We start from the raw sequence: 46222 nt of genomic DNA on the forward strand, positions 1-46222 counted from the left end.
ATCCTCACCGACGAACCTTGACAACCCACTCACCGGCCTAACTGAACGGCGTTGCGGCTAGTCGTCGGCCGGACGGTGGGAGCCGGCCGGGATCTCCTGGAGCAGCCAGGTGTTGCCGTCCGGGTCGCTGAACGCCGCGTAGAGGATCCCGCCGAGGTCGTCGACCCCGCCGACCTCGACCTCGCGGGCCAGCAGCACCTCCCGCGACTTGTGGATGTCGTCGACGACCAGGTGCAGGCCCCGCAGCGTGCCCGGCGCCAGGTCCAGCCCCGGCAGGTCCTTGTACAGCAGGATCGAGCACGCCGACCCCGGCGGGGTCAGCTGGGTCACCCGGGACCCGTTGCCCGGCTGCACGTCGTGGTCGACGACGAAGCCCAGCCTGCCCTCGTAGAACGCCAGGGCCGCGTCGACGTCGGCGACCGGCACCGGGACCAGCTCCAGCCGCATCGCCGGCACGGCCGGCGCGACCTCGATCGACGCTAAGTACGTGTCGAGGCCCGCGTAGCCGGCGTCCATGCCCTCCTTCATGCCGGAGGCGAGCGCCGCGTCCCGGGCCTCCTGCGACGGATACCGGACCGTGGTCGTGATCGTCGTGCGCCCGTCGTGCTCGGTGAACGTCACCGTGTTGCGGGTCTCCGGCCAGTCGCCGTCGCTCCAGCCCTCGGTGCTGACCAGCCGGTCGGGCCGGATGACCTGCTCGAAGGTCCCGGTGATGGTCAGCTCCTCGCCGGCCGCCGAGCGCCAGACATACCGGAACCGCCCGCCGGGCCGCAGGTCGATCTCGCAGACGGGCATGGTCCAGCCGGGCGGCCCGACCATCCATTTCGGCAGGTGCTCGGGGCGGGTGTGCACGTCGAACACCAGCCGGCGGGGCGCGGCGACCGTCCGGACGATCCGGATCTCCAGGTCGTTGGGCAGGTCGAACTCGGTGACGCCGAGCTCAGTGGTCATCGTGCGGCTCCTTCACATCGTCCTGCAGCAGCTGCAGGTAGGCGTCCAGCCGGGTGTAGCTCTCGTCCCAGAACCGCCGGTACTCCTCGGTGAACGCGGCCACCTCGCGCAGCGGCGCGGCCTCGAGGCGGCACGGCCGCCACTGTGCGTCACGGCCGCGCGAGATCAGCCCGGCCTGCTCCAGCACCCGCAGGTGCTTGGAGATCGCCGGACCGCTGATCGAGAACGGCTCGGCCAGCTCCTTCACCGTGGCCTCGCCCCGCGTGAGCCGGGCGAGGATCGCCCGCCGGGTGGGATCCGCGAGTGCGGCAAAGGTCGTGGAGAGTCGGTCCGTGACCATACGTTACCTCACCAGTCGGTTATCTAACCTCCTGGTTATCTAACGCCCCGGGGCCGCGGAAAGTCAAGCCGTCAGAGGATGACCGCCGACTCGCCCGGTACGGTGACCGAGTCGCCCTGCACCACGGCGGACGGGTCGGTCGTGAGCAGGAAGCACTCGGCCGACACGGGCAGCGTCCGCGGGTCGGGCGTCAGGTTCGCGATCACCGTGTGCGCCCCGCGCGAGATCAGCAGCACCCCGTCGTCGTGGACGACCCGGACCCGGTCGAGGCGCGGGTCCGACAGGTCCGCGACGTCCTTCCGCAGCCGGATCAGCGCGCGGTACAGCGCCAGCAGGTCCGCGTCCTGCGCCGCCCAGTCCAGCTTGGAGCGGTGGAACGTCGCCGGGTCCTGCGGGTCCGGCACGTCACCGGGCGGCCAGCCGTGCTCGGCGAACTCGCTGCGGCGGCCCGTGGCGACCGCCGCGGCCAGCTCGGGCTCCGGGTGGCTGGTGAAGAACTGCCAGGGGGTACGCGCGCCGAACTCCTCGCCCATGAACAGCATCGGCGTGAACGGGGAGGTCAGCAGCAGGGTCGCACCCACCCGCAGCAGGCCGGGGGAGAGCGACGCGGTGAGCCGGTCGCCGGTGGCGCGGTTGCCGATCTGGTCGTGGTTCTGCAGGCACACCACGAACCGGTGGCCGGGGATGCGGGCCCGGTCGACCGGCCGGCCGTGGACCCGGCGCCGGAACGACGACCAGGTCCCGGCGTGCCAGAACGCCGCCTGCCAGACCGTGGCGAAGCACGTGGGAGAGCCGAAGTCGCCGTAGTACCCCTGGCGCTCGCCGGTGAGCATGGCGTGCAGCGCGTGGTGGACGTCGTCGTCCCACTGGGCGTGCAGCCCGTAGCCGGCGCCCTCCCGGGCCGTGATCAGCCTGGCGTCGTTGAGGTCGGACTCGGCGATCAGCGACAGCGGCCGGCCGAGCGCCGTCGACAGCGCGTCGACCTCGACGGCGAGCTCCTCCAGCAGGTGGGTGGCGCCGCGGTCGACCAGCGCGTGGACGGCGTCGAGCCGCAGCCCGTCGGCGTGGTAGTCGCGCAGCCACTGCAGCGCGCTGTCGATGATGAACCGGCGGACCTCGCCCGAGTCGGCCTCGTCGAGGTTCAGCGACCGGCCCCACGTGTTCGCGCCGCCCGACAGGTAGGGGCCGAACCGCGGGGTGTACGCGCCGGACGGGCCGAAGTGGTTGTAGACCGCGTCGATGACCACGCCGAGGCCGGCCCGGTGCGCGGCGTCGACGAACCGCTTCAGCCCGTCGGGCCCGCCGTACGACTCCTGCACCGCGTGCCAGCCGACGCCGTCGTAGCCCCAGTTCCACTCGCCGTTGAAGGTGTTGACGGGCAGCAGCTCGACCAGGTCGACGCCGAGCTCCACCAGGTACGGCAGGCGCTCGACGGCGGCGTCGAACGTCCCGGCCGGGGTGAACGTGCCGACGTGCAGCTCGTAGACGACGCTGCCGGGCAGCTGCCGGCCGGTCCACGCCGCGTCGCCCCACGCGAACCGGGCATGGTCGTAGACCCGGCTCAGCCCGTGCACGCCGTCGGGCTGCCAGCGGGAGCGCGGATCGGGCAGCGGCGGCGCGCTACCTGGCGAGCCGGCGGAGTCAGGGGCGTCGAGCAGGAAGCCGTAGTCGCTGCCGTGCCCGGCCGCCTCGTCGGTCGCCGTGTGCCAGCCCCCGTCCGCGGCGGCCATCGGCACCGTCCGCCCGTCGACCCGCAGCGACACCCGCCGCGCCGACGGCGCCCACACCCGGAACTCCACGCTCAGCCCCTCACCAGCAGTGCCACCGGATACGTGTCGAGCAGCCCGCCCAGTTCGGGCATCGTGACGGGCCGGTCGGTCAGGACGTCGTGCCAGGCGCCGGGCGGCAGCTCCAGCGCCGTGTCGCCCCACCCGCCGGCGGCGGCGAGGGTCACCGGCAGCCGCGTCGCCACGGCCACCGCCCCGCCCCGGTCGAACGCGACGGCGTGCCCGGCCGCGGGTCCGGTCGCCGGCACCGGCGCGTACCCCAGGAACAGCTCCGGCCGGTCCCGCCGCAGCCGCAGCGCCCGGCTGACGACGAGCAGCTTCACCGCCCCGGACACGTCGACCGGCGGCAGCACCGGGCTGCTGTCGAGGGCCGTCAGCAGGTCGCGCCGCTCGGCGAAGTCGACCGGCCGCCGGTTGTCCGGGTCGACGAGCGAGTTCTCCCAGAGCTCGCTGCCCTGGTACACGTCGGGAATCCCGGGCATCGTGAGCTGGAGCAGCTTCTGGCCCAGCGCGTTGCTCCAGCCGAACGGGGTGATCGCGGCGGCGAACGCGGTGACGTCGTCGCGCAGCTCGCCGAAGACGCGGTCGAGCGCGGCCTCGACCGCCGCCTCGAACGGCGCCGACGGGTCGCTCCACGACGTCGAGCGGTTCGCCTCCCGCGCCGCCTTGACGAAGTAGGCGCTCAGCCGGTCCCGCTCGATCGGCCAGGCCCCGGCGACCGTCTGCCAGAACAGGTCCTCGAACGACGGGTCGGGCAGCGGCGCCACCGCCCGCCAGCGGGTGACCGCGGCCGCCCACTCGTCCGGCAGTTCGGTGAGCACGGCCAGGCGGGCCCGCACGTCCTCGCCGCGCTTGGTGTCGTGGGTCGACAGCGTGGTCATCGTCGCCGGCCACTGCGCCTGCCGGCGGGCCGCGGCCGTGTGGAACTCGGACGGCGGCACGCCGAACCGGGACGGGTCCCCGCCGACCTCGTTCAGGGCGATGCAGCGGTTCCAGCGGTACATCGCCGTGTCCTCGACGCCCTTGGCCATGACGGCGCCGGTGAGCTGCTGGAAGCGTGCGCACAGCTCGTCGGCCGGGTCGCTCAGGCGGGGCAGCAGCGGGTCGAAGTCGAGGTCGGGGCGCCGGCGGCGGACCTCGTCCAGCGCGGCGTCCAGGTGCTCCCGGCCGTACGGCAGGTACGTGCGATAGACGTCGAAGCACGCGGCGAGCTCGGCGAGGCGCTCCTCCCAGGCGGGGTCGCTGATCCGGCCGAGGCGGTGCAGCTCGGCCTGGAAGAGGCGCCGGGTCACGTCGAGCTTCTGCGCGTGCGCCTCCTGCGGCCAGTCGCCGGGGTCGGTCCGGGCCGCGACGAACAGGCCGCAGACCTCGGCGAGGGCGTCGTAGCCGGTGGTGCCGTCGACCGGCCACGACGGCAGCGGCTCGCCGTTCTCGAGGATCTTCTCGACGAGCAGCCACACGCCCGGGGCGGCGGCGCGGAGGCGGGCGAGATAGCCGCCGGGGTCGCGCAGGCCGTCCGGATGGTCGACCCGGATGCCGTCGACCAGCCCGTCGCGGACCCATCGCAGGATCTCGGCGTGCGTGGCGTCGAAGACCGCCGGGTCCTCCACCCGCACGCCGGCCAGCTCGGTCACGGCGAAGAAGCGCCGGTAGTTCAGCCGCTCGTTGGCCTCCCGCCAGTACACCAGCCGGTAATGCTGCCGCAGATGCACCTCCTGCGGCGTCCCGCCCGCCGTGCCCTCGGCGATCGGGAAGCGGTGCTCGAAGTAGCGCAGCTCGCCGTCCTCGACCCGCAGGTCGTCGAGCGACTCACCGCCGAGGACGGGCACCACGAGCGGGCCGGCGTCCCAGTCGATGTCGAACCAGGTGGCGTACTCCGAGCACCGCCCGCGCGCGAGAACGTCCCACCACATCGGGTTCGCCGCGGGCTGGAACAGCCCCACATGGTTCGGCACGATGTCGGCGACCAGGCCGAGCCCCTGCGCGCGCAGCGCCCCGGCGAGCCGGTCGAGGGCGGCCGCCCCGCCCAGCTCGGGGTTCACCAGCCGCGGGTCGACCACGTCGTAGCCGTGCGGCGAGCCGGGCGTCGCGGCCAGCAGCGGCGCCGAGTAGAGATGGCTCACGCCGAGGTCGCGCAGGTAGCCGGCGAGCCCGGCGGTGGCGTCGAGGCCGAAGTCCGGCCGGACCTGGACCCGGTACGTCGCGGACGGGACCATCAGACCGTCCGGTCCAGCACGACGAGCGAGCGGTCGGGGACCGTGAGCGTGCCGCCGGCGGTGTAGGAGACGCCGTCGCGGGCCGGCCCGGTCGCGGTCGCGATGACCAGCTCCCACTCCTTGCCGTACTCCTGGGTCGGGATCACGAAGTCGACCGGATCGGAGTGGGCGTTGAAGCACAGCAGGAACGAGTCGTCGATGTGCCGCTCGCCGTGGGAGCCCCGCTCGGTGATCGACTCGCCGTTGACGAACAGCATCAGCGCCCTGCCGAAGTGGTTGTCCCAGTCCTCCTCGGTCATCTGCCGCCCGTCGGTGGCGAACCAGGCCACGTCGGGGATGGCCGCCGAGTCGGCGCGGGCGACCGGCCGGCCGGTGAAGAACCGGCGGCGGCGGAACACCCGGTGCCGCTCGCGGAAGAGCGCCAGGCCGCGGGTGAACGCGAGCAGCTGCTCGTCGACCGTGTCCCAGTCGACCCAGCTGACCTCGTTGTCCTGGCAGTAGGCGTTGTTGTTGCCGTGCTGGGTGCGGCCCAGCTCGTCGCCGGCGCAGATCATCGGCACCCCCTGCGACAGCATCAGCGTGGTCAGGAAGTTGCGCCGCTGCTTCGCCCGCAGCGAGAGGACCTGCGGGTCGTCGGTCGGGCCCTCGACGCCGCAGTTCCACGACCGGTTGTGGCTCTCCCCGTCGCGGTTGTCCTCGGTGTTGGCCTCGTTGTGCTTCTCGTTGTAGGAGACCAGGTCGTTGAGCGTGAAGCCGTCGTGGCAGGTGACGAAGTTGATGCTGGCGAACGGGCGGCGGCCGTCGTCCTGGTACAGGTCGGCCGAGCCGCAGATCCGCGACGCGAACTCGCCGAGCGTGGCCGGCTCGCCGCGCCAGAAGTCGCGGACCGTGTCGCGGAACCGGCCGTTCCACTCCGTCCACAGCGGCGGGAAGTTGCCGACCTGGTAGCCGCCCGGCCCGACGTCCCACGGCTCGGCGATGAGCTTCACCTGATTGACCACCGGGTCCTGCTGGACGACCTCGAAGAACGTCGACAGGCGGTCGACCTCGTAGAACTCGCGGGCCAGGGTGGAGGCGAGGTCGAAGCGGAAGCCGTCGACGCGCATCTCCGTCACCCAGTACCGCAGCGAGTCCATGACCAGCTGCAGCGAGTGCGGGTTGCGCACGTTCAGGCTGTTCCCGGTGCCGGTGTAGTCGGTGTAGTACCGGTTGTCGTCGTCCTCGAGCTTGTAGTAGTGGCCGTTGTCCAGGCCGCGGAAGCTCAGCGTCGGGCCGAGGTGGTTGCCCTCGGCGGTGTGGTTGTAGACCACGTCGAGGATCACCTCGATGCCGGCCGCGTGCAGCGCCTTCACCATGCCGCGGAACTCCTGGACCTGCTGGCCGCGGTGCCGGCGGGCGTAGCCGTGGTACGGGGCGAAGAAGCCGATCGTGTTGTAGCCCCAGTAGTTCGACAGGCCGAGCTCGACGAGGCGCTGGTCGTGCACGAAGTGGTGCACCGGCAACAGCTCCAGGGCGGTGATACCGAGGCGTTTGAGGTGCTCGACGATGGCCGGGTGGCCGATGCCGGCGTACGTGCCGCGCAGCTCGTCGGGCACGTCGGGGTGGCGCATCGTCAGGCCTTTCACGTGCGCCTCGTAGACCACGGTGTGGTGGTAGGGCACGCGGGGCGCGGCGTCGTTGCCCCAGTCGAAGTACGGGTTGACCACGACCGCCTTCGGCATGAACGGCGCCGAGTCGGCCGTCGACATCTGCTCCGGGTCGTTGAAGTCGTACCCGTACACCGCCGGGTCCCAGTTGATGTCCCCGTCGATCGCCTTCGCGTACGGGTCCAGCAGCAGCTTGTGCGGGTTGCAGCGCAGCCCCCGGGCCGGGTCGTAGGGCCCGTCGACCCGGAACCCGTACCGCTGGCCGGGCTCGACCCCCGGCAGATAGGCGTGCCACACGAAGGCGTCGACCTCGACCAGCCGGATGCGCTCCTCGACGTCGTGGTCGTCGAAGAGGCACAGCTCGACGGACTTGGCGACCTCGCTGAAGATGGCGAAGTTGGTCCCCTGGCCGTCGTAGGTCGCGCCCAACGGGTACCGGTTGCCCGGCCAAACCTGCATGTCCGCCCCTTGTCGTTGCCACCGTGTTACGTGCGTCGAAAGTTCACGCGCGGGTACGCGTGAAGCTGGCTGCCATATGCCCACCGCACTCGATAATGAATCGTGCCGGGTTCCCGGTCGGCTATCCGACAGCGTTTCAGGATGAATCTCCGGCGAATTCCGTCGTGGCGCGGGTTTGAAGCAAAGGGGTTCGGATCATAGTTGGGCACATGCCCCCAGGATCGGTGATGACCTTCGGTCCGCATGCCTGCGCGACAGCCGCGGGATTCGAGGCGGAGTGGCTGGTCACCGACGGCCTCGGGGGATACGCGACCGGCACCGTCGCGGGACTGCGCACCCGGCGGTACCACGGCCTCCTCGTGACCCCGGACCGCCGCCTCGCGCTCGCCGGGCTGGACCCGGTGCTGACCCTGCCCGGCGGCACGACCGTGCGGCTCGCAGTGCACGAGTGGGCGTCGGGGGCGCTGAACCCCGCCGGCCACCATCACCTCGAGCAGTTCGAGCTGGCGGATGGTGTACCGCGGTGGCGCTGGCGGATCGGCGAGTTCGTGCTCGAGCGCGAGGTCGCGATGGTCCACGGCCGCAACGCCGTCGCCGTCACCCACCGCCTGGTGAGCGCGCCGCCCGGCGCCACCGTCGATCTGGCCCTCACCGCGCTGTGCACCTGGCGTGACGCCGACGCCGAACGCGACCGGACGTCCGCCTCGCCCGAGGTGGTGATCGTCGACGAGGGCATCGAGGTCGAGGGGGCCTACCGCGTGCACGGCCCCGGCTTCCGGCCGATCGGGGAGTGGTACCTCGGCGCGTACGCCCGCGAGGAGGCCGCCCGCGGGCTCAACGCCGTCGAGGACCTGTGGGCCGCCGGCGCCTTCACCGCCACGCTCGCGGCGGGGGAGTCCGCCGGCGTCGTGGCGTGCTCGGACGACCTTCCCGCGCCCGACGCCCGGCTCACCGTCGACAACGCCCGCCGGCGGGCCCGCAAGCTGCTGCGGGCGGCGGGATCGCGCGACGCCGTCGACAAGGCCCTCGTGCTCGCCGCCGACCAGTTCATCGTGACCCGCGACGGCGCGCCGGACGTGATCGCCGGCTACCCCTGGTTCGGCAGCTACCTGCGGGACACCATGACCGCTTACGAGGGGCTGTTCCTGCACACCGGGCGGCACGCCGAGGGCCGCCGGCTGCTGCGGGCCAACGCCGGCCTCGGCGAGCGGATGCGCTCCCACGAGCTCGGCGACGCCGACGGGCCGCTGTGGTACGTCCACGCCGTCGAGCGGCACGTCGCGCACACCGACGACGCCGAACTGGCCGCCGAGCTGCTCCCGGCGGTCGAGAACGTCGTCGCGGCCTACACCAAGGGCACCCGCGACGGCGTCGGCGTCGACCCCGCCGACGGGCTCCTCGTCATCGACGCCGACCACTCGGGCCTGACCTGGATGAACGCCCGGTTCCCGCGCGGGCCGGTCACCCCGCGCGACGGCAAGCCGGTCGAGCTCAACGCGCTGTGGGCCAACGCCCTCGGCGCCGTCTGCGCGCTGCGGGAGCGCTGCGGCCGGGACGCCTCCGTGGTGCAGGCCCGCCGCGACGCGGTGCGGGCCCAGGTCGTGAAGCGCTTCCGCGCGCCCGACGGCTGGCTCTTCGACGTCGTCGACGCGCGCCCGGCGCCGTACCCGAAGGGCGGCGGCAGCGAGCACGACGACCCGGTGCTGCGCCCCAACCAGCTGCTCGCGTTCAGCCTGCCGTACGCGCCCGGCGCCGACGAGCCGCACCTGCGCGAGCACGTGCTGCGGGCGGTCGGCGCGACCCTGCTGACCCCGCTCGGCCTGCGCACCCTGGCGCCGGCCGAGTTCGGGTACCACGGCAGCCACCGGGGCGGGGTGATCCCCCGCGACACGGCCTACCACCAGGGCACCGCATGGGTGTGGCTGCTCGGGCCGTATGTCGACGCGCGGTGCGCCGCCGGCCTTCCGGTGGATACGACCCTGGCCGCCGTTGAGGCACATTTGGGCGAGTGCGGTCTCGGGTCGGTGAGCGAGATCGCGGAGGGTGACGCACCGCACCGGGCGACCGGCGCGCCGTTCTCGGCCCGATCGGTCGCCGCGGTGCTGCACGCACGTGCTGTCATCAGGCAGAACCGCAAATTGCAGGGTGCAGAACCCGCACCGGCGGGAAAGATGAAAATGGCCCGTGAAGCCGGTCCGCGCAAGCGCCGGAACGCGCTACGGTGACAGTCGGCGACGAGGGGTATCCGCTATGCGCGTATTGATGATCGCCTGGACCGTTCCGCCTACCTATGTGGCCGCGGCGCTCGTCGCGGCCGGACATGACGTCACCGTCGTCACGCGGGCCGGCGCCGCGCAGTCCCAGCACGGGGTCCGCGTCGTGCACGCCGAGGCCCTCGACGGTGACTCGGGCCTGGCCCACACGATGGCCGTCAACCACCTGCTGGTCGAGGCGGCGGTCGCGTCCGCCCCGCCGGAGGGCTACGACGTGATCCACGCGCACGGGTGGCTGGTCACGCATGCGGCCGTCACGCTCAAGGAGCGCTTCGGGATCCCGATCGTCGCGTCGCTGCAGGCCACCGAGGCCGGGCGGCACCGGGGGTACCTCCCGGGCGACACCAGCCGCTCGGTGCACTCCGTCGAGTGGTGGCTCGGGTCGGAGGCCTGCCGGGTGATCGTCCCCACCGAGTACCTGCGGTGGGAGGTCCAGCACCTCTTCGACGTCCCCGCCGAGCGGGTCGACGTGGTGCCCAACGGCATCGACCCCGACGTGTGGACCGCCCCGCCGCGGGCCGTGCTGTCGGCGCGGCTGCGGTTCGCGGGCGAGGGGCCGCTGCTGGCCTACGCCGGGCGCCTCGTCGAGGAGAAGGGCGTCCAGGACCTGCTGGCCGCGCTCCCGGCGATCCGCGAGCGGCACCCCGGCACCCGCGCCGTCGTCGTCGGCGAGGGCGACTACCGTGGCGCGCTCATCGAGGAGACCCGCCGGCTCAAGCTGCACCGGGCGGTGAGCTTCCCCGGCCGGCTCGACCACCGCACCCTGGCCGCCGTGCTCGCCGCCGCCGACGCGTTCGTCCTGCCCGCCCGCTACGAGCCGACCGGCACCGTCGCCCTGGAGGCCGCGGCGTCCGGCGCCGCGCTCGTCGTCGCCTCGACCGGAGGTCTCGCCTCGATCGTCGAGCACGGCGTCACCGGCGTGCGCTTCCCGGTCGGCGAGCCCGACGCGCTGGCCGAGGCCGTGGGAGCGCTGCTCGCCGACCCGCTGCTCGCCCAGACCCTGGCCTCCCGCGCCCGGGAGATGGTGCGCGAGCGGCATTCGTGGCACGCGATCGCCGCCCGCACCGCCGCCATCTACGGCACCGCGGTCGACGAGGCCCCGGCCTTCGAGGCGCGGCGCGAGGCGGCCCTGGTCGGCGGCGGCCGCCCGGTCGTGTTCGTGCCGGCGGGCAACCTGCTCGCCGACGCGCCCACGGTGCCGGTCGGCTCGCTCACCGAGGCGGCCGAGGCCGCGCACGAGGCCGCCTGGCAGGCCGGCGCGTCCGCGGCCCGGGAGGCGCTGCGCGACGAGGGCCTGCTGCGCACCGACCAGTTCGACGTGGTGATGGCCGCCGTCGAGCGGCGCTAGGCCGCGTGGGCCTGCAGCCACTCCTGGAGGGGGTTGCAGGCCCGGTAGAACGTCACCAGGTGGTCCTTCGCCTTGGCGGTGCCGAGCCAGGGCCTGAGCGGGAACTGGTGCCAGGCGATGAGGCCCTTGTGCCGCAGTAGTTCGGCCCGCGGGTGCTCCTTGTCGAAGCCGCGGGGCACCGACTTGAGCTGCTCGCGTGACGTGACGCCGTAGTCCTTGGTGAGCTCGTCGACGATCGCCTGGAGCTGCTCGCCGGCGCTGCCTGCCACGGCCTGGCGGTACTTCTGCAGCTGCGGCGGGTCCATCATGTAGATGCCGATGCCCGCCGCCAGGCCGTGGGCCGTCAGCTGGACGTAGCCGCCCCGCTCGAACGAGGCCGCGCAACTGGTCTTGTAGGGGGACTTGTCGGCGCTGAACCGCACGTCGCGGTACGGCCGGAAGATCTTCGCCGGGCCGAACTCCGGCTCCAGCTCGGCGAGCAGCTCGGTCATCGGGCCGCGCACCTGCTCGTCGTAGACGTCCTTGTGCCTCGTCCAGTAGGTCTTGGAGTTGTCGGCCTCGAGCCCCTCGTAGAACTCCAGCGCGTCGACCTTCCAGCCGCGGAATGCCATGCGCTCATCTTCGCAGGACCAGCTGCTCGTTCGCCTTCAGGAACGCGGTCACCGCCTGCGGGGCCTTCCCGGGCGAGCCGGCGTCGAACGGCGGCTCGGGGTCGTACTCGATGGCGAGCTGGATGCCCATGGCGACCTGCGGGCCGGCGATCTCGGCGGCGAGGGTGAGGCCGAGGTCGATGCCGGCCGAGACGCCCGCGGCGGTGGCGTACTTGCCGTCCCTGACGACACGGTCCCGCTTGGGGACGGCGCCGTGCTTGGTGAGCTCGTCCAGCGTGAGCCAGTGGCTGGTGGCGTCGCGGCCCTGCAGGAGCCCGGCGGCGCCGAGGATGAGCGAGCCGGTGCAGACCGAGGCGGTCCAGGTGGTGGTGGGGTCGACGGCCCGGAGCCACTCGTGGAGCCTCCGGTCGTTCTGCTGGTCGGTGATGTCCGGGCCGCCGGGGACGACGACGATGTCGGCAGTGTCGATGTTCGCCAGCTGCTCGTCGGCGTGGAGGGTGAGCATGCCGGTGTCGGTGCCGACCGGGCCCCTGTCGTGGCCCGCGAGGACGAGGTCCGCGCCGGGCAGCCGGGACAGCACCTCGTACGGGCCGACGGCGTCCAGGGCGGTCATCCTGGGGTACAACACGATCACAATGCGCATCGGAAACGCTCCCTGTAGTCGAGTGGGGCGACGCCCAGCTCCTTGACGAACGCGCGGCGCATGGCCTCGGGCGTGCCGTAGCCGCACGCCCTGGCGACCTGTTCGATGCCGTCGCGGGTGTCCTCGAGCCGTCTGCGGGCGGCCTCGAGGCGGGCCTGGTCGACGTACCGGCCGGGGGAGACGCCGACCTCCTTCGTGAAGGTGCGGGTGAACTGGCGTTCGGAGAGCCGGGCCAGCTCCGCCAGGGCCTTGATCGAGAGGTCCGTGTCCGGCCGTTCGACGATGTACTGCTGGACCTCGCGGATGTTGTCGTGCTCGGCGAGCTGGGCGCGGAGCTGGACGCTGAACTGGCGCTGGCCGCCCGGCCTGCGCAGGAACATGACGAGATGCCGGGCGATCTGGAGGGCGGTGCGGCGGCCGAGGTCCTCCTCGACGAGCGCGAGGGCGAGGTCGATGCCGGCGGTGACCCCGGCCGAGGTGGCGATGTTGCCGTCCCGCACGAAGATCGGGTCGGGGTCGACCCGGGTGCTCGTGTGCTGCCGCGCGAGCGCGGCGCAGTGGTCCCAGTGGGTGGTCGCCTGCCGCCCGTCGAGGAGGCCGGCATCGCCGAGGATGAATGCTCCGGTGCAGACGGCCATGATCCGGCGGGCGGCGGGGGCGCGGTCGCGGAGCCAGGCCGCGACGTCGTCCTGGCCGTGCCGGGTGCCGGTGCCGCCGGGGATGACGATGAGGTCGGCCCTGGGGATGTCGTCGAGGTCGGCGTCGGGGAGGATCCGCAGGCCGCTGGAGGTGGCGACGGGGCGCCTCCCGACGCTGCCGACCGTGATCCGGTAGGTGCCGGGAACCCCGACGTTGGCCCCGGCGAAGACTTCGAGCGGCCCGGTGACGTCCAGGCTCTGCACCCCGTCAAACGCCACAATCACGACGTCCTGCACGCTGTCCATCCTCACCGCGGCGGGCGGCCGGCCACAACGCCGTGGATCCCACCTTTCCGGCCATGGCGGTCCTCGCCGATTCCCCGGAAATTGTCGTACGGGTGTTCTAAGGTCGGGTCATGGATGATCGGTGGGAGCTCGACTGGTCGGCCCGCCTGGCCGAGTCCACGGCCGCGTGGCAGCGCCGCCGGGCGGCCCGCCGGGCCGTGCAGTCCGAGTTCACCGCGTCCCGCCGCCGGGGGCTGCACGCCCGGCACGCGATGAAGCTGGCCCACGCGGACCTGGAGGCCCGCCAGCGGGACGTGGAGCGGGCGATGGCGGCCGCCGACGCCCGCTCCCGCCGTCGGTCCGCCCCGTCGGCTCCGCCGGTTCCGTCGGCCTCGTCGGTTCCATCGGCGCCGCCGGTTCCGTCGCCCTCGTCAGCCCCGCCGGCCTCGTCGGCTCGCTCGGGGGCACCGCCCTCGCCCGTGGCGCCGGTCCTGATCGGCGAGCCGCTGTCCGGCCCGGCAGCGGCAGCCCCGGGCCCTCGACCGCCTGGTCCGATCGTCCGGCCCGCGCCGCCGCCCGCCGATCAGGCAGTCGAGCCCGGCGACCCTCCGCCCGCGCCGGGCCGCGGCTGCGCTGCTGGGGAAACGCGAACGCCGGCCGATGAGCGTTCATCGACCGGCGTGCGGGTGGGTCGTGCGTGGGTCAGCCGGCGCGGCGGCGGGCGCGGCGCATGGCAAGCTCGTCGCCGGCCGGGAAGCCGCCGGCCGGTGCGCTGGCGGGGGCGGTGGGCAGCTCGTCGGCCGCCGTCGCGGCCTCCGCCGGGAGGTGCGAGAGGGTGCCCTCGATCTCCTTGAACGCGCCCGAGATCGCGATGCCGAACACGCCCTGCCCGCCCTGCAGGAGGTCGACGACCTCCTCGGGGGACCGGCACTCGTAGACGGTCGTCCCGTCCGAGATGAGCGTGATCCCGGCCAGGTCACCGACGCCGCGCGAGCGGAGCGTGTCGATCGCCTTGCGGATGTTCTGGAGCGAGACCCCAGCGTCGAGGAGGCGCTTGACGACCTTGAGTACGACGATGTCCCGGAAGGAGTACAGCCGCTGGCTACCCGACCCTGCCGCGTCCCGGACGCTGGGCACCACGAGCCCGGTGCGGGCCCAGTAGTCGAGCTGCCGGTAGCTGATGCCCGCCGCGTGGCAGGCGGTCGGCCCCCGGTACCCGACGTCGTCCGCGTCGGCCGGGCTGCCCGAGATCATGGGCCCTGAGGGGGTCGGACTGCCGGACATCGCCGACCCGGCACTGCCGCCGAGTGATCCAGCCTCGCCACCGGTCGGGCCGCCCCCTGCTCCGGCTGCGCCGTAACTGGCGGGCTCTCCGCCGGCTGCCGTGTAACTCCCGGCGTCTGTTCCGGCTGCGTCGTGGCTCTCGTGCTTGCCGCCGGCTGCCGCGTAACTTCCGGCCCCTGTTCCGGCTGCGCCGTAACTCCCGGGCTCTCCGCCGGCTGCCGCGTAGCTCCCGGCAGCAGCCGTGGGGCCGGCGGGTCCGGTGCGGCCGCCGTGGTCGGTGCCTGCGGTGGGTCCACCGTGGCCGGCGCCGCCGGCGGGGCCGCCGGGCGTCGCGTCGGCGGGGGTGCCGGGCATCATGTCGGCCGGCCTGTCAGTCGGTTCGACGGCATGGCCAGGTATCCCGGGATCGGGCGGCTGTTGCATTGCGACCCACCTCCAGCGTCAACACCCGCAACCCTATAGCGCACCTTGAGGGTCTGCGGGGAGATAACGCCGCGACACGCCGCGTGTTGGTGCTACCCCACACTGCGCGCGTCACCCGAAGCGGGGCCAATCCACCCCAACCACCCGCCGCGTCCGACCCTAACCAACACCAACCCCCGCGCACCCGAACTTCCGCCCGCCGACTACCCCACCACCATCACCCACCACGAATCCAGGCCCCGCCGGGAGGTGAGAAGCCCATGTGAGGACGCACCAGCTCACGTCACCTCACGCCCCGTGAGCCCGTTCCCGCCCGCGGTTTGCTTCCCCGCGCCAGCCTTCGCGCGCCCCATTCCCCATCGCGCCACCGCAGGTTCACCTTCGCGCCACCTCGCGCGTGCTGAGCCCGTTCCCCGCCCACAGCCCGTTCCCCGCCCACAGCCCGTTCCCCGCCCCGCTTCTCTCTCGCCACCGCGCTCAAGTGCGCGGGGAGCGGCGTGCGGGCGGAGAACGGCGTGCGGGCGGGACGGTGCAGCGAGCGCGGGTGGCTCCGACACGCGGCGGGTGGGGTACGCGGATTCTGTCGGACGGCGAGCCTGCGGCATCGTAGCCAGCGGCGTCGTTTCCCGTGGTGGCCAGGATGCCACGCCCGCGCGGTCCGGTGGGTGGCCGGGGGAGGAATCGTGGCCGGGGCAGTCGGGTCCGTTCGGGTCGGCTGGGTCAGCCGGCGAAGTCCTCCGGGCGGACCTGCTCCAGGAACTCGCGGAACTTCTCGACCTCGTCCTCCTGCTCGTCCGGGATGACGATGGCGGCCTCGGTCAGGACCTGGTCGGCGCAGCGGATCGGGGCGCCCACTCGCAGGGCCAGGGCGATGCTGTCGCTCGGGCGGGCCGACACGCGGACGTTGTCGCCGATCACGAGCTCCGCGTAGAAGATGTTGTCGCGCATCTCCACGATCTCGACCGCGCGCAGCGGGGTCTTCAGTGCGGCGAGCATGTCGCGCATCAGGTCGTGGGTCAGGGGCCGGGCAGGCTTCACCCCCTGCTGCTCATAGGCTATCGCCGTCGCCTCCACCGCGCCGATCCAGATCGGCAGGTAGCGGTCGCCGTCGACCTCCTTGAGCAACACGATGGGCTGATTGGTTGGCAGCTCCACGCGAACTCCGACCACATTCAGCTCTCGCACTGCCGCCTCCGTGTCGACTTGCCTCTCCCTGCACGGTACACGGACGCGCCCGCACTCGTGCCACTCGCAAGGCCGCTGGGATCCGGGCAGTGGCGAAGATCGCCCGCAGCGCCCGGGAGGGGCCACAGGAACCGCCCAGGCGACAGCGCTGCGCCCACCACCGGCATCCACCCGAGCCGACCGGCGCCTTCGACGCCCACGAGACCGCCCGTGCCCGTGAGGCCGGGCGTGTCCCTGAGGCGGCTCGTGCCCGTGAGGCCCCGCGTGTCGCTGGGGCCGGGCGTGTCCCTGGGGCCGAGGCCCACGCCGAGTTCCGCGCCGGCACCCTGCCCGCGCGCGCCGCGCGGGTCCCTGAGGCGACCCGGGCCCGTCAGGGCGCCCGCGCGGGCCGGCCGGTGCACACCGGGCGCCGCGCCCGGCCGGGCCGGCCGGTACGCACCGCTCACGCCGTGCGCGGCGGTCGGGCCGGGGTGTAAAGTGGTCATTTGCCCAGAATTTCGCGCAATCCCGCCCGTACAAGAGCTGCATGCACTCGCTGCGTCAGCGCCGCGAGCTCGTGGACCGTGTCCGCTGCCCGGGCTCGGCCCGAGGGGCCGTTCTGCCTGGTCAGCGGCGTGACGAGCTGGCTGAAGAGGCCGATCTCGCGGTCCGCCGCGGCCCGCTGCGCCCGCAGGTGGCGCGGCTCCACCCCGAACTCGGCCAGCCGGGCGGCGGCGGTGGCCACCTCCAGGGCGTCGGCGTCGTAGCCGTTGCGGGCCCGGATGAGCCCGTACTCCTCGAGGGTTTTCAGCAGTATCTCGTCGAGCCCCGACCGCGACAGCAACTCGTCGCGGCTGAGGCGCACCTCCGCCATCGGCGGCTCGGGGGTCGACGGGCCCACCTCGGTCAGCGGGGCGCCCATCGTCGCCAGATGCTCGCGAATCACCCGCAGGGGGAGGTACTGGTCGCGCTGCGCCGTGAGCACGTAGCGCAGCCGGGCGACGTCCGTCCAGGTGTACTTGCGATACCCGGCCGGCGTGCGGCGCGGCTCGACCAGCCCCTCGGTCTCCAGGAAGCGCAGCTTGGAGATCGTGACGTCGGGGAAGTCCCCGCGCAGGTGGGCGAGCACCTCGCCGATGCTCATGAGACGATCTCCCCGGGTGACCTCGTCACCCGGGGACGGTGAGTTCCAGGCGGCCGCCGACGCCCCGGTCATCGCCTCAGCTCTCGTCGGGCCGCGGTCCTGCCACGAAGACGAGGCGGAACTTGCCGATCTGCACCTCGTCGCCGTTGCTCAGGGTGGCGGCCTCGACCCGCTCACGGTTGACGTAGGTGCCGTTGAGGCTGCCCACGTCGCGGACCGTGAACGTGCCGCCCTCGCGGTGGAACTCGGCGTGGCGGCGGGACACCGTCACGTCGTCGAGGAAGATGTCGCTGTCCGGGTGACGGCCACTGGTGGTGACGTCGTGGTCGAGCAGGAAGCGGGCGCCGGCATTCGGCCCGCGCCGCACCGCGAGCAGGGCCGTCCCGGGCGGGAGGGAGCCCGACACGCGGGTGGGCACCACGTCGGAGTCCGGCCCCTCGATGGCATCCTCAATGGCGCCAAGGTTGAGCGTGGACGTGACGTCGAGCGGGGGAAACTCGTCGTCTGGGCGCGTCATCGAACCACCTCACGGTCGTGTTCTCGGGTGTCTTCCGAGTGCAACGGGACGATCCGCGCGGCCGGCCGCCGCGTGGCAACGTCAAGAACACATACGGTTGACTGAGCGAGCCTAGTCACGCCCGAAATAACGGGTCAACCGGACGCGCGGTCAGCCACCTGTCGAAATTGCGGTCAGGAGGCCTCGGTGAGCTCCCGGTAGGCCGCCGCGTCCAGCAGGGCGTCGACCACGGCGGCGTCGGCGACCTTGAGCTGGACCAGCCAGCCCTCCCCGTACGGATCGGAGTTGATCAGCTCCGGAGTGTCCGCAAGGGCCGTGTTGACCGCGACCACCTCGCCGGAGACCGGCGCGTAGATCTCCGACACGCTCTTGGTCGACTCGACCTCGCCGAGGGAGTCGCCGGCGCCGACCGTGGCACCGACCTCGGGCAGCTGCACGAAGACGATGTCACCCAGGGAGTCCTGGGCGAAGTGGGTGATGCCGACCTTGAAGGCGCCCGCTTCGGCGGGTGCGAGCCACTCGTGCTCGGCCGTGTAACGCAGATCCTCAGGAATCACGTCGGTCCTTCTGCTCAGGCTGGCTTGGCGTATCTCAACTCACCGGCTGTGTGCAACGCGGTCACTCGTACCGGATCCACTTCGCGCAGAGAAACCGTACCGCCGTGCTGCCGGACGCTGTCCACGACCCCTCCCGGGATGTTCAACGCCGTCCGCATGGTGTCCGGTCCGCCGATCACCATGATCATATACGGCGGGCTGAGGGTCGACCCGGCGACCACCAGCCGGCCGTCGCCGCCGTCGACGAAGTACGTCGAGGCCACGATCCGTACCGCCGCGCCGTTCGCGCCGCCGATCTGCATCGCCTCGGCGCCGGCGCCGCGCAGCTCCTCGACCGCGTCGAGCATCGTCGCGGCCTGGATCGGCTCGGAGCCGGCGTTGAGCGTGATCTCCAGCCCGGGGCCCTCGGCGGGCAGCGTACCGGCGAGGATGCCCAGCTCGTCGGCGCGCCGGCGGGCCTCGGCGAGCGCCGCGTCGCGGCCCTGCGCGCCGGAGTCGAGCTGGCGGCGGGTCTCCTCCAGCGCGGCGATGTCCTGACGCAGCCGGTCCTGCTGGGAGTCGAGGTCGGACAGGATCCGCACCAGGTCCTCGGGCCGGGCGGCGGCCAGCTCGGCGTCGGAGTTGCGCGCCTTGAACTGCACCACGAGTGCGAACCCGAGCAGCGCCAGCAGCAGGGCGATGATCGTGTTGGCCGCCAGGGGGCGGCGCTGTTCGTAGAGGCTCTTCACCGGCTTGTCAGGCCCTGAAGAGATGCCGGCGGATGGCGGCCACGTTGCCGAAGATGCGCACACCGAGCACGACGACGACGCCCGTCGACAGCTGCCCGCCGACGCCGAGCTGGTCGCCGAGGTACACGATCAGGCCCGCGACCAGCACGTTGGACACGAACGAGATGACGAACTGCTTGTCGTCGAAGATGCCGTCGAGCTTGGCCCGCACCCCGCCGAACACGGCGTCGAGGGCGGCGACGACGGCGATCGGCAGGTACGGCTGCAGCCCCAGCGGGACGGTCGGCTCCAGGAAGATGCCGGCCGCCACGCCGATCGCCAGGGCGATGACCGCGATCATCGGGGACCTCCGGACGAGGACGGGGACGGGGATGGTGGGCGCGCGTACCGCAGCGGCGGCTCGGGCGCCGCGGCGAGCGTCAGGTTCGTGCGCTTCTTCACGCTGAACTGCATGCGGTAGGAGTCGACGTACCGCTTGAACCGCTTGGCCGTCGGCGAGCCGTCGAAGCGCTGGGCCAGGTCGCCCGGCCCGATCGCGCTCACGTCGTACGGGCTGGTCACCGGCTTGAAGTCGACGAGGATCACGCCGCCGGCGGCGCGGATCGTGCTGGTGGCGGTGAGCCGCTGGCCGTTGACGGCGATCGCCTCGGCGCCGCTCTGCCACAGCCCGTTGGTGATGTCCTGCAGGTCCCGGTCGAGCACGATGCCGAGGTTCTCCTCCTTGGCCTCGCCGGTCACCGGGTCGACCTCGGGCGGCGCGTCGACGACCCGCACCACCGCGCCGTCGCCGGTGACCCGGCCGGTGCCCGTGCCGGCGGCGAGCTGCTTGAGCCGGGCCGCGCTGTCGTCATCGGCGAGGGCGTCGTCGCGGGCCTGGTCGACCTGGGCGCGCAGCTCGTCGGCCCGCCGCTGGAGGTCCTCGGTGGTGCGCTGCCGGGCGTGCACGTCGGCGACCAGGTCGTCGCGGGCCCGGCTGGCGCTCGGCGCCTCGGCGACGGCCTGGTGGTAGGCGACGGCGAGCAGGAACCCGGTCGCCGCGAGCACCACCGCCCGGCCCCACCGTCCCCAGCGGGGCGGCGGCTTGCCCGAGGCGGCCGCGGCGGCGTAGCCGGGGTCGAGCGGGCTGCGGAAGAGGTCGGCCAGCAGGTCGTCGCGGCGGCGGGCGGCCGGCTCGTCGCGGCGCTCGGCGGGTTCGTCGCGTTCGTCGCGGCGCTCGGTGGGCTCGTCGCGGCGGGGCGCCGTCACGACGCGGCTTCCGCCCGGCCGGCGCGCACGTGAAGGCCGGCCTGGATGAAGTAGAAGACGGCGGCCACCCAGTACAGCACGATGCCCCACCACAGCAGGGCCCAGCCGCTCGGGTACGCCCAGGAGTGGGCCGATTCGCTGTACTTCGCCAGCAGCATCATCGGGAAGCCCATGAGCAGGATGGCGGTGGCCGTCTTGCCGACGTAGTGCACCGGCGGCGGACCGTGGCCCAGGATCCGCAGCACGACGAGGCACAGGACCATCACGGCCTCGCGCGCGATGAGCGCGATCGTGAACCACCAGGGCACGACGTCCTTGAACGTCAGCGCGAAGAGGGTGGCCAGGATGTACAGCCGGTCGGCGAGCGGGTCGAGCAGCTCGCCGAGGCGGCTGACCTGCTTGAGGCGCCGCGCGGCGAACCCGTCCACCCAGTCGCTCAGGCCGCCGACCACCAGCACGGTGATCGCCCAGCCGGTGGCGTCGGTCGCGAGGAACAGGTACAGGAACAGCGGCACGCCGAGCAGCCGCAGAAAGCTGATCAGATTGGGGACGGTGAGGACGGGCCCGAGCCCCTGCCGGTCGTCCACGCTCACTTCCCCCCGGCTCGCCTGTAACCGGGGGAATGCTAGCAGCACGGCCGGGTGGCCTCGTGGAGGCGCAGCGCTGCGGGCCGGTAGCGTGCGGCGGCATGAGGTTCTCGGTGGCTCTTGTGGCGGTCATCGTACTGGCGGGCTGCGGTGGGCCGCCAGCCAAGTTGCAGGCCCTGGGCGCGTCGTCACCTTCGGTACCGGCGAGCTCACCGCAACCGTCGGCCGGGGCGTCCTCGTCGTCCGGCGCTCCCGCCTCGGGCGGGCCGTGCACGATCTTCCCGGCCGACAACGTGTGGCACGCCGACGTCTCGAAGCTGCCGGTCCACCGGGACTCCGCCGCCTGGGTGACCAGCATCGGCGCCACGGCGAAGGGCCACCCGGACTTCGGCACCGCGTACGGCATCCCCGTCACACCGGTCCCGGCCGGTCAGGCGAAGGTGAAGGTGTCGTTCGAGTACGCCGGCGAGAGCGACCCGGGCCCGTACCCGATCCCGCGCGACGCCCGGATCGAGGGCGGCGCCTCGTCCGACGGGGACCGGCACGTGATCCTCTACGACGCGGCCGCCTGCAAGGCCTACGAGCTGTACGCCGCCCGTCCCAACGGCGACGGGTCGTGGAAGGCCGGCTCGGGCGCGGTGTACGACCTGCGCGGCAACAAGCTTCGCAAGGCCGGCTGGACGTCGGCGGACGCGGCCGGCCTGTCCGTGCTCGCCGGGCTGGCCCGCGCCGACGAGGCCGCGGCGGGGAAGGTCGACCACGCGATCCGCTTCACGGCGCCGAAGACCCGCAAGGGGTACATCTGGCCCGCCCGCCACGCCGCGAGCTCCTCCACCGACGCCGCGCTGCCGCCGATGGGCGCGCGCTTCCGGCTCAAGGCCTCGGTCGACATCTCGCGGTTCCCGCCCCAGGCGCGGGCGGTCGCCCAGGCCCTGAAGACCTACGGCGCGATCCTCGCCGACAACGGCTCCCCGTGGTACTTCACCGGCACCCAGGACGCGAAGTGGAACAACTCGCAGCTGGACGCGCTCAAGACGCTGAAGGGCTCCGACTTCGAGGCGGTCGACGCGTCGCTGCTCATGGTCGAGGCGGACTCGGGTCGTTGCCGGAGGCTTTGACAGCGGCAGCGGTACCCCGGGAGGCCAGCAGGCCGACGGTGAGGTCGCCCGCGGCGGGGTGGTAGGAGTGGTCGACCACCCACCGATCGGTGATCGCCGCCGCGATCCGCGCGATCGTGGCCCCGTCCACGTACAGCTCGTCAGGGGCCTTCTCGGCCTCCGGACGGTACGCGCTGAGGAACGTGGCGGCGGCCGCCCGCGCGGAATTGTCGTACATGGCCTCCAGAATGGGGAGGAAGTAGAGGGGGTCGTCCGGGTCCTGGAACTGGAAGATCCCACTGGCGAACACGTAGTCGTAGGTGCGCTCCGGCCGGAAGTCGAGGTCGACCAGGCGGACGTCCGGCACACCGCGGCTCGCCGCCAGCTCGACCATGCGCGGGTCGATGTCTGTCCCCACGTAGGTGAACGGGAGGTCCAGTTTGGTGAGGTGGAAGTAGAGGTCGCCGGGGCCGCACCCCCAGTCGAGGACGGTGCCGCCGGCGAAGGCGGTGGCGCGCAGCAAGGCGTCGAAGCGGATCCGCTGCAGCGCGGCACTGCCCCAGCCGGCCAGCCGCCAGGCCGGGTCGACCCCGCCATGGGAGGCGGGCCCGCCGTACGGGCCGACGGCGGTCCCGCCCGCGACCCCCTCGGATGTGCCACTGCCGTCGGATGTGCCGCGGTCCGGCGCGGACGGCCCTTCCCCTGGGTCGCCGCCACCGAAGAGCTCGTTATGGAAGGCCGTGATCGCCTGCGCGCGGCCGGATGTGGCGCGGCCGGGGGCGGGTGTGGCCTCGCCCGGGCCGGGCGTGGGCCTGTCCGGGCTTCGCGTGGGCTCGCCTGGGCCCCGGGCGGGCTCGTCTCGGCCGCGGGCGGGCTCGCCTGGGCCTCGGGCGGGCTTGTCTGGGCCCCGGGCGGGCTTGTCTGGGCCCCGGGCGGGCTCGTGCGGGGTGGGCGGGGTGGCGGGGTCAGGCATGGCCCAGGCGGGTTCGGATCAGGAGGGCCTCCAGGGCCTCGCCGGCCGACGGGGTCGCGGGGAGGGGCGAGGCGTCGCGGGCCGACTCCAGCGCCGCCGTCAGGGACTCCACGTCGTCGGTCAGACGGTCGCGGCTGACCAGGTCGGCGGGGAGGAGGCGGTGCTCGCCGGCCTTCTTGGCCTCGATCATGTCGGCGACGTACGGGAGGGTGGCCAGCGGGCGGAGGTCGGCCTGGAGCTCGCCGGTGTGCATGAGGTGGATGCCGGTGTGCAGGACGCGCAGGGTGTACAGGGCCGGTTTCAGCTCGCCGGTCTGCTGGAAGAGCCTCCACTGGCCGGCCGCGAAGCCCAGGTAGTGGTGGGCGTGGCGGGAGGTCACGCAGTGGCGCGACAGGGCGGCCAGCTCGTCGTGCAGCTCCGAGGTGCGCACGACCAGGGGTGACAGCAGCTGCTCCAGCACGTAGCCGTTGGGCTTGAGCAGCAGGCGGACGAACTTCGCGAGCTCCTGGGCGACCACGTCGAGCTCCATGCCCTCGCGCTCGCCGCCGACCTGGACGGTCTCCGGGCCGGTGTGCAGGCCGACGACCTCGGCGAGCGGGAGCAGGTGGCAGGCGCGCAGGTCCAGGTCCGAGTCCACCGACGCGAAGCCGTACAGGTGGGCGCCGCTCACCGTCGCGAACACCACCGGGTACGCCAGCTCGTCGACCACCTCGCCGGCCCACCCCGGCACGCCCGCCTCCACCGCCGCCGGAGAGAGCTTCGCAGGGGAGGAAACCGCCGCGGTGGCGGGCGCCGTCGTGGCGTGTGCCGGCTGGGTGGCCGGTGGGGGCGCCGTGCCGGTGGCTGAGTGCGAGCGGGCCGCCACCAGGAACGACTCCGCGGTGGTGCGGTCGGGGTCGTCCGGGAGGGGGGTCGAGGCGGCGGCGGACTCCAGGTCGGCCTCCAGGGTCGACGCCAGGGCCGCGAACCGGTCCCAGGACAGGTCGCCGCGGCGGATCGACAGGAGCTCGTCGCGCCACGGTGTGACGTCCACCAGGATCTCGCCCTCGGTCAGGACGTGGGCGCCCGCCCGCAGGAGGCGGGCCATGTGCATCGCCTGCTTCCAGCGCACCTGGCCGGTCTTCGCGCGGGTCGACGTCAGCTTGGCCAGCTGGTCGCGCGCATAGTCGCCGTACGTGCGCGCCGTGCGGCGCGACAGGAACGCGCCGCGGATCGCCAGCAGGTCGCGGCCCACCGGCGTCACCCGCTCCACCAGCGGGGACCACAGGCACTCCAGGACCGTCGGGTTCGCCGCCAGCGCCAGGGTGCAGGCGCGCTCCAGCTCCCAGCTGAACTGCTCCGGCAGCGGGCCCTCCACGTGCGTCGGGGGCTTCTGCAGGGGCCAGAAGGAGCGGGTCGGGGCCTGGAACACGCCGCGGCGGTCGGTGTCGGACGACTCACCCGCCAGGCCGTACGCGCGGGATCCGACGATGGCGGAATAGATCGTGTGCGACGCCACGATGGTCAGATCATGCACGGTTGGTAGCCTAGGGGTGCCGGCAATACCCGCGCGGGAGAGATCGCTGTCCCAGCACCAGCAGACGGCGGCGCCGAAGGGGCAAATCCTCCCCGGAACCTCTCAGGCAGAAGGACCGCGACGGGTTGGCACCTCTGGAGTCTGCAGTGCCTGCGACAGAGGGGGAGGGCCATTGTCCCTGCCCCGAAGAGACCCAGAAGAGTGTGGCTATGACGACTTTCGCCAGCCGGCACATCGGACCCTCGCCCGACGAGCAGGAGCGGATGCTCAAGACCGTCGGGTACGAGTCCGTGGACGACCTGATGGGCGCCGCGATCCCCGGTTCGATCCGCTGGCACCAGGGGCTCGAGCTGCCCCCCGCCGCCTCCGAGGCCGAGGTGCTCGGCGAGCTGCGCGCCCTCGCCGCCCAGAACCGGACCCTGGTGTCGATGATCGGCCTGGGGTACCACGGCACCCACACGCCGCCCGTGATCCTCCGCAACGTGCTGGAGGACCCGTCCTGGTACACGGCCTACACCCCGTACCAGCCGGAGATCAGCCAGGGCCGCCTCGAGGCGCTGCTGAACTTCCAGACCGTCGTCGCCGACCTCACCGGGCTCGACGTCGCCGGCTCGTCGCTGCTCGACGAGGCCACCGCGGCCGCCGAGGCGATGACGCTGGCCCGCCGCTCGTCGAAGGTCAAGGCCGACGTGTATGTCGTCGACAGCGACGTTCTGCCGCAGACCCTCGCCGTGCTGAGGACCCGCGCCGAGCCGCTGGGCATCGAGGTCCGGGTCGTCGACCTCACCGCCGAACGCCTCCCCGAGGCATATTTCGGACTCCACCTGCAGTATCCGGGAGCGTCGGGCGCGGTCCGCGACCACGCCGACATCACCGCGCAGGCCCACGCGCAGGGAGCGATCGTCACCGTCGCCGCCGACCTGCTCGCGCTGTGCCTGCTGCGCGAGCCGGCCGCCATCGGCGCCGACGTCGCCGTGGGCAGCGCCCAGCGCTTCGGCGTGCCGATGGGCTTCGGCGGGCCGCACGCCGGCTACATCGCCGTGCGCAAGGGCCTGGAGCGGACCCTGCCCGGCCGCCTCGTCGGCGTGTCGAAGGACGCCGGCGGCGCCCCCGCGTACCGGCTCGCCCTGCAGACCCGCGAGCAGCACATCCGCCGCGAGAAGGCGACCAGCAACATCTGCACCGCGCAGGTCCTGCTCGCCGTGGTCGCGAGCATGTACGCGGTGTACCACGGGCCCGAGGGCCTCCGCGAGATCGCGGCCCGCACCCACGGCATGGCCACGCGGCTCGCGGCCGCGCTGCGCGCCGGCGGGATCACCGTCGAGCACGGCGCCTTCTTCGACACCGTGACCGCGGTCGTTGCGCAGCGGGCCGACCAGATCGTCGAGGCGGCCGCCGCCCGCGGGGTCAACCTGCGCCGCGTGGACGCCGACCGGGTCGCGATCGCCTGCGACGAGACGACCACGTTCAGCCACCTCCGCGACGTCCTCGCGGCGTTCGGGGCCCCGACGCACGTCGACGAGGACGTCGCCGAAGCCGTTCCGGCCGGGCTGCGCCGCGCGTCGGACTACCTGACCCACCCGGTGTTCAGCAGCCACCGGTCGGAGACGGCGATGCTGCGGTACCTGCGGAAGCTCTCCGACAAGGACTACGCGCTCGACCGCGGCATGATCCCGCTCGGCTCCTGCACGATGAAGCTCAACGCGACGGCCGAGATGGAGCCGATCACCTGGCCGGAGTTCGCGGACGTGCACCCCTTCGCGCCGGCCGCGCAGACCCAGGGGTACCGCCGCCTCATCTCCGACCTGGAGCGCTGGCTGGCCGAGGTGACCGGCTACGACGCGGTCAGCCTGCAGCCCAACGCCGGTTCGCAGGGCGAGCTCGCCGGTCTCCTGGCGATCCGGGCGTACCACCACGAGCGCGGCGAGGCGCAGCGGGACATGTGCCTGATCCCGTCCAGCGCCCACGGCACGAACGCCGCGAGCGCGGTGATGGCGGGCATGCGGGTCGCCGTCGTCGCCTGCGACGAGCTGGGCAACGTCGACCTCGCCGACCTCGACCGCAAGATCGAGCAGCACGCCGACCGGCTCGCGGCCATCATGGTCACCTACCCGTCGACCCACGGCGTCTACGAGGAGGGCATCTCGGCGCTGTGCGCGAAGGTGCACGAGGCCGGCGGTCAGGTCTACGTCGACGGCGCCAACCTCAACGCGCTGCTCGGCTTCGCCAAGCCGGGGAAGTTCGGCGCCGACGTGTCGCACCTCAACCTGCACAAGACGTTCTGCATCCCGCACGGCGGGGGCGGGCCGGGCGTCGGGCCGGTCGCGGTCCGGGCCCACCTCGCGAGGTTCCTGCCGTCGCACCCGTTCCTGAGCGACGACGCGCCGGTCGGGCCGGTGTCGGCGGCGCCGTGGGGCTCGGCCGGCATCCTGCCGATCCCGTGGGCGTACCTGCGGCTGATGGGCCCCGACGGCCTGACCAAGGCCACCGCGACCGCGGTGCTGGCGGCGAACTACGTGGCGGCCCGGCTGCGCGAGCACTACCCGGTGCTCTACACCGGCAGCGCGAGCCTCGTCGCGCACGAGTGCATCCTCGACCTGCGGGGGATCACCCGGGCGACCGGCGTGTCGGTCGCCGACGTGGCCAAGCGGCTCATCGACTACGGCTTCCACGCGCCGACGATGTCGTTCCCGGTGGCCGGGACGCTGATGGTGGAGCCGACGGAGAGCGAGGACCTCGCGGAGCTCGACCGCTTCTGCGACGCGATGATCGCGATCCGGCGGGAGATCGACAAGGTGGCGGCGGGGGAGTGGCCGGGGGACGACAACCCGCTGGCCAACGCGCCGCACACGGCGACGGTCGTGACGGCCGACGTGTGGGAGCACGCGTACCCGCGGTCGGTCGCCGCGTACCCCGCGGGCGTCGATGCCGCGGCGAAGTACTGGTCGCCGGTGCGCCGCATCGACGACAGCTACGGCGACCGGAACCTCGTCTGCGCGTGCCCTCCGGCATCCGCCTTCGAGGAGTAGGGGTTACGAAGCGTGCTGGCCTGATCGCTACGGTGTGTAGCGGTCAGGCCGCCTCGACCAGGATGTGCGGGGCCGGGCCGCGGTGCGGCTCGATCACGCTGCAGTCGGGCAGGAGCTCGCCCGTGTCCTCGAAGAAGATCACGCCGTTGCACAGCAGGCTCCACCCCTGTTCGGGGTGCGCGGCCGTGACGCGTGCGGCTTCGCGGTCGGTGTCGTCGGCGGTGGGACAGGCTGGTTGGTGCTGGCAGAGCATCGGGGGTCTCCGATTGAGAGGTTCAGTTGAGGCCTGTGTGGTTCTTCACATGACCAGTGATGCACGCTACTACGGCCAACGACACGATTCCGAACACGTCACGGCACAACTTGGGGATAATCCACCCTTCGTATGAGCACATTAGGTCCGGTCGTCGGGTACCGGCCCGGGTCGGTGGATCTTCACCCGCCCGGGCTACCAGCCGCGTGTCGTGCACATCTATGGGAGCGCTCCCGGCTCGAGTGGCATTCCCGGGACGGTGGCGACCCTCTTCGATTGCTCTGCGACTTCCTGGCGTCACACGGCGTTCAGATTTCGGACGTTTCGGGTTCGCTCTGCGTGACCGACCGATCGGTGTGTGGGGCGGCCGTACTCCTGTCGCCACCCTCCGTGACCGCATCGCCGGCCCCCGGGGTGCCCGCAATGGTGGCCGTCGTCTATGAGCACCGTCACAGTGTCGGGATGGAAGTTGCACGCCGCCCGGGTGCCGTGCGGGGGCCGTGGACGCCGAGTTGGACGCCCGGGGAGCACGCCGCCGCGGTCCAGGAGGTCCGGGAGGCGATCGGCCGCGGCGACGTCTACGTCGTCAACCTCGTCGGGCACACGAGCGCACCGTTCGGCGGGGACCCGCGCGAGGCCCTGCGCAGGGTCGCGGGCCTGCCGGGGGCCCGGTACGGCGGTGTGCTGCACGGCGAGGGCTGGTGGGTGGCCTCCGCGTCACCCGAGACGCTGATCGAGGTCGCCGGCGGCCGGGCGGTCACCCGGCCCATCAAGGGCACCCGCCCGGCCACCCCCGAGGGGCGCGCCGAGCTGCTCGCCTCGGCCAAGGAGCGGGCCGAGCACGTCATGATCGTCGACCTGGAGCGCAACGACCTCTCCCGGGTCGCCCGCACCGGGTCGGTCCGGGTCGACGAGCTGTTCGCCATCCGCCGCTGGTCCGGCCTCTGGCAGGCCGAGTCCACCGTCAGCGCCGAGCTGGCGGACGGCGTCGGCCTGGCCGAGCTCCTCGCCGCCGTCTGGCCCGGCGGCTCGGTCACCGGCGCGCCGAAGCGCGCCGCCGTCGACGTCGCCACCCGCCTCGAACCCGTCGGCCGCGGGCCGAGCATGGGGGCGTTCGGCTGGATCGGTCACGACCGGACCGGGCACCTGACCGTGGATCTGGGGCTCTCCATCCGTACCGTCGCCATCGCCGGCGGCCGGGCCCACCTCTGGGCCGGCGGCGGGATCGTCTGGGACAGCGACCCGGTGGCCGAGGTGGCCGAGGCCGCCGCCAAGACGGCCCCGCTCAAAGCCGCGCTCAGTGGTGGTCGCGCCGCAGGGTGACCTGGAACGCCCGCTCGGCCGGCCCCGGCTGCCCGGTGAACGACGCGAAGAGCGTGCACGACAGCGGCGCCTCGAGCGTGCGGACCGCGTGCGCGATGAGGTACGGCGAGTCCCAGTGCACCCGCGGCAGCTCCTGGCTCGGCCCGAAGCACGCGTCGAGCTCGGCCCGGGTCAGCGCCGGCTCGGCGAAGCGGATCTCCACCGTGGACAGGCCGGCCCGCTCGTTCATGCACAGCTGCAGCCACGCGGTGCCGGGCGGGCTCGGCTGCACGAACAGCCGGCCGAAGTCGTCCTGCGTCGGCGCCGGCAGCCCCAGCAGCGCCGCCACCTCGGCGGCGTGCTCGGTCGTCACCCCGCAGATCCGCCGTGCCCACGTCCACAGCAGGTCGGTCGTCACCGGACGCGCCACGAGGTCCAGCAGATGCGACGGTACCGGCGGGCGCCGCCACACCGGCGGCCAGTCGTCGAGGTCGACCAGCTCGGCGCCGTCGACGAGCAGCGTGTAGAGCGGCTCGGCCGGGAAGTCGTTGACCCGCACCGTCAGGCTGCGCCCGTCGACCTCGGCGTGGTAGGGAAACTCACCGTCGCCCGAGTGCTCCCACCGGATGGGAGTGACGGTCAGATCGCGCATGACTGGGATCCTCACAGCGGCAAACGGTCGCCGACAGCGTATGGCCTGTCCGCAAGGCCACACTTGAGGCCGGTCACAGTCGGCACACTTCCGGGAGCCCAGCCGATAGCGTCGGGATCGCCATGCGCCGCTACCTGATCTGGGCCGTCGGGCTCGCCGCCTACGTCGTCGCCGTCTTCCACCGCTCCTCGCTCAGCGTCGCCGGGGTCGCGGCCGCCGAGCGCCTCGGGGTCGGCACGGCCCTGCTGGCCATGCTGTCCGTGGCCCAGCTCGCCGTCTACGCCGGCATGCAGATCCCGGTCGGTGTGCTGCTCGACCGGTACGGCTCGCGGCGGCTGCTCGCCGCCGGCGGCCTGCTCATGGTGGCCGGCCAGGTGCTGTTCGCCTACGCCGAGGACCTCGGCCCCGCGGTCGCCGCCCGGGTGCTCATCGGCGTCGGCGACGCGATGACGTTCATCAGCGTCCTGCGGGTCGTCGCCCTGTGGTTCCCGCCCACGCAGAACCCGCTGCTGGTCCAGCTGACCGGCATGATCGGCCAGCTCGGCGCGCTGTCCAGCGCCGCCCCGCTGGTGTTCCTGCTGCACCAGGCGGGCTGGACGGCGACGTTCCTCGGCGCCGCCGGCCTCGGCGCCGCGGCGGTCGCGCTGGTCGTCACGGCGCTGCGGGACGCCCCGAAGGGGGTGTCCACGGTGCCGCCCGCCGAGCTGGGGCTGCGCGACTCGTGGGCCGAGCCCGGCACCCGGCTGGGCCTGTGGACGCACTTCGTCGCCCAGTTCTCCGCGAGCGTGTTCGCGCTGCTGTGGGGGTACCCGTTCCTGACCCAGGGCGAGGGCCTGGCCCCGCAGACGGCGGCGCTGCTGCTGTCGCTGCTCACCGTCGGCGGCATCGTCCTCGGGCCGGTGGTCGGGCAGTTCTGCGGGCGCCTGCCGTACCACCGCTCGACCCTCGTCCTGGCGATCGTGGGCAGTTCGGCCGTCGCGTGGGGCGCGGTGCTGCTGTGGCCCGGGCGGGCGCCGCTGTGGCTGCTCGTCGTGCTGGTGCTGGTGCTCACCGTGAACGGCCCCGGCTCGATGATCGGCTTCGACTACGCCCGCTCGTTCAACCCCGCCGCCCGCCTCGGCGGCGCCACCGGCATCGTCAACGTCGGCGGGTTCGTCGCGTCGATCCTGCTCATGGTCGCCATCGGGGTCCTGCTCGACCTGCAGACCGCCCCGGGCGAGGCCCACCCGTCGCTGGGCGCGTTCAAGTGGGCCTTCGCGGTGCAGTACCTCCTGTGGGGCTTCGGCGCCGTCCAGGTCTTCAAGTACCGCCGCACCACCCGCCGCCGGGCCGCCACGGCCGCACTCGCCCCGGCCTAGCCCCTCACCCCGACCCTCGTCAGCGACTGAGCGTCCGCCACAGGAACTCGAAGGCGAGGGCCCACTTGAACGCGAGCTGGGCGTTGTCCGCGGCGCCGCCGTGGCCGCCCTCGATGTTCTCGTAGTACGTGACGTCCTTGCCCTCCGCGCGCAGCAGCGCCACCATCTTGCGGGCGTGGCCGGGGTGCACCCGGTCGTCGCGGGTCGACGTGGTGATGAGCACCGGCGGGTACGGCACGGCGGCCCGCACGTTCTGGTACGGCGAGAACAGCCGCAGGTAGGCCCAGTCGTCCGGGTCGTCGGGGTCGCCGTACTCGGCCATCCAGGACGCACCGGCGAGCAGCAGGTGGTACCGCTTCATGTCGAGCAGCGGCACCGCGCACACGATCGCCCCGAACAGCTCCGGGTAGCGGGTCAGCATCACACCCATCAGCAGGCCGCCGTTGGAGCCGCCCTCGATGCCGAGCTGCGCGCGGGTGGTGATGCCCCGCTCGACCAGGTCGGCGGCGACCGCGGCGAAGTCCTCGTAGGCGCGCGGCCGGAGCTCGCGCAGCGCGGCGCGGTGCCACTGCGGGCCGTACTCGCCGCCGCCGCGGATGTTCGCCACCACGTACGTGCCGCCGCGGGCCAGCCAGCCGCGGCCGACGATCGCGCTGTACGCCGGGACGCGGGACACCTCGAACCCGCCGTAGCCGCTCAGCAGTGTCGGCCCGGGCCCCGCCTCCGGCCGCCCGACGACGAAGTAGGGGACCTGCGTGCCGTCGGCCGAGGTGGCGAAGAACTGGCGTGTCGTGATGCCGTCGGCGTCGAAGTACGCCGGACCCTGCTTGAGGATCGTGGGGCCCGCGCCGCCGAGGACACCGTGGCGCAGCGTCGGCGGGAGCGTGAACCCGCTGGAGAGCAGCAGGTACTGGTCGTCGGTGTCGGCGTTGGTGTGCCACACGTCGGTCTGGCCGAGCTCGCTGCCCAGGACCGTGCGCCGCCACTGCCCGGCCTCGTGGGTGAGCAGCTCCAGGCGGCTCTGCACGTCGGCGAGCAGCACCAGGATGAGGCCGCTGCGGGTCCAGTCGGCGTAGCTCAGCGACGTGTGCGGGTCGGGGGTGAACAGCACGGTGAGGTCGCGCCCGCCGGCCAGGTAGTCGTCGAGGTTCGCTACGAGCAGCGAGCCGGCCGGGTGGGTGACGCCGGCGACCGGCCAGTCGGTGCGGACCCGGATGAGCAGCCACTCCCGGTGCACGTCGACGCCGGCGTCGTCGGGCACGTCGAGCTCGGTGAGGTCGCCGTCGCGCAGCAGGTGCCGCCGGGCGTGGAAGAAGTCGGTCGAGCGGCGGATGACCGCCCGGTGCCCGGGGGCCGACGGGTCGGTCGAGGCGCGCACCGACACGTCGTCGGCCTCGCCCTCGAAGATCAGCTCGGCGTCGGTGAGCGGGGTGCCGCGCTTCCACCGGCGGACCTGCCGCGGGTAGCCCGACGACGTCATCGAGCCGGCGCCGGTGTCGGTGCCGACGTAGATGTGGTCCTCGTCGATCCAGCTGACGTCGCTCTTGGCCTCCGGCAGGGTGAAACCGTCGGTGACGAACTCCAGCGCGACGAGGTCGAACTCGCGCACCACGGCCGCGTCGGCGCCGCCCCGCGACAGCGAGACCAGGCAGCGCCGCTCGCCCGGGCGCAGGTAGTCGGCACCCTGCCAGACCCAGTTCTCGCCCTCCGCGGCGGCGAGCGCGTCGAGGTCGAGGACGGTCTCCCAGCGCGGCTCGGCGCTGCGGTACTCCTCGAGGGTGGTCCGCCGCCACAGGCCGCGCGGGTGCTCGGCGTCCTTCCACAGGTTGTACACGCGCTCGCCGTGCCAGGCGATCATCGGGATGCGGTCGTCGGCGTCGAGGACCGTCCGGATGCCGTCGCGCAGCCCGGTGAAGCGGTCACCGCCGGTGAGCGCCGCGGTCGTCTCGGCGTTGCGGGCGCGGACCCAGGCCAGGGCCTCGTCGCCCGCGACGTCCTCCAGCCACAGGTACTCGTCGTCCGGGGTGATCGTCTCCGTCATCCGATCAGTCTGACCGAGCGGGGACCCGTTCGCCCACCCTGTCCGGTGTACCGCTCGGCAACCTGAACATTTTGCGCGACGCGCAGCGTTTGTAGGCTGGACAGTATGGGGCTCCGGGAGCGCAAGAAGCAGGCCACGCGCCATGCCCTCGCGCTGACCGCCCTGCGCCTGGCCGTCGAGCGCGGCTACGACCGCGTCCTCGTCGAGGACATCGCGGCCGAGGTCGGCGTGTCGCCCCGCACCTTCAACAACTACTTCGGCGGCAAGGCGGAGGCGATCTGCGCCCTGGCCGTGCACCGCTCGGAGCGCATCGGCGACGCCCTGCGCGCCCGTCCGGCCGGCGAGCCGCTGTGGACGGCGCTGCGCGAGGCGGTGCTCAGCGAGCTCGGTGCCGGCGGGGTCCCGGCGGACCTGCCGGACCGGGTCTGGATCGAAGGCCTGCGGCTGGTGGTCACGACGCCGGCGATGCAGGGGGAGTACCTCCGCGCGCAGGCCGCCACGCAGGAGGCGCTGGCGGCGGCGATCCGCGAGCGCCTCGGCGACGCGGTCCCGGACGACCTGCTGCCCGAGGTGCTGGGCGGCGCGGTGGCGGCGGCCTGCGGGGTGGCGATGCGGCGGTGGCTGTGGTCCGACCCGCCGGTCGACCTGGGCGACCTGTTGCGCCGGGCGCTCCTGCTACTCGAGCGCTCGTAGTGCGTCCTCGATGCCGCGGTGGAACGTCGGGTAGGCGTAGATCATGCTGCGCAGCGTGTCCACCGGTACCGCCGCGTGCACGGCCACGGCCAGCGCCGACAGGACCTCGCCGCCGACCGGCCCGGCCGACGTGGCACCGACGAGCACGCCGTCGGCGGCCACGAGCTTGATGAACCCCTCGTTGCCGGCCTTGTGGATCCAGCCGCGGGCGGTCGACGGTACCTGGGTCATCCCCGTCCGCACGGCGAGCCCGCGCTCCCGGGCCTGGGCCTCGGTCAGGCCGACGGCGCCGATCTCGGGGTCGAGGAAGGTGACCCGCGGCGTCGCCCGGTAGTCGGCCGGCGGCCCGTCCTGCCCGAGGATGTCGCGGACGGCGATCCCGGCCTGGTACATCGCCATGTGCGTGAACAGCCCGTGGCCCGTGACGTCGCCGACGGCCCACACCCCGTCGCCGGCCCGCATCCGCTCGTCGACGGCGATGAACCGCTGCCGGTCGAACCCGAGCCCGGCGGGCACGTTGGCCCGGCGCCCGGTGGCGACGAGCAGCCGCTCGGCGGTGACGCCGGGCCCGTGCAGCGTGAAGCCCGTCCCGTCGTGGCTGACCCGGTCGACCGTCGCCGAGGTGTGCACGACGATCCCGTCGCGCTCGATCGCCTGCCGGGCCAGCGCGGACGACTCGGGCTCCTCGACGGCGAGGAGCCGGTCGAGCACCTCGACGACGGTGACCCGCACCCCGAACCGGGCGAAGGCCTGCGCGAGCTCGAGCCCGACGGCACCCCCGCCGAGCACGGCGAGCGACTCCGGGAGCGTCTCGGCCCGCAGCGCTTCGCGGTTGGTCCACAATGGAGTACCGCCGAGGCCGTCGACCGGCGGGATGGCCGGCTCGGTGCCGGTCCCGATGACGAGCGCCCTCGCGGCCGTGAACTCCCGGTCCCCGACGGCGACCGTCCGCGGCCCGGTGACGGTGGCCCACCCGCGGACGAAGATCCCGCCCTTGCCGGTGAACCGCTCGACGGCGACGGTGTCGTCCCAGTCGTCGGTCGCCTCGTCCCGGATCCGCCGGGCGACGGGCGCCCAGTCGGCCTCGACGCTGCTGCTCCCGGCGAGCAGCGGCACCCGCCTGGCCTCGGCGAGCGAGTTGGCCGCCCGGATGATCATTTTGCTCGGCACGCACCCGTAGTAGGGGCACTCACCCCCGACGAGCCGCCCCTCGATCCCGACCACCCGCAGCCCGGCCTCGGCCAGCCTCCCGGCGACCTCCTCGCCCCCGACCCCGAGCCCGACCACGACGACATCCACCTGCTCGGCCATGTGACCCACCCTAGTCGGGCCGCCGATCATCCATCCCCGTTACGGCCGCTTCGTTGATGTGCCGCCGACGGCGGCGGCAGCACCATGGCGTCATGGCTCCGGCACGGCGAGTCGTCACCGGTCTGGCCGCCACGGTCGTGGCGGCCGGGCTCGCGGCACTCGCCTGGTACCTCTGGAGCCAGGGCCTGCAGCGGGCCGACCAGCTCGGCAGCGCGCTGGGGCTGGTGGTCGCCGTGGCCGCGCTGCTGGTCACCGCCCTCGGCGTCTGGCAGGCGCGGCCGCCCCGGCGGGACGGCCCGGTGCCGCCCGGGGGACAGGCGAGCGCCAGCGGGCGCGGCAACATCGTCGTCAACGGCGACGGCAACTGGATCGGCTCCACCCCGCCGGCGCCGCCGTCGCGCTGGCCGCTCGTCGTCCTCGCCGTGGTCCTGCTGGTCGTCGCGGCGGCCGGGGCGGGCTACGTCGTGTACCGCCAGCGGGGCGTGCCGGTCGCTGTCGACGTCCTGGTGAACCCGACCGTCGACGTCGACGACACCATCGGCGGCGCGGTCGTCCCGGTGCCGATCGGCGAGGTCGGCGACCTCTCCGGCGGCGCCGTCGACCTCGGCACCGCGCTGCACGACTACGCCGCCCGCACCGGCGGGGCGGACACCGACCGCACGATGCTGCGCCTCACGCTGCAGGGGCGCACGGATGCCCCGGTGGCGCTCACCGTCGGGGTCCGGGTCGTCGAGCGGCACCCGGTGCAGGAGGGCACCCAGCTGTACATCGGGCCCACCGGCGGTGGCGACGTCATCCCCCGGGACGTGCGCGTCGACCTGGACGCGCCGCAGCTCGCCCCGCGGTACTTCGTCCGGGAGCAGGAGGTGGCCGCGCCGCTGGTGCTGACCCTCGTCAAGGGCGAGTCCGAGGTGGTGGACCTGCGCGTGAGCGCGGCGAAGGCGCTGTACCACTGGGTCGCCGAGCTGCACCTGGTCGTCGACGGTGAGCGCAGCACGATCCGGATCGACGACGGCGGGCATCCGTTCCGCACCAGCGGCCGCGGCGGCGGGCCGAGGTACCGGTTCGACAGCACGACCTGGACCGTCATGGCGACGCCCTGAGGTGCGCGCCGTGGCCGCCCGGATCGTCGCGTTCCTCGCCGCGCTGGCCGTCCTGGCCGCGGTGGTGGCCGGTGACGCGCCACGGTTACCTTTGCTCGAGCAGCAGTACCTGCCGGGCAGCGCGCCGTCCGACGCCGGCTGGCAGCCGTCGCTGGCGCCGCCGGCGGCCCGGCTGGCCTATGCGGCCGGCGACGGGATGTACATCATGCCGTTCGGGGGCCGCTCCGTCCGGGTCGCGGGGTTCGTCGAGCTCACGGCGACGCGGCCGCAGCAGGACTTCGCGACGGAGATCGAGTGGTCGGCCGACGGGCGGTACCTGGCGTGGAGCCAGCAGCTCATGGACGACCCCGGCTACGAGGACCAGATGCGGGCCGACCGGCTGGTCACCTGGACGCTGCTGGACACCGCGACCGGCCGCCGCCGGGTCTGGAGCGATCCCGCGTCGTTCGTCTTCCCCCTCTACGGCGACGAGATGGCCTTCGTGGGGGACCGGTTGCTGATCTGGTCGGACGGCCACCTCGTGGTCGCCGGCATGACCGAGGACCCGGGTGACGCCGTGTCGTTCCCGGCGCTGAGCGAGAGCCGGGTCGTCGGCGCGACCGGTGCGGCGCTCATCGTCCGGCAGGACGAGCAGTTCGTGCGGATCCTGCCCGCCGGCACCGCGGAGCCGGTGGGCCGGGTGGCCGGCGAGATCGTCGCCGCCCGCTACGACCCGCGGGCGGACCGGTTCGCGCTGGTCCTGCGGGAGCGGCACAGCGACTGCGACTGGTCCGACACCGTCGCCGTCGCCACCGGGGACCTCTCCGACGCGGCCCCGCTGCGCATGCCGCCGCTGCCGGACGGGCAGCGATGGCACGCCGGGTCGCGGTCGCTGCGGTTCGCCGCCGACGGCTCGGTCGACGCACTGCTCACCCGGGACGTCCAGGTGTGCGGGGACGTCCGGTCGGATCAGGTCCACCTCCACCAGCGCGGCGACGACCTCGTGCCGGACCCCGCGTTCACCGGCGCCGACGCCACCGCCGGGATCGCCGTCGTCGCGGGCGGCTACCGGGTGGTGCAGCCCGCCTTCGGGCCGTCGGACGAAGCCGTGTACGTCCCCGCCCGCTCCCTCACCGTGTACGGCCCGGACGGCCAGGCGTCGACGGTCACGCTCGGCATCGTCGGGCAGGTGTGGGACGTGAGCGCGGCCGGCTCGTCCGGCGGCTCACCGCGCCCCTCGGTGGCCCCGCCGGCGGTCGACGCCCGGAACCTGACCTATCGCACCACGTGCGGCGGCCTCACCCGTACGGCGTTCGACGTGACGGTGCGCACCGGCCACGGCGAGGCCGTCGGGCCGGACGGCCGGCCGTACCGGTTCACGGTCGGCGCGACGGCCGCCGGCGACCTCACCGGGGACGGCCGGCCGGAGACCGTCGTGGTGCTGGTCTGCGCGCCGGCGGACGCCAACTTCGGCGGCTGGGACCTCCAGGTCGTCGGCGGCGACGGCGCCGCGCTGGCCGGCATCGTCGTGGATCCGCTGCCGGAGGCGCTGTACCCGGCCGTGGACTGGGCGCACGGCGAGCTGGCGATCCGCGATCGGCGCCTGAGCCTCGGCGTCCTGTACTACGGGCCCGACGACTGCCACGCCTGCGGGCCGTCCATCCACCGCGTGCTGGAGTGGCGGTGGGACGGGAGCCGGCTCGTGGCCGTGTGAGTCAGGTCATGGGCGGGTTTGTTGAAGTTTCAAGATCTGCGAGAGATGCTGGTCCGTGAAACTTCAACAACTGGGGGCTGGCATGGCGGAGGTTCGGACGCGGGTCAGCGTGCCGGTGCGGTTCGCGGACGGGTACTCGACGACCGCGGAGGTCTTCACCTTCACCGGGCTCGCCGACGGCAAGGAGCATCTCGCGCTCGGGCTGGGGGACTGGCGGGCCGCGGCGGCCGCCGGGCGGGCGCTCGTGCGGCCGCACAGCGAGTGCCTGACCGGCGACGTGTTCGGCAGCGAGCGGTGCGACTGCGGGCCGCAGCTGCGCGAGGCCGTGGAGCGGATCGCGGGCGAGGGCGGCCTGCTGCTGTACCTGCGGCAGGAGGGGCGCGGCATCGGGCTGTACGCGAAGCTCGACGCCTACGCGCTGCAGGACGCCGGCCTCGACACGTACGCGGCCAACGTCGCCCTCGGCCGGGGCGAGGACGAGCGCGACTACACCGCCGCCGCGCAGATGCTGCTGGCGCTCGGGGTCGACCGGGTCCGCCTGCTCACCAACAACCCCGACAAGGCGCTGCAGCTCGACGCGCTCGGCGTCGACATCGTCGAGCAGGTGCCGACGGGCGTGCACCTGTCGGCGGCGAACGTGCGGTACCTCACCTCGAAGCGCGACCATACGCGCCACACGCTTGAACTCCCGCTCGCGGGCTGATGATGGTCCCGTGACCGACGAACCGCGCTGGCTCAGCGGCCCCGAGCTGCGCACCTGGCTGAACCTCACCCAGGTGCTCATCCAGCTGCCCGCCGCCCTCGACCGGCAGCTGCGCGACGACACGGGCATCCCGCACGCGTACTACCAGATCCTGGCGATGCTCAGCGACCGCCCCGGCCGCTCGATGCGGATGACCGACCTGGCCCGCGTCGTGGGCACCACGACGAGCCGCCTGTCCCACGCCGTGACGAGCCTGGAACAGCGCGGCTGGGTCCGCCGCAGCGCGTGCGTCACCGACCGCCGCGGCCAGGTCGCCGAGCTGACCGACGAGGGCATGGCGGTGCTGGAGGCGGCGGCCCCGGGCCACGTGGCCGAGGTCCGCCGCCTGGTCTTCGACCACCTCACCGAGGCTGACGTCGCCCGCCTCCACGAGATCACCGCCAAGCTGCTCCCAACACTGAACGACTAGCTCCTGCCCCACGAAGGCCACACCGCAGCAGCAGACGCGGTGTCCACGACCGTTGACCGGATGCACGGGCCGCGCGGTGACACGCGCGATCTTGGACTTTTGGTCCCGAATTTGTCCCCTTTATCGGATATTTCCAGGACCATAACTCCAAGATCGACGCGACTCGCGGCGTGGGGCGCGCGGCGGGGCGAGGCGAGGGGCGAGGTGCGCCGCGGTGCGAGGCGAGGCGGGGCGCGGTGCGAGGCGCGCGGGGCGGTGCGGGGCCGGCCCGGTGAGCGGTGGTGGCGCCGGGCTAGCCCAGGTCGTGGAGGCGGTCGCCGAGGTCGGTTCGGCGGTACAGCAGGCGCCGGCCCGTGCGGGCGCCCACCGCGAGCCCCGCGTCGCGCAGCGCGGTCAGGTGGTGTGACGCCGTCGCCGGGGCCAGGCTCAGGGCCGCGGCCACGTCGCCGGTGCTCGACGGGACCGTCAGCAGTGCCAGCACCGCCGCCCGCGTCGCGCCCAGCAGGCCGGCCAGCGCCGCCGGCGGTGGGAACGGGGACGCCCACAGTGCGCCGTAGGCCGTCGGCGGGTACCACAGCGCGCGCCCCGCGCCGGACTCCACGACCCACGCGTGCGGGCCGGCGAAGCCCGACGGGAGCAGTGCCAGGGCATGCCCGTCGAGGGACCACGGCGGGTGCTCGCCGTCCTTGATGTAGTCGAGGCGCAGCGCGTCGGGATCCCACCGCAGGCGCGGGTGGAGGTCGGCGAGCAGTGACCGCGGGCCGTGCGCGGCCGTCAGCTGAGCCCGCGCGGCGATCTCCGCCTCGGCGGCCGACCGTAGTCTGGGCCAGACCGGCGCGACCGCGATCTGATGATACCGCTGGATCTCCCGCACGAGCGAACCCAGCACGCCGGCCGGGTCGTGCGACGGTACGCCCGCCGCCGCGAGCTCGGCCTCCACGCGCGCGAGCGGCGTCGCCGCGATCCGGCGGAGCTCCTCGGACAGCCGGGGCCGCGGCGTCGTGGGCACCGGCGTCAGGAAGTTCGGCACCACACCGGTCGGCGGGTCGAGCACCGCCCAGAACGTGCCGAGCCCGGCCCGCGCCACGTCGCCGGCGACCCGTTCCCGCCACGCCGCGAACGGCCACGCCGTGCCCCGCAGCGCGAACGAGCTCGTCACCACCTCCGCCATGGGCGAGTGCGCGAACCGCACCCCGAGCAGGTCGGCGGCGCTCAGCTCAAGCCGTTTCACCCGTCCATTCGACCACGTTCGAACGCTTCGCCACGCTCCGCGGACGGCCCGTACGGTGCGGCCCCATGGAGTACACCACCCTCGGCCGGACCGGCCTGACCGTGAGCCGGCTGTGCCTCGGCACGATGAACTTCGGCTGGCAGCTCGGCGAGGCCGACAGCCACGCCATCCTCGACCGCGCCCTCGCCGCGGACGTCAACTTCGTCGACACCGCCGACATGTACGGCGCCCGCGACTACGAGGGCACCAGCGAGCAGTACATCGGCAGCTGGTTCGCCCGCACCGGCCGGCGCGACGAGGTCGTCCTGGCCACCAAGGTCTACCAGCCGATGAGCGACCGGCCGACGGACCGGGGCCTCTCCGCGCGCCACGTCGTCATGGCGTGCGAGGCCTCGCTGCGCCGGCTGCGGACGGACCGCATCGACCTCTACCAGATGCACCACGTCGACCGCAGCACGCCCTGGGAGGAGGTCTGGCAGGCGTTCGACGTCCTGGTGCAGCAGGGAAAGGTGGTGTACTGCGGAAGCTCCAACTTCGCCGGATGGCACCTGGCGGCGGCGCAGGCGGCGGCCGACCGCCGGGGCTCCCTGGGCCTCGTGTCGGAGCAGCTGAAGTACAGCCTCCTGACCCGCCACGTCGAGCTCGAGGTCGTCCCGGCCGCGGTGGAGCTCGGCATCGGGCTGCTCCCGTGGTCCCCGCTCGCCCAGGGCCTGCTCTCGGGCGCCCTGCGCAAGGAGCGCGAGGCTGCCCCGGGCCGCACCACGACCCACGCCGCGCCCCGCGTCGACGAGCACCGCGCGGTCCTGGAGCGCTACGAGCGGCTCTGCGCCGACGTCGGCCTGGAGCCGACCACGGTCGCCCTCGCGTGGCTGCTGTCCCGCCCCGGCGTCACCGCCCCGATCATCGGCCCGCGGACCCCGGACCAGCTGGACCTGGCGCTGAAAGCACTCGACACCGTCCTGGACGCCGAGACCCTGGCCCGCCTGGACGAGCTGTTCCCGCCGATCGGCAAGGGCGGCCCGGGCCCCGAGGCCTGGGCATGGTGAAGGCGGGGCGCCCGGGACGGTCCCTCAGCGGGACCTCAGGGCGAGGGACGTCATGGCCTCGTGGAGCTGGGGCTCGGTCAGCGGCGGGACCGGGAGCGGGTGGGCGGCGGCGGGCCGCAGGCCGTCCAGGAGCAGCGCAAGGGCGCGGCGCCACACCTGCGGGGCGACCCCGGCGGTGGCCCGCACGACCATGGACGTCGACCACATGAGCAGCGGCAGGTCCTCGACGGTGAAGTCGGCGCGCAGCGCGCCGGCCGCGTGGGCGCGGGCGACGATCTCGCGGACGAAGTCCAGCTGCGCGTCACACAGCGCGGTCAGCTCCGCGGCGTCCGGGAACCGGCGGGACATCGCGTCGTCGAGGGCCGGGTCGCTCGCCTGCAGCTCGCACATCCGCACCACGTAGCCCACGAAGCCCTCCCACGCGTCGGCGCAGGCCAGCGCCTCGGTGCGGGCGGCCTCCAGGCGGGCCGCGATCAGGCCGGGCATCACCGCGTCGATGAGGGCGTCGCGGCCGGCGAACCGGTTGTACAGCGTGCCGGGGCTCACGCCGGCCCGCCGGGCGATCTCCTCCAGCGGCGCGTCCAGGCCGCGCTCGTGGAACACCTCCACGGCGGCCGCCGTCAGCCGCTCCAGGTTGCGTTGCGCGTCCCGCCGCAGTGCCACCCCGCCGCCACCCCTAACTTGACGCATACCTCAACTTATTTGCTACGCTCGTCCGGCAGAACTTGAGGAGAGCATCAACTTTCTCGGAGGAGTATCGCATGTCCAAGGTCATGGCCGTGTTCGGCGCCGGTACCGGGCTCGGCGAGGCGGTCGCGCGGGCGTTCGGGCGCGACGGGCACCGGGTCGCCCTCGTCGCCCGCCGCGCCGCACCGCTCGAGGAGCGGGCCGCCGCGCTGCGCGCCGAGGGGATCGAGGCGGCCGCGTTCCCGGCCGACCTGTCCGACCCCGACGGCGTCCCGGCCCTCGTCGCCGCGATCACGGCGCGGCTCGGCGACATCGACGTCGTGCACTACGGGCCGGCGCCGGCGGAGCGGTTCACGGCCGCCCGGGAGCTCGACCCGGACCGGCTGCGGCGCTACCTCGACCTGTACACCCACACCCTCATCGCCGTCGTCCAGCAGGTGCTGCCGGGCATGACCGGGCGCGGCGACGGCGCCGTCCTCGTGACGCAGGGCGTGACGGCGGTCCACCCCCGCCCGTTCCTGAGCGGCTTCGGCCCGGCGATGGCCGCGACCCGCAACTGGCTGGCCGCGCTGCACGGCGAGGTCGCCGGCCAGGGCGTCCACGTCGGCACGCTCAACGTCGCCGCGATGATCGCCGGCAGTGAGGGCCACCGCATGTTCCTGGCCGACGGTGCCGCGGCGGGCGTCCCGACGGTCGACCCGGCGTTCCTGGCGGGTCTCTGGCAGCGGGCGTACCGCGACCGCGACCGCTTCGAGGAGACCTACCCCGCGGCGGGGTGATGCTCGTCGAGCACGGCGTCGGACAGCGCCGGCCAGGCCTCGGCGGCCCAGTCGCCGAAGTTGCGGTCGGTCAGGCAGGCGAGGGCCAGGCCGGCCACCGGGTCGACCCACAGGAAGGTGCCGGTCTTGCCGAAGTGGCCGAACGTCGCAGGGGAGTTGCGGGCGCCCGTCCAGTGCGGGGACTTGCCGTCGCGCAGCTCGAAGCCCAGGCCCCAGTCGTTCGGGTCCTGACGGCCGAAGCCCGGCAGGACGCCCGAGACACCCGGGAACTGCACCTGCGTGGCCTCCGGCATGAGGTCCTGGGCCAGGGTCGGGCGCAGGAGCTCCTCGGCCAGCAGGGCCAGGTCGGACAGCGGGCCGACCGCGCCGGCCGCGGGGGAGCCCGCCAGGCGGGTGGCGCCCATGCCGAGCGGGCGCAGGACCGACTCGGTCATCAGCTCGGGGAACGTGCCGCCGGTGCGGGTCAGGACGAAGTCGGCGAGCAGTTCGAAGCCGCGGTTGGAGTACACCCGCTTGCGGCCGGGGGCGGCGAGCTGCTGGTCCTCGTCGAACGCGATGCCCGACGTGTGGGCGAGCAGGTGGCGGACCGTCGAGCCCGCCGGGCCGGCGGGCTCGTCCAGGGTCACGTCGCCGCGGTCGACGGCGACCAGCACCGTCAGCGCGGTGAGCAGCTTGGTGACCGACGCCCAGGGCAGCGCCACGTCCGGCCCGGTGCGGTCGCGGACGCCGTCGGCGTCCACGACCGCTACCGCTGCGGTGTCCACGGGCCAGGTCTTGACGATGTCGAGTGCGCTCACCCGACTGAACCTACGGCAAGGCGTTGAGGAACGGCTCGTGGGCGTTCATGAACTCCCAGCCGTAGTACCGGTCCCAGTTGATCGACCAGGTCATCAGGCCGCGGAAGGCGGGCGTGGTGCCGCCGCGCAGCGTGTACGAGCCGCAGCCGGTCCCCTTGACCAGGCAGTTGACCGCCGCCTGGACGACCGCCGGTGCGACGTAGCCGTTGCCGGCGCTGACCGCGGCCGGCACGCCGAACGCGATCTGGTCCGCCCGCAGGCCGGGGAACGTCTGGCCGGTGTTCGCGACCGGGAAGCCGGCCTTGAGCATGTCGGTCATCGCGATGTGGAAGTCGGCGCCGCCCATGGTGTGGTACTGGTTGTCGAGCCCCCAGATCGGGCCCGAGTTGTAGTCCTGGACGTGCAGGACGGTGATAGCGTCGCGCAGCGCGTGGATGACCGGCAGGTAGGAGCCGGCCCGGTTGTCGCCGGCGCTGGTGCCGCCGTAGAACTGGTAGCCGAGCTGCACGAAGAACGTCTCCGGCGCCATGGTGAGCACGAACTTGGTGCCGTAGCGGGTCTTCAGCGTCTTCAGCGCCGAGATGAGGTTCACGATCACCGGCGTCGTCGGGTTGCGGAAGTCGCTGTCGCCGGCGTTGAGGTACAGCGAATGCCCCTCGAAGTCGATGTCGAGCCCGTCGAGGCCGTACTTGTCGATGATCGCCGACACCGAGGACACGAACGCGTCGCGGGCCGCGGTGGTGGTGAGCTGGACCTGGCCGTTCTGGCCGCCGATCGAGATCAGCACCTTCTTGCCCTGCGCCTGCTTGGCCTTGATGGCGGCGATGAACTCGGCCTCGGACTCGACGTTCGGGCACTCGGCGACCGGGCACTGCCGGAAGCGGATGTCGCCGGACGTGACGCTGGTCGGCTCGCCGAAGGCCAGGTTGATGATGTCCCAGGCGGCCGGGACGTCGGCCATGCGCACGTAGCCGGAGCCGTTGGCGAAGCTGGCGTGCAGGTAGCCGATGAGCGCGTGCTTCGGCAGCCCGGTGACCGGCGGCTGGCTGGTGGAGGGCGACGGCGAGGTGGACGGCGACCGCGAGGGCGACGGCGAGACCGACCGGGACGGCGAGGGCGAGGCCGTGGTCGGTGAGGCGGTCGGCTGGCCGCCGGGCCCGTCGAGGGCGATGTCGTCGGCGTTGTACGCCCCGGTGCCGTACCAGCCGTGCACGAACACCTGCACCGAGGTCTGCCCGGCGGTGGTCGTGAACGGCACGGTGAGCTTGGCGTAGGCCGACGTCGTCGTCCAGGTCGACGCACCGCCGGTCACGCCGAGGTACACGTAGCTGCCGCGCACCCAGCCGGACAGCGTGTAGGCGGTGTTCGGCTGCACGGTCACGGTCTGCGTGCAGTTGGCGTTGTCGGAGGCGGTGGCGTTGCCGTTGAGCGCGTACGAGCCGGAGTGCACCGGCGTCGTCACCGCACCCGACCCGCTGCCGGTGCACGACCAGCCGCTGAGGTTGCCGCTCTCGAACCCGGGGTTGGTCAGCAGGTTCGCGGCGTAGGCGTTCGTTGTCACGAGAAGGGCGGCGGCCAGGGTGACCACGGCGCCGGCGGCAAGCAGGATGCGGTTGCGTTTCATGGACGGACCTCCATGGACGGTGGCCGCCATTATTAGGTTTGTTAACTGTTTTTGTCTACACCGAAGACACCTTGACGGCCGCTATTCATCCGGTGAATAGTGGTCGGCATGTCAGCGCCGTTCGTGCTCCTCGGGCTGCTCGCGGGTGGCCCGCGGCACGGCTACGACCTCAAGCACGCCTACGACCGGACCCTGCCGCGGGCCAAGCCGCTCGGGTTCGGCCAGGTGTACGCCACCCTCGGCCGGCTCGAGCGGGACGGCCTGGTCAGCCAGTCCGGCCAGGAGCGCGAGGGCGGCCCGGACCGCACCACGTACGCCCTGACCGAGGACGGCCGGGAGAAGCTCGCCGGGTGGCTGGCCGCCGTCGAGGAGCCGGCGCCGCACGTGGCCAGCGCCCTGCTCGCCAAGGTCGTCGTCGCGCTGTTCGCCGCCGGCCCGGAGCAGGCGCTCGCCTACCTCGCCGCGCAGCGCCGGGCGCACGTCGACCGGCTGCGCGAGCTCACCCGGGCCAAGTCCCAGCCCGGCGTCACCGTCGGCGACGTCATCGCCGCCGACTACGCCATCGCCCACCTCGACGCCGACCTGACCTGGCTCACCGCCACGATCGAGCGCGTCGCCCAGCCACAACCGGGGGAACTCTCATGATCCTTTCCGCGCGGGGGGTGGTCCGCTCCTACGGGCCGACCCCGGCCGTCCGCGGCGTCACGCTCGACGTCGCCGAGGGCGAGATCCTCGCCAACACCGGCCCCAGCGGCTGCGGCAAGTCGACCCTGCTGCACTGCCTGGCCGGGATCATCCGGCCGGACGCGGGCGAGGTCACCTTCCTCGGCCAGCGCGTCGACCAGCTCTCCGAGGCCGCCCGCTCCAGGCTGCGGCGCACCAGGTTCGGCGTGCTGTTCCAGTTCGGGCAGCTCGTCGCCGAGCTGTCCGCGGCGGAGAACGTCGCGCTGCCGCTGCTGCTCGCCGGCACGGGGCGGCGAGCAGCGCGGACGGCGGCGCTGGCGTGGCTGGACCGCGCC

The 46222-nt window shown here is 73.3% G+C and carries 42 protein-coding genes, 1 pseudogene and 1 riboswitch; of the genes and pseudogenes, 15 read left to right on the top strand and 28 right to left on the bottom strand.

From position 1 onward, the window contains the following. Nucleotides 1-57 precede the first annotated feature (57 nt). The 5 genes from ABZS66_RS31850 to glgX form a co-directional block, all read right to left on the bottom strand. A complete protein-coding gene (locus ABZS66_RS31850; RefSeq protein ID WP_354764146.1) occupies nt 58-951 on the bottom strand; it encodes an SRPBCC domain-containing protein in 894 nt (297 codons plus the stop codon). Then, complete coding sequence (locus ABZS66_RS31855; protein ID WP_354764148.1) at nt 941-1291, bottom strand: metalloregulator ArsR/SmtB family transcription factor; 351 nt, start codon at nt 1289-1291, stop codon at nt 941-943. The genes ABZS66_RS31850 and ABZS66_RS31855 overlap by 11 nt, the downstream gene beginning before the upstream one ends. 71 nt (nt 1292-1362) lie before the next feature. Continuing rightward, the gene (gene treZ / locus ABZS66_RS31860; protein ID WP_354764150.1) at nt 1363-3090 is read right to left on the bottom strand and encodes a malto-oligosyltrehalose trehalohydrolase; all 1728 of its coding nucleotides are present in this window, start codon (nt 3088-3090) and stop codon (nt 1363-1365) included. 2 nt (nt 3091-3092) lie between these two features. Further along, nucleotides 3093-5294 carry a malto-oligosyltrehalose synthase gene (treY, locus tag ABZS66_RS31865; protein ID WP_354764152.1) on the bottom strand — a complete coding sequence of 734 codons (2202 nt, stop codon included), beginning with the start codon at nt 5292-5294 and terminating at the stop codon, nt 3093-3095. After that, nucleotides 5294-7399: a glycogen debranching protein GlgX gene (glgX, locus tag ABZS66_RS31870; protein WP_354764154.1), complete on the bottom strand. Its 2106-nt coding sequence runs from the start codon at nt 7397-7399 to the stop codon at nt 5294-5296. The genes treY and glgX overlap by 1 nt, the downstream gene beginning before the upstream one ends. A 227-nt stretch (nt 7400-7626) precedes the next feature. Here glgX and ABZS66_RS31875 point away from each other — a divergent pair, with 227 nt between their 5' ends. Then, entirely contained in the window at nt 7627-9624 is a 1998-nt protein-coding gene (locus ABZS66_RS31875; protein WP_354764156.1) for an amylo-alpha-1,6-glucosidase, read from the top strand. 25 nt (nt 9625-9649) lie between these two features. Next, complete coding sequence (locus tag ABZS66_RS31880; protein ID WP_354764158.1) at nt 9650-11020, top strand: glycosyltransferase family 4 protein; 1371 nt, start codon at nt 9650-9652, stop codon at nt 11018-11020. Here ABZS66_RS31880 and ABZS66_RS31885 read toward each other — a convergent pair. The 12 genes from ABZS66_RS31885 to ABZS66_RS31940 all read right to left on the bottom strand — a co-directional run bounded on the left by ABZS66_RS31885 (nt 11017) and on the right by ABZS66_RS31940 (nt 20846). Continuing rightward, nucleotides 11017-11631, bottom strand: a complete 615-nt coding sequence (locus tag ABZS66_RS31885) for a DUF2461 domain-containing protein (RefSeq protein WP_354764160.1) — start codon at nt 11629-11631, stop codon at nt 11017-11019. The genes ABZS66_RS31880 and ABZS66_RS31885 overlap by 4 nt on opposite strands. Nucleotides 11632-11635: 4 nt before the next feature. After that, nucleotides 11636-12274 (bottom strand): DJ-1/PfpI family protein, encoded by a 639-nt coding sequence (locus tag ABZS66_RS31890; protein ID WP_354764162.1) that lies wholly within the window; start codon nt 12272-12274, stop codon nt 11636-11638. Next, nucleotides 12262-13209: a GlxA family transcriptional regulator gene (locus ABZS66_RS31895; protein ID WP_354764164.1), complete on the bottom strand. Its 948-nt coding sequence runs from the start codon at nt 13207-13209 to the stop codon at nt 12262-12264. The genes ABZS66_RS31890 and ABZS66_RS31895 overlap by 13 nt, the downstream gene beginning before the upstream one ends. A gap of 690 nt (nt 13210-13899) precedes the next feature. Further along, the gene (locus ABZS66_RS31900; RefSeq protein ID WP_354764166.1) at nt 13900-14451 is read right to left on the bottom strand and encodes a MerR family transcriptional regulator; all 552 of its coding nucleotides are present in this window, start codon (nt 14449-14451) and stop codon (nt 13900-13902) included. A gap of 1173 nt (nt 14452-15624) precedes the next feature. Then, nucleotides 15625-16089 carry a bifunctional nuclease family protein gene (locus tag ABZS66_RS31905; RefSeq protein ID WP_190250199.1) on the bottom strand — a complete coding sequence of 155 codons (465 nt, stop codon included), beginning with the start codon at nt 16087-16089 and terminating at the stop codon, nt 15625-15627. A gap of 481 nt (nt 16090-16570) precedes the next feature. Continuing rightward, nucleotides 16571-17212 carry a MerR family transcriptional regulator gene (locus ABZS66_RS31910; RefSeq protein WP_354764221.1) on the bottom strand — a complete coding sequence of 214 codons (642 nt, stop codon included), beginning with the start codon at nt 17210-17212 and terminating at the stop codon, nt 16571-16573. 76 nt (nt 17213-17288) lie between these two features. After that, nucleotides 17289-17729 carry an FHA domain-containing protein gene (locus ABZS66_RS31915; protein WP_354764168.1) on the bottom strand — a complete coding sequence of 147 codons (441 nt, stop codon included), beginning with the start codon at nt 17727-17729 and terminating at the stop codon, nt 17289-17291. A 173-nt stretch (nt 17730-17902) separates the two neighbouring features. Further along, nucleotides 17903-18286: a glycine cleavage system protein GcvH gene (gene gcvH, locus ABZS66_RS31920; RefSeq protein ID WP_354764170.1), complete on the bottom strand. Its 384-nt coding sequence runs from the start codon at nt 18284-18286 to the stop codon at nt 17903-17905. A 14-nt stretch (nt 18287-18300) separates the two neighbouring features. Beyond that, entirely contained in the window at nt 18301-19014 is a 714-nt protein-coding gene (locus ABZS66_RS31925) for a DUF881 domain-containing protein (protein ID WP_354764172.1), read from the bottom strand. Between the two features lie 7 nt (nt 19015-19021). Next, a complete protein-coding gene (locus ABZS66_RS31930) occupies nt 19022-19354 on the bottom strand; it encodes a small basic family protein (RefSeq protein ID WP_238017780.1) in 333 nt (110 codons plus the stop codon). Next, nucleotides 19351-20259, bottom strand: a complete 909-nt coding sequence (locus tag ABZS66_RS31935; protein ID WP_354764174.1) for a DUF881 domain-containing protein — start codon at nt 20257-20259, stop codon at nt 19351-19353. Before ABZS66_RS31935 ends, ABZS66_RS31930 begins: the two co-directional genes overlap by 4 nt. Beyond that, the gene (locus ABZS66_RS31940) at nt 20256-20846 is read right to left on the bottom strand and encodes a CDP-alcohol phosphatidyltransferase family protein (protein WP_354764176.1); all 591 of its coding nucleotides are present in this window, start codon (nt 20844-20846) and stop codon (nt 20256-20258) included. The genes ABZS66_RS31935 and ABZS66_RS31940 overlap by 4 nt, the downstream gene beginning before the upstream one ends. Nucleotides 20847-20947: 101 nt before the next feature. Here ABZS66_RS31940 and ABZS66_RS31945 point away from each other — a divergent pair, with 101 nt between their 5' ends. Beyond that, nucleotides 20948-21964, top strand: a complete 1017-nt coding sequence (locus ABZS66_RS31945) for a hypothetical protein (protein ID WP_354764178.1) — start codon at nt 20948-20950, stop codon at nt 21962-21964. On the opposite strand, the gene ABZS66_RS31950 is transcribed toward ABZS66_RS31945, so the two are convergent. From ABZS66_RS31950 to ABZS66_RS31960, 3 genes and pseudogenes are all read right to left on the bottom strand, one after another. After that, nucleotides 21924-22466, bottom strand: coding sequence for a class I SAM-dependent methyltransferase (locus ABZS66_RS31950; protein WP_354764180.1), 543 nt, complete (start codon nt 22464-22466; stop codon nt 21924-21926). The genes ABZS66_RS31945 and ABZS66_RS31950 overlap by 41 nt on opposite strands. Before the next feature lie 442 nt (nt 22467-22908). Then, nucleotides 22909-23658, bottom strand: coding sequence for a nucleotidyltransferase domain-containing protein (locus ABZS66_RS31955; RefSeq protein ID WP_354764223.1), 750 nt, complete (start codon nt 23656-23658; stop codon nt 22909-22911). A 120-nt stretch (nt 23659-23778) separates the two neighbouring features. Next, a pseudogene (locus ABZS66_RS31960) lies at nt 23779-24423 on the bottom strand (nucleotidyltransferase domain-containing protein); the annotation flags it as partial. Between the two features lie 33 nt (nt 24424-24456). Further along, a riboswitch (glycine riboswitch) is annotated at nt 24457-24560 on the top strand. A gap of 75 nt (nt 24561-24635) precedes the next feature. Here ABZS66_RS31960 and gcvP point away from each other — a divergent pair. Further along, nucleotides 24636-27461: an aminomethyl-transferring glycine dehydrogenase gene (gene gcvP, locus ABZS66_RS31965; protein WP_354764182.1), complete on the top strand. Its 2826-nt coding sequence runs from the start codon at nt 24636-24638 to the stop codon at nt 27459-27461. A gap of 43 nt (nt 27462-27504) precedes the next feature. On the opposite strand, the gene ABZS66_RS31970 is transcribed toward gcvP, so the two are convergent. After that, nucleotides 27505-27714: a DUF5999 family protein gene (locus tag ABZS66_RS31970; RefSeq protein ID WP_354764184.1), complete on the bottom strand. Its 210-nt coding sequence runs from the start codon at nt 27712-27714 to the stop codon at nt 27505-27507. A 132-nt stretch (nt 27715-27846) separates the two neighbouring features. Here ABZS66_RS31970 and ABZS66_RS31975 point away from each other — a divergent pair, with 132 nt between their 5' ends. After that, a complete protein-coding gene (locus tag ABZS66_RS31975) occupies nt 27847-29037 on the top strand; it encodes a chorismate-binding protein (RefSeq protein ID WP_354764186.1) in 1191 nt (396 codons plus the stop codon). Here the strand turns inward: ABZS66_RS31975 and ABZS66_RS31980 are convergent. Then, the gene (locus ABZS66_RS31980) at nt 29012-29668 is read right to left on the bottom strand and encodes a hypothetical protein (protein WP_354764188.1); all 657 of its coding nucleotides are present in this window, start codon (nt 29666-29668) and stop codon (nt 29012-29014) included. The two genes, ABZS66_RS31975 and ABZS66_RS31980, sit on opposite strands and share 26 nt — an antisense overlap. Before the next feature lie 122 nt (nt 29669-29790). On the opposite strand from ABZS66_RS31980, the gene ABZS66_RS31985 reads away from it, so the two are divergent. After that, complete coding sequence (locus ABZS66_RS31985; protein WP_354764190.1) at nt 29791-31026, top strand: MFS transporter; 1236 nt, start codon at nt 29791-29793, stop codon at nt 31024-31026. Nucleotides 31027-31045: 19 nt separating this feature from the next. On the opposite strand, the gene ABZS66_RS31990 is transcribed toward ABZS66_RS31985, so the two are convergent. Continuing rightward, nucleotides 31046-33067: a prolyl oligopeptidase family serine peptidase gene (locus ABZS66_RS31990; protein WP_354764192.1), complete on the bottom strand. Its 2022-nt coding sequence runs from the start codon at nt 33065-33067 to the stop codon at nt 31046-31048. A gap of 105 nt (nt 33068-33172) precedes the next feature. On the opposite strand from ABZS66_RS31990, the gene ABZS66_RS31995 reads away from it, so the two are divergent. Continuing rightward, nucleotides 33173-33760 carry a TetR/AcrR family transcriptional regulator gene (locus ABZS66_RS31995; protein ID WP_354764194.1) on the top strand — a complete coding sequence of 196 codons (588 nt, stop codon included), beginning with the start codon at nt 33173-33175 and terminating at the stop codon, nt 33758-33760. On the opposite strand, the gene ABZS66_RS32000 is transcribed toward ABZS66_RS31995, so the two are convergent. After that, nucleotides 33743-35071: an NAD(P)/FAD-dependent oxidoreductase gene (locus tag ABZS66_RS32000; protein WP_354764196.1), complete on the bottom strand. Its 1329-nt coding sequence runs from the start codon at nt 35069-35071 to the stop codon at nt 33743-33745. The two genes, ABZS66_RS31995 and ABZS66_RS32000, sit on opposite strands and share 18 nt — an antisense overlap. 92 nt (nt 35072-35163) lie before the next feature. Between ABZS66_RS32000 and ABZS66_RS32005 the strand changes: the two genes are divergently transcribed. From ABZS66_RS32005 to ABZS66_RS32020, 4 genes are all read left to right on the top strand, one after another. Further along, complete coding sequence (locus ABZS66_RS32005) at nt 35164-36174, top strand: hypothetical protein (RefSeq protein WP_354764198.1); 1011 nt, start codon at nt 35164-35166, stop codon at nt 36172-36174. Between the two features lie 10 nt (nt 36175-36184). Then, entirely contained in the window at nt 36185-37867 is a 1683-nt protein-coding gene (locus ABZS66_RS32010; RefSeq protein ID WP_354764199.1) for a hypothetical protein, read from the top strand. 82 nt (nt 37868-37949) lie between these two features. Then, complete coding sequence (gene ribA, locus ABZS66_RS32015; protein ID WP_354764201.1) at nt 37950-38570, top strand: GTP cyclohydrolase II; 621 nt, start codon at nt 37950-37952, stop codon at nt 38568-38570. Between the two features lie 10 nt (nt 38571-38580). Continuing rightward, complete coding sequence (locus ABZS66_RS32020; protein WP_354764203.1) at nt 38581-39039, top strand: MarR family transcriptional regulator; 459 nt, start codon at nt 38581-38583, stop codon at nt 39037-39039. Between the two features lie 292 nt (nt 39040-39331). On the opposite strand, the gene ABZS66_RS32025 is transcribed toward ABZS66_RS32020, so the two are convergent. After that, nucleotides 39332-40270 (bottom strand): winged helix-turn-helix domain-containing protein, encoded by a 939-nt coding sequence (locus ABZS66_RS32025; protein ID WP_354764205.1) that lies wholly within the window; start codon nt 40268-40270, stop codon nt 39332-39334. A gap of 65 nt (nt 40271-40335) precedes the next feature. On the opposite strand from ABZS66_RS32025, the gene ABZS66_RS32030 reads away from it, so the two are divergent. Then, on the top strand, nt 40336-41316 hold the full coding sequence (locus tag ABZS66_RS32030; RefSeq protein WP_354764207.1) for an aldo/keto reductase: 981 nt from the start codon (nt 40336-40338) through the stop codon (nt 41314-41316). Nucleotides 41317-41340: 24 nt separating this feature from the next. Here the strand turns inward: ABZS66_RS32030 and ABZS66_RS32035 are convergent, their stop codons facing one another. Next, a complete protein-coding gene (locus tag ABZS66_RS32035; protein ID WP_354764209.1) occupies nt 41341-41979 on the bottom strand; it encodes a helix-turn-helix domain-containing protein in 639 nt (212 codons plus the stop codon). 98 nt (nt 41980-42077) lie between these two features. On the opposite strand from ABZS66_RS32035, the gene ABZS66_RS32040 reads away from it, so the two are divergent. After that, on the top strand, nt 42078-42782 hold the full coding sequence (locus ABZS66_RS32040) for an SDR family NAD(P)-dependent oxidoreductase (protein ID WP_354764211.1): 705 nt from the start codon (nt 42078-42080) through the stop codon (nt 42780-42782). Here ABZS66_RS32040 and ABZS66_RS32045 read toward each other — a convergent pair. Both ABZS66_RS32045 and ABZS66_RS32050 read right to left on the bottom strand, forming a co-directional pair. Further along, nucleotides 42764-43579 carry a serine hydrolase domain-containing protein gene (locus ABZS66_RS32045; protein ID WP_354764213.1) on the bottom strand — a complete coding sequence of 272 codons (816 nt, stop codon included), beginning with the start codon at nt 43577-43579 and terminating at the stop codon, nt 42764-42766. The genes ABZS66_RS32040 and ABZS66_RS32045 overlap by 19 nt on opposite strands. Nucleotides 43580-43589: 10 nt before the next feature. Further along, the gene (locus tag ABZS66_RS32050) at nt 43590-45203 is read right to left on the bottom strand and encodes a glycosyl hydrolase family 18 protein (RefSeq protein ID WP_354764215.1); all 1614 of its coding nucleotides are present in this window, start codon (nt 45201-45203) and stop codon (nt 43590-43592) included. Between the two features lie 108 nt (nt 45204-45311). Here ABZS66_RS32050 and ABZS66_RS32055 point away from each other — a divergent pair, with 108 nt between their 5' ends. Then, the gene (locus tag ABZS66_RS32055; RefSeq protein ID WP_354764217.1) at nt 45312-45848 is read left to right on the top strand and encodes a PadR family transcriptional regulator; all 537 of its coding nucleotides are present in this window, start codon (nt 45312-45314) and stop codon (nt 45846-45848) included. Continuing rightward, nucleotides 45845-46222, top strand: a 378-nt coding sequence (locus ABZS66_RS32060) for an ATP-binding cassette domain-containing protein (protein ID WP_354764219.1), incomplete at its 3' end; no start/stop codon positions are given. The genes ABZS66_RS32055 and ABZS66_RS32060, both read left to right, overlap by 4 nt.

The sequence above is a fragment of the Dactylosporangium sp. NPDC005572 genome, from assembly GCF_040605515.1.
Taxonomy (GTDB): domain Bacteria; phylum Actinomycetota; class Actinomycetes; order Mycobacteriales; family Micromonosporaceae; genus Dactylosporangium.

Bases quoted from the DNA above. Each gene is read 5' to 3' on its own strand.
- ribA (WP_354764201.1), top strand. From the start codon at position 37,950: ATGGCGGAGGTTCGGACGCGGGTCAGCGTGCCGGTGCGGTTCGCGGAC.
- ABZS66_RS31875 (WP_354764156.1), top strand. From the start codon at position 7,627: ATGACCTTCGGTCCGCATGCCTGCGCGACAGCCGCGGGATTCGAGGCG.
- ABZS66_RS32040 (WP_354764211.1), top strand. From the start codon at position 42,078: ATGTCCAAGGTCATGGCCGTGTTCGGCGCCGGTACCGGGCTCGGCGAG.
- ABZS66_RS31970 (WP_354764184.1), bottom strand. From the start codon at position 27,714: ATGCTCTGCCAGCACCAACCAGCCTGTCCCACCGCCGACGACACCGAC.
- ABZS66_RS32030 (WP_354764207.1), top strand. From the start codon at position 40,336: ATGGAGTACACCACCCTCGGCCGGACCGGCCTGACCGTGAGCCGGCTG.
- glgX (WP_354764154.1), bottom strand. From the start codon at position 7,399: ATGCAGGTTTGGCCGGGCAACCGGTACCCGTTGGGCGCGACCTACGAC.
- ABZS66_RS32005 (WP_354764198.1), top strand. From the start codon at position 35,164: ATGGCTCCGGCACGGCGAGTCGTCACCGGTCTGGCCGCCACGGTCGTG.
- ABZS66_RS31885 (WP_354764160.1), bottom strand. From the start codon at position 11,631: ATGGCATTCCGCGGCTGGAAGGTCGACGCGCTGGAGTTCTACGAGGGG.
- ABZS66_RS31985 (WP_354764190.1), top strand. From the start codon at position 29,791: ATGCGCCGCTACCTGATCTGGGCCGTCGGGCTCGCCGCCTACGTCGTC.
- ABZS66_RS31975 (WP_354764186.1), top strand. From the start codon at position 27,847: ATGAGCACATTAGGTCCGGTCGTCGGGTACCGGCCCGGGTCGGTGGAT.
- treY (WP_354764152.1), bottom strand. From the start codon at position 5,294: ATGGTCCCGTCCGCGACGTACCGGGTCCAGGTCCGGCCGGACTTCGGC.
- ABZS66_RS31945 (WP_354764178.1), top strand. From the start codon at position 20,948: ATGAGGTTCTCGGTGGCTCTTGTGGCGGTCATCGTACTGGCGGGCTGC.
- ABZS66_RS32000 (WP_354764196.1), bottom strand. From the start codon at position 35,071: ATGGCCGAGCAGGTGGATGTCGTCGTGGTCGGGCTCGGGGTCGGGGGC.
- ABZS66_RS31990 (WP_354764192.1), bottom strand. From the start codon at position 33,067: ATGACGGAGACGATCACCCCGGACGACGAGTACCTGTGGCTGGAGGAC.
- ABZS66_RS31910 (WP_354764221.1), bottom strand. From the start codon at position 17,212: ATGAGCATCGGCGAGGTGCTCGCCCACCTGCGCGGGGACTTCCCCGAC.
- ABZS66_RS31880 (WP_354764158.1), top strand. From the start codon at position 9,650: ATGCGCGTATTGATGATCGCCTGGACCGTTCCGCCTACCTATGTGGCC.
- ABZS66_RS31930 (WP_238017780.1), bottom strand. From the start codon at position 19,354: ATGATCGCGGTCATCGCCCTGGCGATCGGCGTGGCGGCCGGCATCTTC.
- ABZS66_RS31915 (WP_354764168.1), bottom strand. From the start codon at position 17,729: ATGACGCGCCCAGACGACGAGTTTCCCCCGCTCGACGTCACGTCCACG.
- ABZS66_RS31980 (WP_354764188.1), bottom strand. From the start codon at position 29,668: ATGCGCGATCTGACCGTCACTCCCATCCGGTGGGAGCACTCGGGCGAC.
- ABZS66_RS32055 (WP_354764217.1), top strand. From the start codon at position 45,312: ATGTCAGCGCCGTTCGTGCTCCTCGGGCTGCTCGCGGGTGGCCCGCGG.
- ABZS66_RS31890 (WP_354764162.1), bottom strand. From the start codon at position 12,274: ATGCGCATTGTGATCGTGTTGTACCCCAGGATGACCGCCCTGGACGCC.
- ABZS66_RS31900 (WP_354764166.1), bottom strand. From the start codon at position 14,451: ATGATCTCGGGCAGCCCGGCCGACGCGGACGACGTCGGGTACCGGGGG.
- ABZS66_RS31850 (WP_354764146.1), bottom strand. From the start codon at position 951: ATGACCACTGAGCTCGGCGTCACCGAGTTCGACCTGCCCAACGACCTG.
- ABZS66_RS31995 (WP_354764194.1), top strand. From the start codon at position 33,173: ATGGGGCTCCGGGAGCGCAAGAAGCAGGCCACGCGCCATGCCCTCGCG.
- ABZS66_RS32050 (WP_354764215.1), bottom strand. From the start codon at position 45,203: ATGAAACGCAACCGCATCCTGCTTGCCGCCGGCGCCGTGGTCACCCTG.
- ABZS66_RS31855 (WP_354764148.1), bottom strand. From the start codon at position 1,291: ATGGTCACGGACCGACTCTCCACGACCTTTGCCGCACTCGCGGATCCC.